Raw genomic sequence first — 51,570 nt, 5'->3', positions numbered from 1 at the left:
AAGCAGAGCGAAGCCGCTAAGACATACATTATAGGGCATGACCCTGGATAGGAGCAAAAGCGGCACCCCACTATGGGTAGGCTGGACGAAGGAATTTAGGACACTCCTACGGGAGAAAGATCCTGTTAGACATGAGAGGTTAGCAGCCATAGGGAAGAATGGGACACAGATTCGCCTTCATAAAAAGGATGACGTTATCTTTCGTGCACCCTTCTGACTGGAAACACATATGCATTGTACCTGAAATGACATGGTTTTCGCCCATTATTTAATGCTTATCATTGTTTGTAACTTATTAACCAATTGCACATAGGGCTTAAATACTGGTTCTTTTGTGCAAAATATATAAGAAAGTATAGAGAGATGAGGTATGAAAAAAAGTAACTATTTGTTGAGGCTGGTTATGCTGGCCATGTTTGTGGCGCTCGGAGTTGTGATATCACCGATTCTGAGAGTTGAGGGAATGTGCCCGATGGCGCATCTTATCAACATAACCTGTGCGGTCTTCATGGGACCGGCTTACGCGCTTCTTTGTGCACTTCTAATCGGCATCATCAGGATGGCGATTATGGGAATTCCGCCCCTTGCTCTGACCGGAGCTGTTTTCGGGGCAACACTTTCAGGAGTTTTTTACAAATTATCAAAAGGGAAAATCTTCGCAGCGGTCCTTGGGGAGATCATAGGAACGGGCCTTATCGGCTCTGTCGTATCCTACCCTGTTATGACTTATCTCTGGGGGAAAGAGGGCCTGACCTGGTTTTTCTACGTTCCGAGCTTTATCTGCGGAACCCTTATCGGGGGAAGCATCGCATTTTTGCTGCTTCTAAGACTTAAGGCTACGGGTATGCTTTCAAGGATTCAGAACAGTCTTAGGGATGTTGAGACAACTGAAGAAAACAGCGAAAATAATACAAAAAGAAAGGCGTCATAAATGTCTGAGCTAATTCACTGTATAACAAATCCAATATCTATGATGCAATGCGCAAATGCAATTTTAGCACTTGGCGCGAAGCCGATAATGGCTGAGCATCCGTTGGAAGTCAGGGAAATCACTGAGAGCGCTTCTGCTCTTGTAATTAATCTGGGTAATATATCGGACACCAGAATGGAGTCGATGGAGATATCTTTTGAGACTGCTCTGGAGAAAAATATACCGGTTGTGATAGATGCGGTGGGCGTAGCCTGCTCCAAGCTTCGCAGGGATTTTGTGATGAGGCTTCTAAAGATGAGGTCGCAGAAACCGGAATTGTCTTTGAGGGAAAAGGGAATCCTTTTAATAAAGGGGAACTATTCTGAAATCAAGGCGATTTTTGATGAGTCCTATAGAGGAGTTGGCGTCGATGCCGACGAAAGTCTGGGAGCTTCAGAGATAGCTGATATTGTAAGAATGCTGGCTTTGAATCTGGGAGTGATCGCTCTCGCCAGCGGAGAGAAGGACATCGTATCAGATGGAAGTCGTACATTTTTTATACGTAATGGGAATCCGATGATGGGGGTGATTACGGGAACCGGGTGCATGCTAGGGGCTATATGCGGCGTGTTTCTGGCAAGGAATGCGAGCATAGAAGCTGTCACCCGCGCTGCCGGATTTTTCGGGATTGCCGGAGAAATTGCATATGAGAGAGCGGAAACAGTTACGGAGAGGCTTACAAATGGCGAAGCATCTGAAAGCATGGTTGGAAGCGGAAGTTTTCTTGTTGAACTTTTAAATGCAATTTCAATGATCGATGAAGAAACTGTAAAAAGTTTGCTTAGATGCGCTGAAGAAAAATATTCATGTAACTGAATTTATTTTTCATAAAACATAGAAAGGATTAGTCCGGTCATAGGATTGGATAGTACAAGACAGATGGGAAGAATAGACAGAGAGCAGCTGAAGCTCTACCTGGTGACAGACAGCACCGGAATGGATGAGGAGACGTTTCTTCGAAAGACGGAGGCAGCCATACGGGGCGGCGCCACGATTGTCCAGATCAGGGAAAAGGAAAAGAGCACCCGTGAATACATGGAGCTTGCGGGTAAGGTTCATGAGATTACGGCAAGGTACAAGGTGCCGCTGATTGTGGACGACAGGATAGATGTGGCGATGGCGATAGGAGCCGAGGGTGTGCACCTTGGGCAGAGCGACATGCCGGTCAGCGTCGCAAGAAGAATTGTGGGAGGCAAGATGATAATCGGTGCCACGACTAAGACTGTGCAGCAGGCGAAGGAAGCTTATGAAAGCGGTGCCAATTACCTTGGAGTAGGAGCAATTTATCCTACCACAACCAAAGTGAAAACGGTTCTGACCTCGGTTGATACGCTTCGAAGTATCTGCGAAGCTGTGCCAATACCCGCAAATGCCATAGGCGGGCTCAATAAGGATAATATTCAGATTCTGAAAGGTGTTCCGATAGCAGGAATATGTGTTGTGTCTGCAATCATGAAGGCAGAAGATCCGGAAAAGGCAGCGGCAGAATTGGTCGCAGCTTTTGAGGAACTGAATCATTGAAGGAACAGCCTCGTCAAAAATGAATATGGAACAGTTTGGAGCTATTGAAAATATGAAAAAGAAGACGGTTATAACAATTGCCGGAAGTGACTCGTCCGGGGGAGCCGGAATCCAGGCGGACATCAAGACTATTGAATCGCACGGCGTTTTCGCAATGAGTGTGATAACCGCACTCACAGCGCAAAACACTATGGGCATCACCGGAGTTCTGCCGGTTCCGAAGGACTTCATCTACAAGCAACTGGAGGCGGTCCTTGAGGATATCAGGCCTGACGCGGTGAAGATAGGCATGCTTCCGAATAAAGAAGCAATGGAGGCGGTGGTGCTCGCTATTGATAAATACGACCTTAAAAATGTGGTTATTGATCCGGTGCTTAGCTCAACCTCCGGAACTGAGCTTTCAAGAAAAGATGCTACCGAATACATGACGAAAGAACTATTTTCACGAAGCATTCTGGTTACACCCAATATACCGGAGGCAGAGATACTGTGCGGGATAGAGATTTCTTCCGAGCAGGATATGGAAGTTGCCGCAAAGACGCTTGGAGATGCTTGCGGGTGTAACGTGTTATTAAAAGGCGGACACAGTACTTTTGAAGAGCACGGAGTGACAGCAGATCTGCTGTATATGGCAAATGTGGAAAATACTGATGCGGAAACTTATAAAGTCAAGGATGAAGATGATGGTAGAGCTACTGATGAAAATGTTTACATAGACGATGATGTCAGATGGATTTCCGGCACAAGAATAGACAACCCCAACACTCATGGAACAGGTTGCACTCTATCAAGTGCAATTGCCGCTAACCTGGCTAAAGGGCATGATCTTGAAACCGCAGTACGATCAGCCAAAGAGTATATGGAAAAGTGCATAGCCGCTGATCTCGACCTTGGTCACGGCCGCGGTCCACTCTGGCATTATTGTGGCAATTATTGAGCTGACTATTACGGCAATTATTGTGATGACTATTGCAGTGACTTCCTTGGCAACTGAGATGACGACTATTATGGCAACTGCCAAGAAAAAGAAGAAATATAAGAAATCTTGGTATAGAAAAAACATAGCTGTACCAAGATAAATAAAGAAACAGGGAAATCTTGGCATGGGAAAAACAGAGCTATGCCAAGAAAAAGAAGAAATTCGAAAAATATTGGCGCAAGGGAAACAGAATTATACCAAGATGGCAAAGAAATTCGAAAAATATTGGCGCAAGTAAGATAAAACAATACCAAGAAAATCAATAAATCTAGGAAATATTGGTAAAAGTAAGTCAGACCCATACCAAGATAGCAATGAAAAAAGAAAAATCTTGGCACTAGTAAGATGAACTAATACCAAGATAATCAATGAATTCCCAATATATTGGCGCAAATATGGAAAAGCAACAACAGCAAAGAAATAAATTACTAAGAAACTCAAATAAAAGGAGAAGACATAAGTGAGAAATTACACAACACAGATGGAAGCAGCAAGAAAAGGGATCATCACTCCCGAGATGGAGAAGGTTGCAAAGGACGAGTACAGAACGCCCGAAGAAATCAGAGAACTTGTGGCAAAGGGACATGTTGCGATCTGCGCCAACAAGAATCACAAGTGCCTTGATGCAAAGGGCGTGGGCTCGATGCTGAAGACCAAGATCAACGTGAATCTCGGAGTTTCAAGGGATTGTAAGGACTACGATATTGAGATGGAAAAAGTGATGGCGGCGGTCAACATGGGAGCGGATGCCATTATGGATTTGTCTTCACACGGGAATACCCAGCCCTTCAGGAAGAAGCTTGTGGAAGAGTGCCCTGTCATGCTGGGAACTGTGCCTGTTTACGATAGCGTCATCCATTACCAGAGGGATCTTTCTGAACTCACTGCGAATGACTTCATCGATGTAGTAAGACTTCATGCCGAAGATGGTGTTGATTTTGTGACACTCCACTGCGGAATTACAAGGAAGACTATCGACCAGATCAAGAAGCACAAGAGAAAAATGAACATAGTATCAAGAGGCGGCTCGCTTGTGTTTGCCTGGATGAGCATGACCGGAGAGGAGAATCCCTTTTATGAATACTACGACGAAATCCTTGATATCTGCAGAGAGTATGATGTGACAATATCCCTCGGTGATGCCTGTAGACCGGGATGCCTTGCGGATGCCAGTGACGTGTGCCAGATTGAGGAACTGGTGAGACTTGGAGAGCTTACAAAAAGAGCGTGGGAGAAGGACGTTCAGGTCATGGTCGAGGGTCCCGGACACATGCCTATGGATCAGATAGAGGCCAATATGAAAATGCAGCAGACTATCTGCATGGGAGCACCTTTCTACGTTCTTGGCCCCCTTGTTACGGACATCGCACCCGGTTACGATCACATAACTTCAGCTATAGGCGGAGCTATCGCTGGCGCGGCAGGTGCAGCTTTCCTCTGCTACGTAACTCCCGCCGAGCACCTTGCACTTCCTAATGTAGATGATGTTAAGCAGGGAATAATTGCTTCAAGAATTGCAGCACATGCAGCGGATATAGCTAAGAAAATACCGCATGCCATGGATATTGATAACAAGATGGCAGACGCACGAAAAGAGTTCGATTGGGATGGCCAGTGGGAGTGCGCAATTGACCCTGAAACTGCAAAATCCATACGAGAGGACAGGGCTCCCGAATTTGATGATACCTGTTCCATGTGCGGAAAATTCTGCGCAGTTAGAAGCATGAATAAGGCACTTGCAGGAGAACATATAGATATTCTGTAAGTAATCTACACAACAAAAAGCAATCATGATTCCGTGATACAGTTTGACATGAGAAAGAAACGGAAATATAATCAGTTTGATTTAAGCAATGGCTAACAAGAAATTTGGAAACGATTATAAAAATGCTGCAAAATAAGAATCAGAAAAACCGTATACGGAATCTGATAGTCGCATACTTTGCGTTTGCGATGCTTTTTGTTGTGCTTTTTTCAGCGGTGTTTGTATCCGTTGAGACTTTCCATAACTGTGACGGAGACAGCTGCCCTGTCTGTGCGCTGCTGCAGCAGTGTGAAAATAACCTGAATCAACTTGGAGATGGCAGCGCTAATCTTTACGCAGCTTTTTTGGCTGTAATCCTTTTTGTAGCTATTCTTGAATTAAAAGACAATGTCCTGGTGTATTCAACACCTGTAAGTTCCATGGTTCGAATGAATGATTAAATAGTCTGTCCCACTATAATTCTGTAATTTTTCAACATAATAAAAGTGAATAGAGAGGACATTACTATGAAAAAATTATCGATTGCGGCGGCTGCAGTGGCAGCGGTGCTTTGTTTTTGTGCGTGCGGAAAGAGTTCTGACGAGACTGTGATTACTTCCGCGACAGATAATGTTGCTGAATCTCCGGAGAGTGAAAATGTGGAGATAACTGACGAAGAGACTGCTACAAGCAGCGAAGTAGATGAAGACGATGGTGCTGCAAAAAATGACGGGATGAAAATCGTCTGCACTATTTTTCCGGAGTACGACTGGGTAAAAGAAGTTCTCGGAGAAAAGGCTGAGGATGCGGATATCATCATGCTCCTTGATAACGGCGTAGACCTTCACAGCTATCAGCCAACAGCTGAGGATATCATGAAAATATCGGAGTGCGACCTGTTCGTATATGTCGGTGGCGAGTCTGACGAGTGGGTGGATGATGCCCTTGCTGAGCGAACAAATGATGACATGGTGGTTATAAATCTGATGGACGCTCTCGGAGATACCGTCAAGGAAGAAGAGGTTGTAGAAGGCATGCAGGCTGAGGAAGAGGAAAGCGAGGATGCAGATGAGAACGCTGCCGATTCTTCAGAAACCGAGGAAGAGGTTGAATACGACGAACATGTCTGGCTTTCTCTGAAAAATGCGCAGGTCATCACTGAGAAGATCGCCGATGCTCTTGCAACCATCGATCCTGAGAATGCAGATACCTACAAGGCTAACGCAGATGACTATATGGGAAAACTTGCTTCTCTTGATTCTGCCTATGAAAGCGCGGTATCCGGAGCTTCCGTAAAGACGGTTCTGTTCGGAGACAGATTTCCCTTCAGATATATGACTGATGACTACGGCCTTGATTACTACGCAGCCTTTGTCGGATGCTCTGCTGAGACTGAGGCGAGCTTTGAGACTATAGCTTTCTTATCGGGAAAAGTGGATGAGCTCGGACTTAAGAGCGTGCTTACGATTGAGGGACAAAATCACAAGATTGCGGAAACAATAATAAGCAATACAAAAGATAAAAATCAGCAGATTTTGACAATGGATTCCATGCAGAGCACAACCTCTGAGGATGTTGAGAGCGGCGTGTCCTACCTCGGAATCATGGAGCAGAATCTTGAAGTATTAAAGGAATCGCTCGAGTAACGAAGCACATTCAGAAAGTGAGAATTATTATGAAGTTATTATCTGTCAGCAACCTGACTCTTGGTTATGACCACGCAGTAGTGGCAAGGAATTTGCATTTTGAGGTTAATGAGGGTGACTATCTTTGCATCGTCGGGGAAAACGGCTCCGGAAAAACGACTCTCATGAAAACACTCCTTGGCCTTTGCGACAAGGTCTCCGGTGATGTGATTTTTGGAAACGGAATAACAAAAAATGAAATAGGATATCTTCCGCAACAGACGATCGTTCAGAGGGACTTTCCTGCGTCAGTAAAGGAAATCGTAATCTCCGGATGCCAGACTAAGCCTGGGTTTCGACCTTTTTACACAAAGAAAGAAAAAGAGCTTGCGGATAAGAATATGGAAAAGCTGGGGATTACAGAGCTTGCTGACAGATGCTACAGAGAACTCTCCGGCGGACAACAGCAACGAGTCCTTCTGGCCAGAGCTCTCTGTGCCGCAGGGAAAATTCTTCTTCTGGATGAACCTGTGTCGGGACTTGATCCGCAGATTACAGGGGAGATGTACGAGCTTATAAGCAAGCTGAATGTTGACGGAATGACGATAATCATGATATCCCATGATATTCAGGCAGCGATAAGATATGCAAGCCATATTCTGTATATGTCGGATGATATCTTCTTTGGAACCGCCGAGGAATTCATGGCGAGCGAAAAAGGTAAACTTTTTATCGAGTATGAAAAACTTAACACAAGGAGGGCAGTGTGACATGGAAAAGCTTTTATTTTATATGCAATATCCCTTTGTAAGATATGCACTGATTGTCGGTGTTCTGATAGCTCTGTGTTCATCGCTTCTTGGAGTAACGCTCGTCCTGAAAAGATATTCCTATATCGGAGATGGGCTCTCACATGTGGCTTTTGGCGGGATTGCGGTGGCAAGCGTAGTGAATCTCACAAACAGAATGACACTGGTTCTTCCGATAACGATAATCAGCGCGATTTTTCTGCTAAGGACAAGCCGTAATGCGAAGGTGAAGGGGGATGCCGCAATCGCCATGATATCAGTCGGTGCACTGGCTTTCGGATATCTTATTATGAACGTGTTCGGGACGAGTTCCAACCTGACAGGTGATGTCTGCACGACGCTTTTCGGATCGACATCGATCCTGACGCTCACGATGACTGATGTATGGCTGTGCGTGGTTATGTCGGTGTTTGTTGTGGCTGCGTATGTGCTTCTATATAACAGAATTTTCGCAGTGACTTTTGATGAAAACTTCGCCAGGGCTGTCGGAACCAAAGTGGATTTTTACAACCTTCTTATCGCGGTGGTTACTGCAATTATCATTGTTCTTGCGATGAACCTTGTGGGTTCGCTTTTGATATCGGCACTTATTATTTTTCCGGCACTATCGGCGATGAGACTGTTTACCAGCTTTAAAAATGTGACTGTTTTTTCTGCAGTATTTTCCGTAGTGTGTGCGCTTGTGGGAATCATTGTTTCCATACTTGCCGGTACACCTGTAGGCTCAACCATTGTTGCTATCGACGCGGTTGGCTTTGCAATCTGCTGTGGCGGATCGCTAGCAGGGAGGAAGCTTGCATGAATAAAAATGTGATAAGGAACTTGCTGATAGTATGCTGTATGCTTGTGCTTGCGACAGCGTGTGGAAGCAAAAATGAAGAAGGGGAAATTACGGAAGACTTAACTTCAGACGTATACGATATATCAACAGAGACAGCTACCAAAGATGAAATCGACACATTAATAGATAGTTCTTCCGCAGACGAAACTGACACACCAACAGAAGCCACTGCTACAACTGCATCAGACGCATCAACACTAACCGCAGGCACAGATTCAACCGACACCTCCGAGGTTGATCTCACAGCGATGTCATCCACCATGATCTACGCGGAGGTATATCAGATGATGATGACTCCGGGCATGTATGTCGGAAGAAAGGTGAAGATGCAAGGCCTTTATGACATCTACCACGACGATACCACCGGGAAGGACTATCACTCTTGCATAATAACGGATGCGACCGCTTGCTGCGCCCAGGGAATTGAGTTCGAACTGGCAGATGGGAACTATCCGGAGACAGATGTTCCGGAAGTGACAGTGGAGGGTATTTTCAATACCTATGAGGAGAACGGTGCGATGTACTGCACACTCACAGATGCAAGGCTCCTAAATTAAACCAGGCTTCGCTGAGAGAAAAGGGCTTGTATTTTTTCTGATATGGATTAAAATAACAGTTAAATGCTAAGAACAGAAATAGTAGGTATCTTGAGACCTTCAGAGAGGAGCCGGTTGGTGAGAGGCTTCGGTTTTCGGATATTGAACCCGTCTGGGAGCAGCAGAAGGGAAAACTGATTTTATTCAAGAGAATCAGAAACTTCTGACGGAGGTCACCGTGATCATAGACATGCGAGTGCTTGCTTGCAATGAGGTGCAGGTTTTCAGGCCTGAATTTAGGTGGTAACGCGGATAAAAACATTATTCGTCCTAAGTGTACAAATAAAGTATGCTTAGGACTTTTCTTTTGCGAAGCATTTTCGAGTTCGTGTCTGCTTCACACGCAAAGGTCAACAGGCATACACAACCTCATTATTTGTTGTGAAAGGAGTTATGCATTATGAAACTTAGCAAATTAGTCGGAGTGAGATTCAAGGAAAAGCCCGCTTTCTGTGTGATTGACAGTCACACTTACAGCCTTCGCGGCGGTTATGTAAAGCGTGTATCAAACGGTATTTTTTCACTTTACACGCCCATGAAGAAAGTTACTCAGAACATCGAGAAGATCCTGAGAGAGGAAATGGACGGTGTGGATTGCCAGGAAGTCATGTTTCCTGTGGTTCTTCCGGGAGCACTTTGGGAGGAATCAGGACGCTATGAGAGCGTTGGCGAAGAGCTTTTGAGATTCAAGGATCGTAATGATACTCCTATGGTACTTGGTATGACCCATGAGGAGGCAGCTGTTCATCTTGCGAGAGAGTACGGAAGCACCTATGCAAATTATCCTTTCGCTTTTTATCAGATACAGACTAAGTATCGTGACGAGGCACGCCCCAGAGCAGGACTTATAAGAGTACGTGAGTTTACAATGAAGGATGCTTATTCTTTCCACACTTCTCAGGAAGACCTTGAGAAATACTATGACAGAATGGCAAACGCTTATGACAGAATTTTCGAGAGAGCTGGTATTCCTGATGTTATCTCGGTTAAGTCTGATTCGGGTATGATAGGAGGAAGCGTATCTCACGAGTATATGCTGCTTACGGACGCAGGAGAGGATTCCATTGCACTGTGTGATGACTGCGGTTACAGCGCAAATATGGAGGCAGCTGAAACAACCGTGGACAATTCCGGATGCACGCCTGCAGGTGAGCTTAAGAAGGTTTACACACCTGATTGCAAGACCATCGAAGATGTATGCGCTTTCCTAAAGAGCAAAGTTGAGGAGTCCTGTAAGGCTGTTGTTTATCAGATAAATGCGACCGATGAGTACGTTGTTGTTTTCATTCGCGGAGACTACGAGGTCAATGAGACGAAGCTTGTAAACTACCTCCATGAGGAGGTTCACCCGGCTGAGATCACTGAGGAATCGGGACTTGTTGCCGGCTTCTGCGGACCTTACGAGCAGCACGGCAATTGCAGGATTGTTTATGATAAGTCACTTGAAGGCATCGAGAACCTGTGTTGCGGCGGCAACGAGACAAACTATCACTACACAGGCCTTAACATCAAGAGAGACATCGGAGATGTGGAGTACGTTGATGTCAGCAAAATTCGTGACGGTGACATCTGTCCCTGCTGCGGTAAGAAAACCATAAGAATCAGCAGAGGTATTGAGGTCGGTAATATTTTCCAGCTCGGTACCAAATACTCAGACAGCATGAAGATGACCTATACGGATGAGGACGGTAGTTCCAAGACACCCATCATGGGATGCTACGGAATCGGTGTTGGTCGCCTTGCAGCAAGTATCATGGAAGCCCGCCACGATGACAAGGGGCCTATCTGGCCCATCACTGTTGCACCCTGGAAGGTGCATGTTTGCTGCATGAGAAGAGATGACGATGCCTGCAGAGAAGCAGCTGACAAGATCTATGAGGAACTCACAAACATGGGCGTAGAGGTTATCTATGATGACAGAGATGTCCGCGCCGGCGTCATGTTTGCCGATGCAGATCTCCTGGGCGTTCCGGTTCGCGTGATTGTTGGTCCCAAGGCTCTTGCTAACGGAGAGATTGAGCTCTGCACAAGAGATAAGAGCGTACAGCTCTCTGTGAAAAAAGAAGATATCATCGCTGAAACCAAGAAGCTCATGGATTCTCTTTATGAAGAGATTAATTCCAAGGTGAAGAGCAGAATATAATAAAATGCCCCTTTTACAGGATGAAAATAGTCCTGTAAAAGGGGTATTTTTATGCCCTGAATTATTTTTTTGACTAAAAATATAAAAATAGTCAGAAAAGCATTGACATCGATGTGTGAGAAGGGCTATTATGACTAAAAATACAAATTTGGTCAAAAAGAGGATAAGTATATGCCAAAAACCTACACAGAAAGTGAAAGAGAGCAGATCATTATCCGCTTAAAGAAAGCAGCCAATGAGATGCTGATGAAAAAAGGTGTCAAGAAGACTACCGTGGATGAGTTGGTAAAACTTGCCGGAATTCCAAAGGGAACATTCTACCTTTTTTATCCATGTAAAGAGGTGCTGTTTTTCGATGCGGCCCAGGATTTCCATGAGCAGGTGGATGACTATATTACAAAGGGATTTCTTTCCATAATCGCAAGCCATAATATTGATCCCGAGGAGGAGGGAGCCTTCTCTGAATGTATCGATGAGATCGCTGAGGTGATCCTCGGGGCGATGGAAATTACAACCACTTCCTGCCTCAAGGTACTGCTTGAGCCTGAGGCGATGAACCAGGTTCTTTCGAAGCTTCCGGAGGATCTGCTTCAAAACCACAGGGATCAGGACACCCGTATGGGAGCAGGTATTATAGCAAAAGTGGCTGCAAGGAAGGGGCTCGACGTCGAGGCAGTTGTTGGATCCTTTTCAATGATTTTATTCGGTTCTATGTACAAGCATGTCATTGGAGAGGAGAACCTCAGAGAGAGCATGCGCATGCTGGTAAAAGGACTGGTTATACAGATTTTGGAATAAAACTCAGGATTCTAATAACTGTACGATTTTTAGGACAGCATAAAAAAGAGGAGATCAGGCTATGACAGACAACAAGGTGATTGATGTTAGAAATGTTTATTTCAGCTACAGTAAAACTCCCTTTCTGAAGGACATTACTTTTTCTGTAGATAAGGGAGAAATTTTCGGATTCCTCGGACCCTCCGGTGCAGGTAAGAGCACCCTGCAGAAGGTGCTTACCGGAATATGCACAAACTATGAGGGGAGCGCCAGCATTCTAGGTACCGAGAGCAAAAATCACGGCAAGGATTTTTATGAGAAAATCGGTGTCGATTTTGAATTCCCGAGCCTTTTTGATAAGCTTTCCGCCAGGGAAAATCTCAAATACTTCGCGTCACTCTACAGCGGAAACAAAAGGGATATCGATGAACTTCTAAAGGAAGTCGGCTTGTATGAGCACGCAGATAAGAAGGTTTCAGCTTTTTCCAAGGGCATGAAATCCAGACTGAACTTCATCAAGTCGCTGATCCACGATCCGGACGTGCTGTTTCTGGATGAGCCCACCAGCGGCCTTGATCCCAATAACGCCAAGATTATGAAGGACCTTATCCGGAATGAGAAGGAGAAGGGGAAGACCATCATTCTCACTACGCACGACATGCAGGATGCGACCGAGCTTTGTGACAGAGTTGTGTTTATCGTGGACGGCCAGATGAAGGCGGTGGATACTCCGCATAATTTCATTATGAGTCGCGGTGCAGCCAGAGTGACCTACACCTATATGGAGAACGGACAGGAGCGAATGGTGAGCACGATTCTTTCGGACATCAGTGGCGACGAGACTTTAAAGCAGCTTATTGATGAAAACCGGATAACCTCGATTCACAGCGGGGAGCCCACACTCAATGATATTTTTATTGAGATAACCGGCACACATTTGGACTAACGGGTGACTACTATGAGACAAGCGAATGTAATAAAAGGTGACATCATCTTTCAGTGGAAGTACGGCTTTTATTTTCTGTACGTCCTCGTAATTCTGGTTTACATGATAATCTTCTCATTCTTTGAAGGAAATATCAGGAACATCATTGTGTCCTGCTGCGTATATTCGGATCCGGCTGCAATGGGGATGTTCTTTATGGGAGCGTTGATCCTGCTTGAAAAGAGCCAGCATATCACAAGCTCAATAGTAATTTCGCCGGTTACACCCACAGAGTATATCTTCGGAAAAGTGATTTCCTTTGCGATAATCTCTCTGGTTGTGGGGCTTGTGTTGATCCTTTTTGGATCTACCTATAACCTGTTTTTGTGTATGGCGGGGATACTCGCAGGATCGATTCTCTTTAGCCTGTGCGGAGTTATAGTTGGAACAAAGGTCAGTAACCTCAATCAATACATACTGGGTACCGTGCCCTTTGAAGTTATAGGTTTTGCGCCTGTTATCGTGTATAGAGCAGGGATTATGTGGGACAATCCGCTGATGCTGATTCACCCCGGATGCGCAGCTATGAGGCTGATTGAGGGAAATACCGATATGTTGCCATTTTCACTGATAAGCCTTGCTGCGTGGATTGGAGTTCTGTATCTTATCGCACAAAGATGCGTCATTAGAATGTATAAGAATGTTGGAGAATAAACTATGAGTGCTACATGTAAGATGTTTGGATTTATGGTAAAACAGATAACCCGCGATATGATGATGATCATGCTGGTCATCGCACCCTTTTTGGTGGGGAGTATCTTCAGATTCGGAGTACCGATTTTTGAGGAAAAGATTCTTGCAGGGTTTGGTTATGGCAGCTTTCTTGTGCCCTACTATGATTTTTTCAGTTGGCTCCTTGCAATTCTCACGGGTATGATGTTTGCCTTCATAGGAGGACTTGTGGTTCTTGGAGAAATCGACGACGGGATCGCAAAATATATACTGGTGACACCGCCCGGAGAAAACGGGTATCTTCTATCAAGAATCCTTCTTCCAGGAGTGATATCGGGAGCCATGACAGCGGTTATTCTTCCTGTATTTGCCCTTACAAAGTTGAGTATTCCCGTAATTTTTGTTATGGTTATTTCATCATCACTTTGCGGAATAATCACATCCTTTCTTGTTGTGGCCATATCTTCCAACAAGGTAGAGGGCATGGCAGTTGGCAAGTTGTCCGGCCTGTTTGGCATCACCTTTTTTGTTCCGTTTTTCATAAAGGGAGCAGTCAGATATGTGTTTATCCCATTTCCCATGTATCATGTGGGTGTGTGGTCGAAGGATGAGACGCCCGTAAGCCTTTTTATTGCAGCTGTTCTTTTTGCAATATGGGGCGCGGTGTTGCTTAAGCTTTTCAGAAGAAAATTTCAATAATGCCTTCCCCCTATGAAAGGGGGAAGGTGTCAGCGTAGCTGACGGATGAGGGGTAAAAGGAGATAATTATGTACAGCAGAGAACCGCTGAAAATTTACGTAGATTTTGATGATTGTCTATGCGAGACGGCACTATCTTTTGTCGAGATCGCATCCAGACTTTTTGGGAAAAATGTCCCCTACGAAGAGCTCCATTCCTTTAATCTTCAGGAGTCCTTTTCACTGAATGATGAAGAATACGCTGAGCTGATGAAGGAGGGACATCGCCCCGAGATTCTTCTTTCCTATGAAGAGACGCCCGGAGCATCAAGGGTTCTTAATGAACTAATTGATGAGGGACATGAAGTTTTTGTAATTACAGGCCGTCCTTTCGCAGCTTATGAGGCATCAAAACAGTGGCTTGAGGAGCATGATTTAAGTCGCCCGAAGCTATTTTTTCTTAATAAATACGGAAGAGACTTTTTCTATAAAGGCGGTGAGTTCAACCTGGAACTCGAGGACTATTACAAGATGCATTTTGATTATGCGGTGGAGGATTCACCCATGGCTTTCGGATTCTTCGATCATCTGCCGGATCTAAATGTCCTGGTGTTTGACAGACCCTGGAACAGCAAAGCAGAATTTCCCGGTGCAAACTATCATCGCTGCACCGACTGGGATATAATTCGTGACCGGATCAGAAAAGGAGGAATAAAATGATTCTTTACATTGATGCGTGTGTTCGTGAAAATTCCAGAACTAAGAGACTTGCGGATGCTCTTATGGAAAAACTCTCAGGAGAGGTCAAGTATGTAAAGCTGGAAGATATCAGTTTTGAGACCACAAGCGAAGAATATCTGACTAAGAGAGAAAATCTCATTGAGCAGTGCGCTTTCGATGATAAGATGTTTGATCTTGCAAGACAGTTTGCCAAGGCGGATACGATAGTTATCGCTGCGCCTTATTGGGATCTGTCTTTTCCTGCAAAATTGAAGCAGTATATTGAAGCCATAAATGTACTTGGAATCACCTTTTTATATACCCCGGAGGGCATGCCCAAGGGAATGTGTAAGGCTGACAAACTATACTATGTTACGACAGCCGGCGGCCCTGTGGTTCCCGATGAATACGGCTATGGCTATATAAAAGCGCTCGCTGAGAGTTACTACGGAATTAAGGACGTGAGCCTTATAAAGGCCAGCGGACTCGACGTTCTGGGAGCAGACGTCGATGCAATTATGAACGAAGCGATTGCTTCCATTTCAGTGTGAAAAGTTTGAACTATACTAATAAGAATGCCGTAAGGTTGAGAAAGAGGTTTTGATGTGGAGGTAATAAAGTGGGGGAAATTGAACTCGCAACAAAGAACGACAGAGAGCAGATACTGGCTTTATATGAGATGCAAAAGGGCAGGGAGTTTTGTGCGTGGGATGAGGATTATCCGTCGAATGAAACGATTGACTTTGATCTGTCCAGAGATGCTCTGTTTATTATAAAGGAAGATGATAAGGTAATTGCTGCAATTTCTCTTGAAGTAGACGAAGCTGTGGATAGCCTGGAATGTTGGAATAAAGAACTTTTTCCCGGGGGAGAGCTTGCACGTGTTGCGGTGGATCCGTCCATGCAGGGTAAGGGAATTGCAAGAAAACTTATGCAGCGCGGTATGGATGAACTCAAAGCGCGCGGCTACAAGAGCATCCATTTTCTTGTGAATAAGTACAATGTAAAAGCTATACGTTGCTACTCGGTTTTTGATTTTAATGTTGTCGGCGAATGCTTCATGTACGATCAGGACTTCCTGTGCTACGAGAAGGCGCTGTAATAGGAGGCTTAGAAGTTTCGGGATGTGTATGAAAAAAGGAGAACGGATGGCTTACAAGCAGAACAGTGAAAAAATCATAACTCTTGAAAATGCGACTAAAATATATGCCGGAAACACGGTGCTGGATGGCATTTCACTTTCGTTTGTCAGGGGGGAGTCTGTCGCTTTTATTGGACACAACGGCTGCGGGAAAAGCACGATGTTCTTTTGCTTGATGAGCCTCTTTCGGACAACAATTTTTTCACAAGAAACATGACCGCTTTTGATGTGATATTCGGCGGCCTGATTATCTTTGTGAGCGGACTTGCAGGTATGCTACTGATCTGCATTCATATGGTGGGCTATTTTCTGGTGGTTATGCTATTGAAAATCAAGTTATTGGGAATTAAGAAGTTCAGATTTTAATGATATAGGAGGAAAAAGTCATGCCATTTATTTCAACAAAAACAAATGTAACAGTATCAAAAGAAAAAGAAGTTCAGCTCAAAGAGCGTCTTGGAAAGGCAATCTCAATCATCCCCGGAAAGAGCGAGAGCTGGCTCATGCTGGCCATTGAAGGTGATATTCCAATGTACTTCAGGGGAGATGATTCTGCGCCTACCGCATTCATTGAGGTTAAGATTTACGGTAATGCATCTCCGGATACCTATGGGAAGATGACAAAGGAACTGACCGGAATATACGGCGACATTCTTGGGGTAGCGCCTGATCATATGTATATCCGCTATTTCGGATCTGATGATTGGGGATGGAACGGAAACAATTTCTGATAGATAGTGAGGATGCTTAAGGAGCGCATTGTGCATGCGCTCCTTTTATTTTATTATAGTATCTATGTGAAAAAAGACTTTTGCGGAGGAGATGAAATGGGCGATATTGCAGCTATGAAAAAATTTGAGGCGGTAGTTTTTGATATGGACGGAGTCATCTTCGACTCCGAGAGAGCAACAATGTATTGCTGGATAGAGCTGGCTGAGAAGTACGGGATTGAAGGGATTGAGAAGCCTTATCTTGAGTGCACCGGCACAAATGATGCAAAGACAAGAGAAATCATGATGAACGCCTATGGACCGGATTTTCCTTATGATGAGTACGCGAAGGAAGCTTCGAAGATGTACCATGAAAAATATGATGGCGGAAGACTCCCGATGAAAAGCGGAGTTTTTGAGATTTTGGATTTTTTGAAGAATAATGGGAAAAAGATTGCCCTTGCATCATCAACCAGAAGGCAGACCGTAGTTAACCAGCTAAGGGATGCGAAAATTCTGGACTATTTTGATGAGATAGTAACGGGAGATATGGTTTCAAAGAGTAAGCCTGAGCCTGACATTTTTCTGCTCGCCTGTGAGAAAATAGGCGTTGCACCGGAAAATGCCTATGCGATCGAGGACTCCTTCAACGGCATAAGAGCCGCTCACAGAGGCGGGCTTCGGCCGATAATGGTTCCGGATCTTCTGCCTGCGGACGATGAGATGAAACAGCTTTCGGAAGCAGTGCTCGATAGTTTGAACGACGTGATTATTTATTTTTCTCAGAATTAGCCTTCCCCCTGGGGGAAGGTGGCGCGAAGCGCCGGATGAGGGGAAGGAGGTTCCCATGAAAATCGGAATCCTATCCGATATACACAGCAATATAGTGGCCTTTAAGGAATGCATAAAGTATTTGGAGAAGGAAGGCTGCGATGAATATATTTTCCTTGGCGACTATGTGTCTGACACACCCTACACCAGGGAAACAATGGACTGTCTCTACGAGTTTATCGGCTCGCATACATGCCACCTTCTAAGGGGGAACAGAGAAGAGTACATGCTCGGGCAGCAGAAGGTACTAAAAGAAGGCAGGCGAGATCAGTTTTGGAGATACAATTCCGCAAGTGGGAATCTGCTTTTTACCTATGAACAATTGACTGATGAGGACCTGGATTTTTTCAGTAAATTACCAATTACTTTCGATTATGAAAAAAACGGCTATCCCACAATTAGGTGCTGTCACGGATCGCCGGTAAGTTCCAGGGAACTCATACAGCTTGGAAGTGATGAAGCAAGGTCCTGGCTCGATAAGATTCCGTGCGATTACATGATATGTGCGCACACCCATTTCCCCGGAGAATATGTTTACAAAGACAAGCATTATATGAACTCGGGATGCATCGGAATATCCATAAATGATGCAGGATTTGCTCAGTGCATGATCCTGGAGGACGAGCTATCTGATGGCAAAGTTGTATGGAAGCCGACATTTCTGAAGATACCTTATGACAATAAAAAAGTGGTTCACGACATGGTTTCATTTGGACTTCTTGAGAAAGGAAAATGGTTCATCAATTGCAACATCAAAATCCTTTTAACCGGAGAGGACCGCGCAGCGGAGATGGTAGCGCTGGCAGCAAAGCTCTCGGAGGAAGCCGGAGAACAGACCGTGTGGCCGGAGATTGACGAGAAGTATTTTGCACTTGCGGCAGAGGAATTTAATATTCCGGATTACCGGGAGGAGGCTTTATGAAAATAGTGACAGCCATAGATTCCTTTAAAGGGAGCATGTCCTCAATCGAGGCAGGAAATGCCTTTGCAAAAGGAGCGAGGAAAGTTGATCCAGACATAGAAGTTATAGTCAGACCTCTTGCGGATGGCGGCGAAGGAACTGTGGACGCCCTTATAGAAGGCATGAACGGACAGCGGATATCAGTGACTGTGTCAGGACCTTTAGGTAAACCAGTCATTTGCGATTACGGAATTATAAGTGAGAAAAAGCTGGCAGTAATTGAAATGAGCGGAGCAGCAGGCATTACGCTGCTTTCAGAGAGTGAGCTGAGTCCGCTTGATACTACGACCTACGGCGTCGGAGAAGTGATAAGAGATGCAATCGGCAAGGGATGCAGGAGATTCATAGTCGGAATCGGCGGAAGCGCCACAAACGACGGAGGAACAGGAATGCTTTCAGCCCTTGGCTACGAATTTCTTGATAAAAAAGGAGAGCCGATAGCCCTCGGAGCAAAGGGCCTTAAAGACCTTGCAGAAATTTCGGATGAGCATGTACTTCCGGAGCTTAAGGACTGCGAATTTCTGGTTGCCTGTGATGTGAAAAATCCGCTATGCGGACCAAACGGCTGCAGTGCAATATACGGACCTCAGAAGGGTGCAACCCCTGAGATGATAGGGGATATGGACAAGTGGCTTGAGAACTATGCAAGGTTGGCTATGGCAAAATACCCTGCAGATGCTAAGTGTCAGGGGACTAGTGCAGATGCTGAATATCCTGGGACCGGAGCAGCCGGCGGAATGGGCTTTGCCTTTCTTGTTTTTACAAATGCTACGCTGAAGCCCGGAATTGAGCTTGTTCTGGAGGAGACGAAGCTTGCGGAATATATAAAAGATGCAGACCTCGTCGTAACAGGTGAGGGCATGCTGGATGCGCAGACAGCGATGGGGAAGGCACCTGTCGGTGTAGCAGCACTTGCAAAAAAGTATGGCAAGACCGTAATCGCTTTCGCGGGCAGTGTTACAGAGGACGCCGGTGCCTGCAACAAAGCCGGAATTGATGCCTATTTTCCTATAGTCAGAGGTGTCACGACGCTTGAAGAAGCAATGCAGAAAGAGACTGCCATGAAGAATATGGAAGCTGCGGCTAAGCAGGTGATATCACTTTATGAGGTAAGTACGCGTTGCAAGGTGATTTGATGATTATTATGAGTGTATCTGTGTTTTGAAGGAAAATAAGGAAAACACAGATGATAATTTTGGCTGTATCTGTGTCTTGAAGGAAAATTAAGAAAACACAGACGATTATATGGGGTGATATCTGTGCTTAGATGAAAAATAGAAAAAACACAGATGACAACTTGGGAATCATCTGTGTTTTGAAGAAAACTGGGAAAAACACAGACGTTGCTCTAGAGGACTATCTGTGAAACAGAAAGAAATTTTAAAAACACAGAAGCTGTCCTATAAAGCATCTGTGAAATGGAAAGAAAAGTAAAAAACACAGATACTATCCCCAAAACGCATCTGTGAAATGAAAAGAAAAGCTAAAAGCACAGAAATCACCACTAAAGAAGAATAAGCACGCAAGGTGGGGAGGACATGAAAGCATCAGCATTTTGGCCGCTTATGCGGTTTGGAGTAAAGACAGTATTATTTAAGAAAAAGGATCCAATCCTGGGGACGGTTATAGTTACAGATAAGTGCAACTTAAAGTGCAAGCACTGCTCGGTAAACAACATAACGGCGGTGATGCATCCCTATGGACAGATAAAAGGTGAGATGAAGCAGCTCTTTGATATGGGCGTAAAAATTCTCTTTTTCTGCGGAGGCGAGACCTTTATCTGGAGAGATGGCGATAGGACTATAAAAGACCTTGTTCATGAAGCTAAAGCCATGGGTTTTCTCATAGTAAATGTGGTTACGAATGGGACATTTCCGATTGATCTTCCGGAGGCGGACCTGATACTGCTAAGTCTTGACGGAGACAGGGAGAGACATAACGCGGTCAGAGGCGACACCTACGATACCATCATGGAGAATATTAAAAATGCGACTTCGGACAACATCTGTTTTTACATGGCGGTCAATCAGATAAATAAGGATGCTATTCGAGACGTCTGCTATACAGCAAGAGACATGAAAAATGTCCGTGCAGTGTCCTTCAATTTCCATACGCCTTATCCCGATACGAGGGAGCTTGCGCTGTCTAAGGAAGAGAAGGCTCAGTGCTGTGAGGTTATATCGCAGATGATGGATGAGGGAGTTCCGGTCTTTAATTTAAAGAGCGCATTTCCGTACCTCATAAACAACAGCTTTCCCACACCCTGTGCGCAGTGCCTTGTAATCGAAAACGGCAAGATATCAGTGTGCGGACGATGCATCGATGTGCCCGGACTTTGCGATGAGTGCGGTTACTTCTTCGTTGCCGAGTACACACTTTTGTTTGGCGGCAACTTAAGAGTTATTTTTGAGATGTTTAGAACTTACTTGAAATACGTGTAATAGGATTTTATATGAGCTTTAAAACTGAACTTACAAGGATGTGGTTTACCAGAAGTCTTGAACCATTTACTTTTACCAATGAATACGACAACGAACTGGATTACGGAAAAGCCGAGCAATTGGGGCTCTACGTGCACATTCCGTTTTGCAGATCCATTTGCAACTTCTGTCCCTACTGCAAAGAGATTTATGATGAGAACAAAATGAGTGAGTACATAGATGCTCTCATCAAAGAGATACATCTTGTGGGCAGCAGGTATAAGGAAAAGAAGACAGTGACCAGCCTCTATTTCGGAGGTGGAACACCAGCGCTCGCAGCAGACAGAATTGGCGACATAGTAGGTGCTCTTAAGGAGCACTTCGTAATAACGGACGGAATTGGCTTAGAACTTCATCCGGATAATGTAGAACCTCAAACGCTAAGAAAACTGAAGGAAGCCGGTGTCACAAGAATCAGCATAGGAATACAATCCTTTCTGGAAAAATACGGCAGCGTACTTGGAAGAAAAAGCATTGATATAGATGCAATGAACAGGGCTTTGGACGAGGTGCCCTTTGATACTGTTTCCATGGACCTTATTTTTGCACTTCCCGGGCAGACAATAGAAGATTTGAAGTCAGATATAGATAAGGCCTTTGAGACCGGAGCCAATCATGTGGCAGTCTATCCCTTCATTGATTTTACCTTCACGAAAAGTCCGGTCAAGGCGATGCCTAAGCGGCAAAAGCGAGAACTCATGGATGAGATGACTGAGTATTTCGAGGAAAAGGGATTTTACAGGAGCTCTATCTGGACCTTTTCCACTAAGAAGGAAGAGAAGTATTCATCTATGACCAGGGAGAATTTCCTTGGCTTTGGATGCTCTGCAACAACTCTTCTAAAGGACAGCTTCAAGGTTAATACCTTTTCAACTAAAGAGTACTGCAAGCGCATAACAGAGGGAAAACTTCCGACTTCATTGACCATCCGTTTCAGGAAAAGACAGCGCATGGTCTATTACCTGTTCTGGACAGCATATAGCACAAGAGTGAATATAAGGGATTTTGAGGATTTCTTCGGAGTGCCTTTAAAGAAAATGTATGGCTTTGAAATTTTCATGGCGAAGCTATTCGGATATATTACTGAGGAAAATGGTATGCTGACGCTGACAAAAAAAGGCGCCTTCTATTTCCATTATTATGAAAACTACTACACGCTTTCCTACATCGATAAGATGTGGGGACTTATGCGAAAAGAGGCATTCCCTACGGGGATGAAGTTGTAAGCACTGATAAAATGCCGGGCAGGCTGTGCTTCCACAAAGAATAAATGAGGACAACAATATGGAACAACATAAGAGAAGAGTTCATTACTCCGGGAAGTATCCCAAGAAATTCGAAGAAAAATATAAGGAACAAAATCCGGAGAAGTATGCGGATACGGTTGCTCATGTAATTTCAAAGGGCTCGACTCCCGCGGGGATGCACATCTCCATCATGGTAAAAGAGATTCTTGATGTGCTGAAAATTCAGCCGGGTGAGCAAGGACTTGACTGCACTCTCGGGTATGGCGGTCACACCAGGAAGATGCTGGAGCAGCTTCAGGGAAAAGGTTGTGTGTATGGTCTGGATGTAGATCCTATTGAGTCGAAGAAGACTGTGGAGAGACTTCGCAAAGCCGGCTTTGATGAAAACCTGTTTAAATTCAAACTCACCAATTTTGCCAACATTGATGAAGTCTGCAAAGAAGCCGGGAAGTTTGACTTTGTACTGGCGGACCTCGGCGTTTCTTCCATGCAGATAGATGACCCCAAGAGGGGATTTTCCTACAAGATCGAAGGTCCGCTTGACCTGCGACTCGATCCGGAGCACGGACAATCCGCTGCAGAGAGACTTCACAGTATTACAAGAGATGAATTTGTGGGCATGCTCGCCACGAACTCCGACGAACCCTACGCGGAGGAGATTGCGGACAAGGTATTTAACCTTATGAAAAAAGGCGATCCCATGGATACGACTTCAGCCCTCAAAGCTGCGATAGAATCTGCTCTGTGGAAGGTACCAAAGGAAGAGAAAAACGATGCGATAAAAAAGAGCTGTGCCAGAGTATTTCAGGCGCTTCGAATAGATGTGAATTCGGAATTTGAGGTGCTTTATGCATTCCTGGAAAAGCTTCCGAATATCCTTAGTCCCGGTGGAAGAGTGGCGGTTCTGACTTTTCACTCAGGAGAGGACAGACTTGTGAAGCAGTCCTTCAAAGCTCTCTTCAAGGAAGGAGTCTACAGCGATATCTCCAGGGATGTCACAAGACCTTCACCCGAGGAACAAAGACTGAACCCACGCAGTAAATCCACAAAACTGAGGTGGGCTGTTAAGGCCTGAATTATTTCCCCCTGAACTCAATCGGGGTTACACCGAAACTCTTCTTGAACAGTCTCGTGAAATAAGAGTAATTGTCGTAGCCGACGTACTGTGCTATGTCGTGAATAGGATAGTCCGATTCGGTAAGCAGCTCCTTTGCAAGGGACAGGCGCTTTTCAATCACATAATTTTTGTAGCTCATGCCGGTCTCCTTCTTGAAGATTTTGGTTATGTAATCAGGATCGAAGAAGAACATGACTGAGAGCTGCTCGCGGCTTATTTCTTCACGAAAATGATCATCGACATACTTAAGAAGCGCCTTGATATTGGATTCGTTTTCGGAGGCATCGGTAGGAATCTCGGGAATTGTGGGACCGGCTTCGGAAAATGCTTCCCTGAGATCCCTGGTTTCCTGCAAGGATTCGGCTTCCTTCAGCGCTTTCTTTATGATCCTTGTGAGTTCTGCGTAGTCGATGGGCTTCAGGAAATAGTGGAAGCTCTTTAGCTCGATGGCTTTTTGCGCATAAGTAAAATCGGCATAATTTGTCAGGAAAATTGTGGGCACGGGATTTCCCTGCTCACGAAGAAAATTCAGCAGATCAAGACCTGAACCGTGTGGCATATCTATGTCACTAAGGAGCAGGTCTATATTATTATTCGCCATAATTTCTTTGGCGGTATTTATGTTGCCGGCGGTGAAAACCTCGGTTATTCCGAGGCTTTCCCAGGCTATTCCTTTTTGCAATGCCGCAATAACAAAGCGGTCATCGTCTACCAGCAGAACTTGCATTATTCATAATTCCTTTCAAAAACGGAAGCATCTTTATCCCAAAGAATATATTTTGTAGAGCTTAGAGCAATACTTTCCCAATCTTTCACTGTTTATGTTCATCCTTCGGAAGACCAACTTTCACGACACCTCCGCCTAATTCATCATTTTCCAAAGTGAACTCAAATCTATCCTCATAGAGAAGCTTAAGTCTTCTGATGCAGTTGGAGATTCCTATATGGGTGCCGTCATCTGTGGTCAGGTACTCACCTGCTCTGATTTTTTCTATAACTTCCGAAGGGAATCCCTGACCGTTATCTCTTATACAGATCTCAATGTAATCCTCATTGTTTCTGACATAGTCATGTCCCGTGATGGAGATCTTCAGAGAGTCGCCGGAGGGCTCCGCGTACTTGATGATATTTTCCACAAAAGTAATTAGAAGGAGCGGCGGAATCATCACGTCCATATCCTTTTCATCAATGTCGCAGCTATAATCGATGTCCTCCGAAAGGCGCATCATCTGGATATCAAGATAATCCTCAGCGTGCGCAATCTCACTGCTAAGCGGCACATAATCCTTGTCCGCCTGGAATAAATACCTGAAGTACTTAGATGTGAACTGCAGCATTTTCCTGGCTGCCGAGGTATCTCCGAGACTCAGCATACTGTCTATCGTCGTCAGGCAGTTTAAATAAAAGTGTGGTTTTATCTGTTGCTGCAGGAAAAGGATCCTGAATTTATTCTGATCAAGCTCAGCTTCGTATATGTTTATTCGAAGTCTTGTTATTTCGTGAACGAGGCTTTTAAACTGGTCATTTATCTGGTTGAGCTCCTGCATCTTGCTGTCTGTCAGATCGAGACTTGCGGACTCTGCGTCGGAGAGGGAATCCATTTTTGACAGATTACTTGAAAAAATCTTGATCGGAAGAATCACCCTCTTATAGGTTACAAGTATGTAGCCTCCCATAATTAAACTAAGAGCCAGAGCGGTCAGGACCACCAGGAACTGAAGAAGGAATATCTTACCGTAGTTGCCCAGCATGTCCGAATCGATAACCAGCGTGAAGGGAAGACCGGCGTCCTCGCCTCGAAAATAGAGCCTGTTGTAGTAATAACCGATAAGCCCTTCGGGGCTCTTTGCGCTCTGATAGTAAGTATTTCCCACAAGATCCTGGAAGGTGATATTGCCGTGTGATCCAAGATTGATTGTGAAGAGCGGAGACAATATATCATCAATGGAAACCAGCGAGATGAAGGTCCTATGTTTATAGGTGACCAGATAGTACAGATAAGTCTTTCCGTCTATAACACTTGGAATCCATGAAAAGCGGTCGCCGCTGGACGGTTTTTCGACATCATCAATTACCTTCTTTTTTATCTTCTTATAGGTCTCATAGTTTACTGTAAGTTCCGAGGCATTTATGAAAATATCGCCCTCATCCCAGTAGAAAAAGTACATATATTCCGAGCCTGTGGAATATTGCATATCACTTACTCGAAGGCGCAGATCATTACCCGCCTGCCTGAAGTCGCCCATGTGCTTCTCCGAAGAGAAGGCATCAAGAATGGGATCGTGCACGACTGTCCATTGGACGAAGTGCGCGATGGCATCAAGCCGGTGGCTTAGATCATTCTGATAAATTGTTATGGCATTTTCCAGTGCGAGATTGTTCTGTCTTCTTATTTCCCAAAAAGAGTAGCCGCTTATGAACACAAAAATAATGACTACAGGGATAGCTGTCCAAAGTGTTTTCCTTAAAATCTGCACCACCGGATAGCCCATATTTCTTCTTTTCGTTTTCATAGCTTAATTATAAGTAAAAGATTTAGATTGCACCACATTAAATCGTTTCCTGTTCGGAAAAGTGCTATCCATAAATCTGAAAAGTGCTATTTTTTGACTTTTGAAAAATATAACATTTAGCACGTAAGGAGAAACGACATGAAAGAAAAAACACTTAAGAATTTCAAAAAATACTATCAACTTTATCTGTTACTTGTGCCGTCGGCGATTTTGCTTTTTTGCTTTGCTTACCTTCCGATGGTCGGAATTGTAATCGCTTTTCAGAACTACTCGCCGGCACTCGGAATTTTACACAGCCCCTTCGTGGGAATGAAAAATTTTATACAGTACTTTAAGTCCTATCAGTTTGGGGTGACTATAAAGAACACGCTGTTGCTAAGTCTGTACAGCATAGCGGTGGGATTTCCCCTTCCGATTCTGCTGGCACTTATGTGTAACCAGATGAAGACAAAGATGTTCAAGAAGGTCTTCCAGGTAATCACCTACCTTCCGCACTTTATATCAACCATGGTTATGTGCGGATTGGTGCTGATCTTCTTATCACCCAGCAGCGGACTGTTCGCCAATCTGTGGAGGCTCTTCGGTCAGGAATTTCCGAATGTGATGTCAAGCGCGGCAAGCTTCAAGCACGTATATGTGTGGAGCGACATCTGGCAGCACCTTGGATGGGACAGCATCATATATCTGGCAGCTCTCGCAGGAATAGACCCCACTTATTACGAAGCTGCGACCGTGGATGGTGCGAGCACCCTTCAGAAAATCAGATACATCGATATTCCGATGATCATGCCGACAGCGATGGTGCTCCTTATCATGAGAGCTGGCAGTATCTTAGGCATAGGCTTTGAAAAGGTGTTCCTTCTTCAGAATGTTCAGAACATCATGAGCAGTGAGATCATCTCAACTTACGTATATAAGATGGGTATGCAGAGCATGCAGTATAGCCTCTCCACAGCGATCGGTCTGTTCAATACGGTAGTTAATGTGATAGTTCTCTTGCTCGTGAATTTCATGGCAAGGAAGTTGACAGACAGTAGTCTGTTTTGACAATGCCTTCTCCCAATGGGAGAAGGTGGCGCGAAGCGCCGGATGAGGGGAATGAAAAGGAGAAATAAATCTATGGAAAACATACTTAAATTCGAGACCTCCCGGATGGAAATAAAAAAGCGAAGCAAATTTTCCGGAGACAACATGGTAAACGTCATTTTTCATCTGATTGCGGTCCTCATGATAATCGCGGTAATGTATCCGCTCTGGTTTGTCATAATCGCATCCTTCAGTAATCCCGCGGATGTGGCAAACGGTAAGGTCTGGTTATGGCCAAAAGTTATAGATGTAAGGGGATACCAAAAGCTTTTCGAACAGAGCCAGATTTGGAAAAGTTATTGGAACACCATTATATATACCCTCACCGGTACTTTGGTTTCGTTGTTCGTTAATATAACGGCCGGTTACGCTATGTCAAGAAAAGACCTGCCCGGTAGAAAATGGATAAATACTTTCTACCTGATCCCTATGTTTGTAAGCGGCGGTCTGATTCCAACCTACCTTGTAGTGAAGCAGTTTGGACTTCTTGATTCATTCTTCGTAATGGTGATTCCATTTGCGGTATCCACTTACAACATAATAGTTGCGAGAACTTTCTTTCAAAACTCGTTGCCGGAATCCCTCTGGGAAGCGGCACAAATAGATGGCTGCAGCACCATGAGATATTTTGTTCAGTTTGCAGTGCCCCTTTCAAAAGCAGTGATTGCCGTAGTCGGACTTTGGACCGCGGTAGGACTTTGGAACTCATGGTTTAATGCACTGATTTATCTGCAAAATGAAGATCTCATACCGCTGCAGCTCCTCCTTCGAAGAATTCTCATTTCCAATGAGTCCTTGCTGGGAGCGGCGACGGGAACAATGGCTCAGGAGCTGAGGCAGCTCTCTGACATGATGAAATATGCTTCAATTGTGGTTTCTACATTGCCTATCATGGCCCTTTATCCTTTCTTGCAGAAATACTTCAACCAGGGCGTGATGATAGGAGCAGTGAAGGGATAAATAACTAATTACTTTAGCGACATTTGATCAGCAAAGTAATAAAATATTTTTAAGGAAAAAAGGAGAGAAATATGAAAAAGACGGCATTGATGACAGCAGGTATTCTTGCACTTAGTGCACTTGTATCGGCATGCGGACAAAGCAAGGCTGCAACTGACACTGCAGACATTGCACAGACTGAAACACCCAAGAGCGCAGAGGCCGGCTCTTATGAGGTTGCTACAGTAAGATGGGCAGACTGGGGAGAGGACTACCATACAGGTTTTCCGGATGAGGCTGCCAAAGAGGCAGGAATTTCCATAACCTGGGATACAATCCTCAATTCTGACTGGGCTGATAAGAAGGCTGTACTTCTTGCAGGCGGCGACCTTCCGGATGCGTTTATGGGATCCATCTGCTTTTCAGAGTCTGATGTCCTGACAAATACAGGATCCTTCATCGCACTTGACGACTATATCGATGAGTATATGCCTAACTTCAAGAGCATCATCGAGAGTGATCCTACCATGAAAGCTCTTGCAACTTCAGCAGACGGACATATCTACGGACTTCCTTCCAAGAAGCCCTGCAGACCTACTGTCGCAAACCAGATGTTTATAAATAAGAAGTGGCTTGATAACCTTGGACTCGAGGTTCCCACAACCTATGAGGAGTTTGAAAAGGTTCTTACAGCATTCAAGGAGCAGGATGCCAACGGCAACGGTGACCCTAACGATGAGATTCCTTTCGGTCAGGGTTATGCTGATTCGGTAATGTTCTTCTGCCTTCCCTTCGGTACAACAATCGGAGCAGACGGCACATACATGATGGCAATTCAGGATGGCGAGCCTGTATATCTTCCTGTGACAGAAGGCTACAAGGAAGGCATCGAGTGGATGCACAGCTGCTTTGAAAAAGGGCTCATTGACCCTGAGCTTTTCACTGAGGATTCTTCCATGCGTGACGCGAAGCTCATGAATGAGACCCCCATCGTAGGCGCAGCTCCCGGCTGGACAGCTGACTCTACCTTCGGCGCAAATTCCGATCAGTACGTTGCACTTCCCGCTCTTAAGGGACCTTCAGGTGAAAGCTACATCTCTGCTGATCCCGAGCACTGGAACTACAGCAGATACGAGTTTGTTGTAACATCATCCTGTGAAAATCCAGGAGCACTCCTTTCATGGGTGGATAAGTTCTACACAGAGGACGCTTCAATCCAGAACTTCTATGGCTCCTTCGGAGTTGGTGTTGAGAAGAATGACGCCGATGGAACATACACTGTTCTTGAGCCTCAGGACGGAAACTCTGCAGACACCTTCGCATGGATTCAGTCACTTCGCGACTTCGGTCCCAAGTATGTAGCAGACGGTTTCAACGATAAGGTTTCCTACGCGGCAGAAAACGGTGATGCAAGTAAGCTTGCACTTGATAAGGAACTCGGAAAATATGCTAAGGAAGCATTCCCTAACGTAAGCTACACAAATGACCAGCTCACCACACTTGCAACTCTTTTCACAGACCTTGATTCTTATGTTACATCCAACCAGGCAACCTGGGTAACAGAAGGCGGAATTGAAGAGCAGTGGGATAGTTACATCAAGACCCTTGAGACCATGGGCTATAACGACTTCATTCAGATTCAGAAGGACGCCTATAACACATATAACGCAAATAAATAATGCCTTCCCCTTGGGGGAAGGTGGCGCGAAGCGCCGGATGAGGGGAAACGAAAGAGGACATAATGAAAACATTTAATTTTAACCCACTTTGTCCGACCGAAAACATACTTCTTGGAGCAAGCTATCGCATTAGCATTTTGACGGATAGCTTGCTCCGTCTTGAGTATGAAAAAGACGGACATTTTACAGACAACGCAACGCAGGTTGTACTTAACAGAGACTTCCCGAAGGCAGAATTCGAAGTCCTTGAAGACAACGAAGAGAAGCTGATCTTCATAACGAAGAAACTGAAAGTCACATATGACAAAAAGGATTTCACACCTAGAGGTTTACAGATAGAGCTCCTTGGAACGATGAAATCCGGCTCTGATATCCCTGAAAAAAATGGTGATGACAGCAATCAGGAGAATAATTCTGAAGTAAATAACGTCATCTGGAACTACGGAGAAAACGGCAGAAATCTCTTCGGGACCGTGAGAACGTTGGATGAAACCAACGGAGTGGTTCTGTATGAAAAGGGCCTGTTTTCACGTGAAGGCTACGCCTGGTTCGATGATGGCGAAAGCTGCGAGCTGTCCGGCGAGGACATTTTCGATAGAGAGCATCCGGAGAAGGATGTCTACTTCTGGGGCTACGGCACGAGATTCAAGGAAGCTCTGAAGGACTTCTATCACCTTTGCGGAAAGGCGCCCATGATCCCCAGATATGCGCTTGGAAACTGGTGGAGCAAGTATGAGAAGTACACGGAGGAGAGCTACCTGGATCTCATGGATAAGTTCGATGAGGAGAATGTTCCGATCACAGTGGCCGTGATCGACATGGACTGGCATCTCACCGAGATTGATCCTAAGTACGGAACAGGCTGGACGGGTTATACCTGGAACAAGGAATACTTCCCGGATTACAGGAGATTCCTGTCAGAACTTCACAGAAGAGGAAAAGCTGTTACCTTGAACTTACATCCCGCAGACGGTATAAGAGCTTTCGAGTCGATGTACGAGAAGGTTGCAACCCGCATGGGCATTGATCCGGAATCAGAAAAACCGGTGGAGTTCGATCTTATGAACAAGGACTTCGTGGACGCCTATTTTGAGGATGTTATGCAGCCCTATGAAGAGGACGGCGTGGACTTCTGGTGGATTGACTGGCAGCAGGGTACAAAGGCTAAGTCTGGAAGTGTGGATCCTTTGTGGATTCTTAATCACTACCACTTCCTTGATCAGCTCCGCAGAGATAAAAGAGCTATGATCTTCTCTCGTTTTGCGGGAATCGGAAGCCACAGATATCCCATAGGATTCTCGGGAGATACCTGCGCAACCTGGGTTAGCCTTGATATTCAGCCGTTTTTCACATCAACTGCTTCAAACGTGGGCTATGGCTGGTGGAGTCATGATATAGGCGGACACATGCACGGTGAGGAGGACACGGAGAGGACCTGCAGATGGATTCAGTTCGGAGTCTTTTCACCAATAATGAGACTTCACAGCTCCTGCAATCCGTTCTTCTTCAAGGAGCCCTGGAACCTTCCTCAGCCCATGAGGAGCGTAGTCGGGGACTTCATGAGACTAAGGCACAGGATGATTCCGTATCTTTATACGGCGAACTACAACGCATATAAAAATGACGAACCGCTGATGCAGCCACTTTACTACGGAAGCCCCGAAAACGAAAAGGCGTATCGTTCCAGAAACGGTTACTACTTTGGAAGTGAACTGGCAGTTTATCCCATTACGAGCCCGCTTGATGACGAGCTTCAGATGGGTGAGGTACTTGCTTTTATCCCTGAGGGTAGATGGATAGATATTTTTAATGGCAATGTCTACGAGGGTGACAAGCTAAGAAAGCTCTACAGACCTATCGAGCAGATTCCTGTGCTTGTTAAAGCCGGCGGTATTGTTCCGATGGCGGATGAGATCACTTCGGACGTAAATAAGCTTCCCGAAAAGCTTAGAATTTACCTCGGCGTCGGCGCAGACGGAAGTTACACACTTTTTGAAGACGACGGACTCACTAACGGATACATGAAGGATGAGGGAGTTTTCACAAAGATAACTCAGACCTATGACCATGAAAAGAGAGAGCTCTGCGTCGAAATCAGCGGAGCTGAAGGGATGACAAGCTTCCTTCCCGAGCAGAGAGAATTTACGCTTGTGCTCTGCGGGGTAGAGGATGGCGTAATGCTTGAAGATTCTGGAGAAAATGGCGTAACACTTGAAGGCTCTGAAGGGAATAGCGCAACGCTTGAAAGCTCTGAAGAGAATAACGGAACTGATGCTCAGCAGACTTTGGACTATGATGAAGATAAAAAGCAGGCGATTGTTTCTCTCGGAAAAGTTATGGCTGCAGAGAGAACAAAGCTTGTTATAAAGAATGTTGTTCTAAGCTCCAACGCCAGAGAAAAAGAAGTGTTTAAGCTTCTTAAGAGATGCAAGTTCAGCTATGACATGAAACAGCGAATTTACGACAGTTTCTTGCAGGGTGGCCTCAGATTCGAGGAAGAGATAAGAAATATTGATATCTCTGAAAAGATGAAGGATGCACTTATAGAGATAATTGTTTAAGGTATTTATAGAGATAATTGTTTAAGGCACTTATAGGAGAAGATTTGTTGTTTGGGATTTTTTGTTGAACAACAAAAGAATAATAAAATGTCTGTTTTGTTGTCTGGGAATTTTAGGTAAACAATAAAAGTGCAAAAAGTTAGCTGATTTGTTGTGAGGATAATTTCAGAAGACAACAAATATAGCATAATTCACAGGATTTGTTGCAAGGATTAATTCTACGTACAATAAAATAAAAAGATTCCCAAGAATTTGTTGCAATACAATGCATCCCCAAACAACAAAAATAGTAGATCATGTAGAATTTATTGTATAGATATGTAATAGACATGTTTTAAGGCCGCTGCAAAACGCAGCGGCCTCAATATTATTATGCAGAAAGCTCTGTAGCTTCAACCTGCTCATCCTTTACGGAAAGCTTCTTGTAAGTGAAAACAGTAAGTGCCATAAATATTGCACAAACAACTACAGCTTCAACCATGCTGAGAGGTCTTCCGAGAACTGAAGGGATTGCAACAGCAACAGTATTGTTGATAATGTGAATAATAATTGCAGGAATTACTGAATTAAACTTATAAGCAACGAAAGCAAGTGCAAGGCCAATGGGAAGTGCATATAAGCTCTGCATGGGATTCATGTGCATGATAGCGAACATAAGCGCAGAGAGGATGACACATCCTACAATTGCAAAGGCCTTTTTAGAACTCTTGAGCATTACTCCTCTAAAGGCCAATTCCTCAGCGATAGGTGCAAACAGTGCGACTGTGAGTACTGCTACAATTTGATTTCCGCCTGTTACAAGCCCCATCAGCTGACTGAATAACTCAGAACTTCCGGGAATAAGAATTGTAGTAATTTTGGAAATGATTAAATCAAATGTATAGAAACCAAGTGAGATGCATACAAGAAATGCGATAGCATTTACATTTGAGATCTTTTTAAGACCTGATTCATAGGTTCCAAGCTTCTGATCTTTCTTAACGGATCCGAGATAGTACCAGAGACCGAATATTACGATGCATGCAATCTCACCAACGAACTGTAATACTGTTAAGATTCCGGAAATGTATTCCATGTATTCTTCATTAGTTGCAAAGGCTTCGCCGGTCTGTGCATAATGTAATGCAGATGCTCCAACAGTTCCGACAGCACCTATGATTGCCTGGATTCCTATAAAGAGCAGCATAATTCCGATTGCTGCCAATATTGCTTTTGCTTTACTTCCTTTTGTTGTTTTCATACTCTTTCTCCTTTTTTTACATAAAATTATTGTTTAATAAAATACATAAAAAAACTTCAATCGTACGGGCGATTCCGTATCGCGTTTTCTGTCGTTCCCTTGCCCGATGAAAACATGATAATTCGGAATCATTTCCGCAGATTGAAGTAAATCTTAACGTAACCTTATTTTTACATTATTTGTTTATTTATCAGATAATTCTATTCGCTTTGAGAAGGAATATCTGACTCATCCTTATGTGAAAAAGGCAATCTTCTGTAAAAGAAAATTGAAAGCCCAAGGAATATTACAACAAAGCATGCACTTATAGCAGGAGGAAGCTCCTTTTTTAGGATTTCATTCAGTATTACCGCGCCTGCATTGTTTATAATACCTATCATCATACCGGGGATTGCAGAACTGAATTTGTAGGAAACAAACATCATAACAAGGCTAAAGGGAATTCCATATATCGATTGCACAGGGTTGAGCATTATAATTGCAAGCAGTATGGAAGGTATGATTATGCATCCGGCTATTCCAAAAGTTTTCTTTAAATTCTGCATCATAATGCCCGGGAAGGCAAACGCAGTTCCCATAGAGGATAATAAAATCATTGAAATCAGATTTATGGGGGTTGGGTCAGAAACACCTGCCATTATACGGTGGAAATATTCACCGCTTTCGGGAGAAAGCATCATTACCAGATCAGCAACATGTCTGTCAAAAAGACCGATTGTAAGCGCTGAAAAAACAATAAAACCTATGGCATTGATATTGCAGATTTTATCAAGGCAAGGCACATAAGTTCCGGCAAGTTGATCTTTTTTTACATATCCCAGATAGTACCAAATTCCAAAAAGAATTGTACCTATCAGATTGGAAACAAATACCATTATTGGCTGATATGACATCACAAAAGCAGTCAGGGCTTCATTATCCATACTCTCACGTGGGACAGAAACGGAGATAATTATACTGGCAATTATTGATACCACCAATTGAATCAACAGGTAAAGGAGCGCTATACCTACTGCTCCAAATACTGTTTTTACCTTGTTTTCCTTTTTTGTTTCCATAATTCTTTTACCTCTCTAAATCCTTTTTCAAGGGTAAAGTTACTACAAAGCTTTTGTAGCCATCATCCGTGTTTTCAATGTATTCAAGACTTCCGCCATGAAGCTCGGCAATTCTTTTTGCTACTGATAATCCGAGTCCGCTGCCACCGCTTTTCCCCTTCTTGTAGGGTTCAAAGATATGGTCTTTTAAGTCATTCTGCAGGAATGGACCATTATCGGAAAAGCTGATAACAACATCGTTTTCTTCCTTTACCGATATCTTAAGGGTAGTATTCTCAGGGTTGTGTCTGATGGCGTTATTTATCAGATTTGTAAAGATACGTTTCATCTGTTCTGTGTCATAGCTGCAGATAACCTTGTCCGGAATATCGGGCTCAAGAATGATTTTTCTGTCCTCAAATCTGTAGAACATATCTGCAAGAATCCCGCGAAGGAGCCCTGAGATATTGCCTTCTTCGGGAAAAATCTTATAGTCGGTACTTCCGTATTTTGCGTACTCAAGCATGTCCTCCAATTGGACATTTGCTGCCTTTATCTGCTGCTCGATGATAGTCAGATAATGGTTTCGCTCATCCTCTGGAATATCCTTTTCCTTGAGGAGCCTGGCATAGCCCATTACCATAGTCATGGGAGTCTTCAGATCGTGAGCGATACCTGCATATAACTGCCTGTTTTGTTCCTCGTTTTGCTCTCTGATGTTCTGAGCCTCTTTTAATTTCAAAACCATGTGATTGAAGGCTTCTTCCATCTCCGCGAATTCAAAACTGTCCTTTACTTCCATCTGAACATCGAGATTCCCTGAACTTACCAGATTCATGTTGTCCGCAATTTTTCTGGCGGGATCCGAAATGTTTTTCTCCAGAATATTGGAGAGAAACCAGAAGAGAAGATAGGTCACAATCATACTGGCTAGAGTGATCTGAGTACTCAGATCATTAGGAACTCCCTGGTTATCGTATATATTGTTTATGACCCCTGTCAGGAAATCCTTGATTTTATCCAGAAATAATATAAGTAAAAAAACGTAAGCCAGAATAAGTATCAGAAATGTTTGCAGCTTTCTTTTGTATTTCAGTCTCATTTTTCTTCCATCCGATATCCAAGTCCTCTGATAGTGTGAATATAATCATTTTCCCCGTCAGAGATCTTAGCTCTAAGTTTACTTATGGCGACCATGATGCTGTTATCATCCGGGAACTTATCACTGTCCCATGCTGCCTCATATATCTGATCCTTGGTGAGAACCTGCCCGATATTACTCATGAAAAATTCGGTCATCCTGTATTCAAGAGCTGTAAGCTCCACGGATTCATCATTTTTATAAAGGCGTTTCAGACCGGGATTCAGTCTCAGAGATCCGCAAATAAGCTCTTTTCCTTCCTCCTGACGATCGTAGCCGTAGCATCTTCTGAGCGTAGACAGCACTCTTGCAGCAACCTCCATGGGATCGAAGGGCTTTACGATATAATCATCCGCTCCAAGATTAAGGCCCTTTATTCTGTCAAGAACATCGCCCTTGGCAGTGAGAAACAGAACCGGCACGTTGCTTTCTTTTCTGATCTTCTCAACCAGTTCATAGCCGTCCATAACGGGCATCATTATATCTGTGATAACAAGGTCAAACTGTTCTGATTTAAATAAATCAAAAGCTTTGCTGCCATCATATTCTTCCTTTACAGTCATTCCGTGCATTTCAAGGCAGACCTTGAGAAGACCTGCGATCTGCGGCTCGTCATCAACGACCAGCACTTTGTACTTTTTATCCGCCATAATAACTCCCTCTAACCCACTTTTTGTTTTTAAAATATCATATTAAACCACTTCTATTTCTGCAAATTGAAGTGAATCTTAACGTAACCTTAACACTCCCTGATATCTTTATACAATCTTAATACGAGAGAGCAATGTTTAATATAGTCTTATTTGATTCGGAGTTAATATCTAGATAAGTAATAAGACCTCACAGAAATTTTATGTAAAAAACAGAGGTCAACAGGAGTTTATATATGACATTAATAAAAAGTGTAAAGGAGAGACTTACTTCCTTTCAGATTATTATTATAGGATTTGCCGGCGTTATTTTGCTGGGTGCCTTTATGCTTATGCTGCCGATCGCTTCAAGAATTGGAGTGCTTACACCTTTTGATAAGGCTCTTTTTACATCCGTATCAGCAGTTTGTGTAACGGGACTTGTTGTAGTTGATACAGCCACCTATTGGTCGTTTTTTGGGCAGCTTGTGATATTGATTCTTATTCAGATCGGAGGGCTGGGGGTTATTACAGTTGCATCTTTGATGGTGATGCTTGCAGGAAGAAAAATCAGTCTTATGCAGAGACAAACTATGCAGAATGCAATCTCTGCTCCGCAGGTAGGTGGAATTGTAAAGCTTACCAGATTTATTTTTAAGATATCTTTCCTGATTGAAATGGCAGGAACAGTTCTTCTGCTTCCGGTATTTGTGCCTGCGTATGGCATAAAAGGAATATGGATGTCGCTGTTTCATGCAGTTTCTGCCTTTTGTAATGCCGGCTTCGATCTGATGGGAAATAAAACGGGCGAATTTAGTTCTTTGACATCTTTTTCCGCTAACGGATATCTTAGTTTAGTTATTTCAATGCTGATAGTAATAGGTGGTATCGGCTTTGTTACTTGGAAGGATGTTATATCCAAAAAAAATGCTTTTAGTGAATACAGAATGCAGACAAAGGTGGTTATAGTGACTACCGCGATCCTTATAATCATTCCATCTATCATTTTCTTCTTTACGGAATTTTCAAGTGCTCCTATGGATGAGCGCATATATATGTCTGTTTTTCAGGCAATAACGCCCAGAACAGCCGGATTTAACACAGCTGATCTTACTAAAATAACAGATGTGGGGCAGGGGATAACAATGATTCTCATGTTGATCGGAGGAGCCCCGGGATCAACTGCCGGAGGCATGAAAACAACTACGGTGGCTATTCTTTATGCCAATGCCATTGCTGTATTTGGAAGTAAACCAAATGCAAACATTTTTGGTAGAAGAATTGAGGACTGCATTGTAAAAAGTGCATCTACTATTCTTTTTATGTATGTGACCTTTTCAATCGGTGCTGCAACAATTATTAGCATGACAGAAAATCTTCCTATGGAAACCTGCATGTTTGAGGCTTTTTCAGCTATCGGAACAGTAGGCCTCACACTTGGGGTTACACCGTCACTCTCGTTTTTTTCGCACATTTTGCTGATGTCACTTATGTTTTTTGGGAGAGTCGGGGGTCTGACCATTGTATTTGCCGCTTTTTCACACAAGGATAAGAGTATTCTCAGATATCCTACTGAGAACATAATGGCGGGATAAGGAGTAAGAAATGAAATCTATACTAATAATCGGGGTAGGCAATTTCGGAATGCTTATTGCCAAACAGGTTCATGAGCTTGGACATCAGGTCATGGCAATTGATAAGGATGAAGAGCGAATTAACGAGGTTCTTCCTTACGTTACAAATGCTCTTATAGGAGATAGTACAAATGAGAACTTTCTACGGTCTATAGGAATAAATAATTTTGATGTGTGTATCGAAACTATAGGAAATGATTTTCAGAGTTCACTTGAGACAACTTCACTCTTAAAGGAGCTTGGAGGGAAAAAAGTTGTTTCAAGAGCAAACAGGGAGGTTCAGGCAAAGTTCCTGCTAAGGAACGGAGCGGATGAAGTGGTTAATCCGGAAAAGGAGATAGCTAAGTGGACTGCCATAAGGTACACATCAAATCATATTCTGGATTATGTCAAACTGGACGATAATCACGCTATCTTTGAAGTGAAACTTCCAAGAGACTGGATAGGGAAAAGTATAAAAGAAATAAACATCAGACAAAAATTCGGAATAAATATTATGGCTATCAAAGAGAATGGTGACATGAATCTGACTATTTCGCCTGATGATGTAATTAAGGAGGGACAGACTTTACTGGTACTGGGAGAACATAAAGCGATACAAAGATGTTTTCACATCTGAGCGGAGGGTTATAATTATGATAGATGTTATAGCTTTTTTGGCAATGATTCCATTTTTCCTCGGGGCCTTTTATATTACAAATAAGGTTTTTTCCTATATTTGGGGTATTGAAGGGTCTAAGGGTGAACGAAAAAAGAAAGGGATAGTTCATGACTTACGAAACAAGAACCGAAGGCACAATCCCTACTGAGCATGTACTTGTCTGCCTATCACCTTCACCAACAAACAGAAAAATCATTGATGAGGCATCAAAACTGGCAAAAGCATTTCATGCAAATTTTACGGCACTTTATGTCTCCAAAACACAGGAGGATAATCTGCCTGATGAGGATTCCGTCCGACTTCAAAATAATATAAGGCATGCTGAGGATATAGGTGCGACGATAACCACAGTAATTGCAGAGAGTATACCCTTTGCAATTGCTGAGTTTGCCAGGGTTTCGGGAGTTACTAAAATTGTTATAGGACGAAGCAATACCAAGAGATACCATTTTTGGGAGAGACAGACTGTCACGGAGCAGCTTATTTCAATTGCTCCGGGTATCGATATATATATTATTCCCGATTCAAAGACTAACAGTAAAATTGAGCAAAGCAGCAGGTTTGCAGAACATATTGCTCCTACGGGAAAAGATTTTCTGATCACAACTGCTCTTTTGGTAGGAATGACCCTGGTGGGAATATGCTTCCGCAGGCTTGGGTTCACCGAATCCAATATTATAACGGTATACATCTTTGGGGCTCTGCTCAGTGCCATCCTTACGAGGAGCCATTTTTGCAGTCTGATCAGTTCATTCTGTAGTGTCCTTTTGTTTAATTTCTTTTTCACTGAACCAAGGCTCACTTTCCATGTATTTGAACCCGGATATTTTGTCACTTTCGTAATTATGCTGGTAGCTGCTTTGTTGACCGGATCGCTTGCTTACAGATTAAAGGATGTGGCCAGAGAATCTGCACAGTCTGCTTTTCATACCAAAGTGCTATTTGATACTAACCAACTTCTTCAAAAAAGGAGAACTGCTGATGATATTTTAAATGTTATGGCAAATCAGGTGATTCTGCTTCTTGATAAGGACGTAATCATATATCCTGTGGAAAACGACGAACTTGGGGAGGGGTACATTTATCTTAGCGATGGTGACGGTAATGGGACACCTTTCCGGAATCATGATGAAGACGAGGTTATAAAATGGGTTCTTGCAAATAAGAAAAGAGCCGGGGCTACGACCAAGGTTTTCAATAGCGCAAAATGCCTGTATCTTGCTATCAGAATAAATGGAACTGTTTATGGAATAATGGGAATACGTGTCGGGAAAAAGGTCCTGAGTTCGTTTGAATACAGTATTCTTCTATCTATACTTGGCGAATGCTCACTTGCTTTGGAAAACCTCAACAACGAGAAAGCTAAGGAAGAAGCAGCACTAATGGCTCAGAATGAAAAGCTGCGGGCAAATATATTAAGGACAATATCGCATGATCTACGGACTCCGCTGACATCAATATCCGGAAATGCAAGTAATCTCTGTAGCCATTATAAGTACCTTGATGATGAGACCAGAGAACAGATTTTTTCTGACATCTATGATGACTCCGAGTGGCTTATACAGCTGGTTGAGAATCTTTTATCCGTAACAAGGATAGAAAATGGCGAGATGCAGCTGAATAAATCACTGGAAGTTCTTGATGATATTGTTGATGAGGCTATTAAACACATTGACAGGAACAGGGTAGATCATGAGATAAAGATAAGTCGCGCTGAGGATCTTGTCGTTGCGGAAATGGATGCAAAACTAATTACGCAGGTTATAATTAATCTCGTAAACAATGCAATAAAGTATACCCAGAAAGGCTCCGAGATAGATATTTCATATGGAGTCAAGGACGATCTTGTTTATGTGAATGTTATAGATAATGGTCCCGGTATGGATGATAATATGAAGGAGCATGCCTATGACATGTTTTATACCGGGCATAACACTGTTGCGGATGGTAAGAGAAGTATGGGGCTTGGACTTGCCTTGTGCAGATCAATAGTGGAGGCTCATGGAGGAACTATTGAAATCAGGGATAACTATCCTTCGGGGTGTATTATAACTTTTTATCTGAAAAAGAAAGATGTGTGTATAAATGAATAAATTTCAGATTCTGGTTGTGGAGGATGATCCTCCGATCAGAAACCTAATAGCTACAACTTTAAAAACCCATGAGTATAAATACTTGTTGGCGAAGGACGCAGAAGAAGCAATTCTTCAAGCCTCAACACATAATCCTGACGTTGTTTTTCTTGACTTGGGACTTCCGGATTTTGATGGGGTTGAGGTGATAAAACGAATTCGTGAATGGTCAAATATGCCAATTATAGTGATCAGCGCAAGGAGTGAGGACGAAGATAAAATAGAAGCTCTTGATGCTGGCGCAGATGATTATCTCACAAAGCCTTTTTCTGTGGAGGAGCTTCTGGCAAGACTTCGTGTAATGCAAAGAAGAATAGCCATGCTACAGCCGGATAATGATGCTTCCGAGAGCTCTGTCTATGAAAACGGAAAACTGAAAATTGATCTGGCGGCAGGCTGCGCTTATAAAAACGGAGAAGAACTGAAGCTTACTCCTATTGAGTATAAACTTCTCTGTCTTCTTGCAAAGAACACCGGAAAAGTTCTTACGCACAAATATATAACACAAAAAATATGGGGTAGTGCCTGGGACAGTAATGTAGCATCGCTTCGTGTGTTTATGGCCACTCTCCGAAAAAAGCTTGAGGATAAAAATGATTCTTCTGCTTATATTCAGACACATGTCGGAATAGGCTATCGAATGCTTAAGGTGGATGGGAAGGAAGTAATTTAAAAGCTTTAGTGAGCAATGTTGTTGCAAAAAGGAAAAAATGTATTTCACCTAATGAAAAGTGCAACTCACCGCAGTTGCACTTTTTTTCTGTCAAAAATGCGTTAATATCGTTTTCAGAAAGAACACAGAAATAAATTTGAAAGAAAAAATATAAGCTTTGACGAAAGGGGTACGGTATGCAAAATGCAATTGAAGTAAAAGGACTGCAGAAAAAGTACGGAGCTATGACAGCTGTAAATAATATTTCTTTTTCGGTAAAACAGGGTGAGCTGTTCGCCTTCCTCGGAGAGAACGGCGCCGGAAAATCCACAACGATAAACATGCTAAGTACAATTCTTCCGAGAACTTCAGGACAGGCGATCCTCATGGGACATGAACTTGGAAAAGAGAATGATCTTATCAGAAAAGAAATCGGAATCGTTTTTCAGAATTCGGTTCTCGATGATAAGCTCACGGTAAAGCAGAATCTTATGACTAGGGGAGCCTACTACGGCTACACCAAGAGCGAGATAATGGAGAGGCTCAAGGATTTCTGGGAAGAATTCAATCTGGAAGAAATCTGGAACAGAAAATATGAAAGACTCTCAGGCGGACAGAGAAGACGAGTTGATATAGTAAGATCTCTCATCCACAAGCCTAACATCTTGTTCCTGGATGAGCCCACCACCGGACTTGATCCGATGTCACGCAAGATGGTTTGGGACTACATCAACCACTTAAGAAAGCATGAGAATCTAACAATTTTCCTCACAACTCATTACATGGAGGAGACGGCGGAAGCTGACAACGTGGTGATCATGGATAAGGGAAACATCATAGCCGAGGGGACACCTGCTGAACTTAAGAGCAGGTACACGGGCAAAAAGCTCATCTGGTACGCTGAGGAATCTGAGGAGAACAAGAGAATCCTGGAGAATCCTAATGTGCAGAAATATCGCTACGAAGCGGATCATTACAACATAGCGATGGATGAGGGAATATCCGAATTTGTTTGGAGAAACAAAGATTATATCAAGGATTTTGAAGTGATCAAGGGAACAATGGACGACGTATTTTTAACACTTACAGGAAAGGAAATGGTGGAGTGCAATGGCTAAATTCAGAGGACTTTTAGGACTTACAAAGAGAAATATGATGGTATTTTTTAATGATAAAGGAGCGATATTTTTCTCGATGCTGACACCTATTATCATACTTGCGCTTTACCTGCTTTTCCTTAAAAACACTTTTGTTTCATCACTTGAAGGAGCTGCGGCAGGGCTTTCGAATTTCATAAGCGCAGCGGATATGGATCAGTTTGTAAACGGACTTCTGCTCACGGGAATAATAAGCACCGCGCTTCTTACAATCCCTTATAACGCACTGGAGATCATCGTTAAGGACAGAGAGGATAAGGTTGACCTCGATATGATTTCAACTCCCGTTAAAAGATGGGAGATCATCCTTTCTTATTTTCTTGCAGCAGTGACGGCCGCTTTTTTACAGACAATGATAGTTCTGGCGTGCGGAATAGGAATCCTTGCGGTAAACGGCTCCATGTATCTTGTGGCATCCGACATCGTTAAACTCGTGGGAGTTATTTTCCTCGGAACGGTTTCTTCAACGGCAATTTTCATGCTGTTTATGATGTTCTTCAGAAACATGGGAACCTGCAGCGCCTTCATGGGAATTCTGTCTGCGGTATCGGGTTTTGTGATCGGTGCGTACATTCCGCTTTCGGAGTTTAACAAAACTATCCAGAATGTATGTAACCTCGTACCTGCTACAGGCATCTCAATTCTTATCAGAAATTATCTGACCGGAGGAGTGCTCCGTCACATGGATGAGAGCATAGGTGGAGTAGATAACGGTGCATTCATGGATGCCATGCGCGAAGTCTTTTCCTTCAATCAATGCGCACTCGGAAAAACCTTTTCATTGAATCAGTCGTGCATATATATAATAATAGTAACAGTTATATTCATTGCAGCCATAAGGCTCATATATCCCAAGGTTTACAACAAGAGATAAAGGGGAAAAGTTTTGAGGGTTACTTTTAATAAGATTCCGCAAGGGGAAACTGAATACGCGGTGATCAATGCTCACGAGCGCACATCTTCCATAGATACCGTGATAGGACTTCTTGAGAACGGAGAGCAGATGATTCTGGGGTACAAGGACGGCGAAAGTGTACCCTGTGCCATTTCGAAGATTTACTATTTTGAAACGGTTGATGACAAGTGCTTTGCCTACACAAAGGACGACTGTCTTGAGATAAAGAGCAGACTATATGAGGTGGAGGGACAGTTGGATTACAGATTTTTCAGGTGCTCCAAATCCATGATCTGCAATATCAGGAAGATCAAAAGTGTGAAGGCTGAATCCAATGCGAGGATGCGCGCAACACTGCTAAACGGTGAGCCCGTCATTATCACCAGAAGCTACGTCAAAGAGATGAAGAACAGATTGGGGTTATGATATGAAAAAGGTGAAAACTATAATTGAACAGACTATGATGGTAAGCTTCATGGTACTGTGCTATGTCGGTATCTACGGCCTTCTGGTAATGAGACCGCTTGATTATCATTTTGACTGGTATATTCCTGGATCCATTGTGGTTGCCAGCTTTATGTGCAGTCTCGTAACCGTGATGTTTTATTATGGCGACAACGACAGCGACAAGAATGAAAATGCGGATTTGAAATTTAAACTGAAAACGGTGGCGCATTTTATTCTGCTCTACGCGGTTATCATGTCGTTCGGGCGTATCTGCTACTGGTATCACGGAATCTTCGGCTTTATCGTTACCTCAATAATTTATGTGATTATCTACATCGGATCCTGGTTTGGAACCTACCTGATTTTCAGACATGATGAAAAGATTATATCTGAGGCGCTTGATAAAATAAGGGATGAGGACTAAGAGATTTTTTAGGGCTCACAGCATGAGAGTGCTGTGGGCACTTTTTTATTTTATACGAGGAAAAAACTATGGCAGAAAAACAAAAGTAATGGACAATCCCGGATGAAAATTCAGCCTATTGGATCCATAGCTAAACTGAATCTAATACATTAAAAAATGTCGGATTGTCAATAATAAAAACTGTTCAGTAATTATTTCCCAAATAATAGAATCATAATCATGAAATTGTTTAAGCGAGGCAAAATGCATAAGCATAGCAATAATGCCGAAAGATAGGAGCATGATTATGATCAATTACAAAGACAAACCCTTTAACTTAAGCGATGAGAAAATCAAATGGGTTGAGGATACATATGAAAAAATGACGCTTGATGAAAAAATCGGACAGCTTTTCTGTCCGGTTATTTTCAGCAAGGATGAGAACGAATTAAAGGAGACCCTCGATAAATATAAGATAGGTGGACTACTTTACAGAGAAGGACCGGGCGAGGAAATATGGAAGGCTCAGAGCTTTTTACAAAAGGAGAGCAATATACCACTCCTCATTGCTGCAAACCTCGAGTATGGCGGAAATGGTTCGGCAGTTGAAGGAACCTACTATGGCAGAGAGATGCTTGTTGGTGCTACAGGAAATGCCAGACGCGGTTATGAGCTGGGGAAGGTTAGCTGCTCAGAAGGCGCAGCTGTAGGAGATAACTGGTCCTTTGCACCTGTAGTTGATCTCGACAGAAACTACCATAATCCAATTATAAATGTTAGGGCATTTTCAGATGATGTGCAGACAGTCATCGATATGGGAAGAGGTTATCTTAAGGCAGCAGCCGAAGAGGGCGTTGCTACAGCAGTAAAGCACTTCCCGGGTGACGGAATAGACGAGAGAGACCAGCACCTTCTTACAAGTGTCAATTCACTCTCTGTTGAAGAGTGGGACGAAAGCTACGGAAAAATCTACGAGGCAATGATCGATGCCGGAACACTTAGCGTGATGGCGGGACATATCGCAATGCCTGCCTATGAGGAACTCTTTGATGGAAAAGCACCTGAAAAGATTATTCCTGCTACGCTGTCTAAAAATCTTCTCGGTAAACTTCTCAGGGAAAAGCTCGGGTTTAACGGTCTTATTGTGTCTGATGCCACGCCTATGGTGGGCTTTTGCAGTGCAATGGACAGAGAACATGCTGTTCCACTTTGCATAGAAAACGGCTGCGACATGTTCCTGTTTAACAGAAACATCGATGAAGATTACGAATACATGCACAAGGGCTATGAAAAGGGCATCCTGTCCGAAGAGAGATTAGAGGAGGCCGTTAAGCGAATTCTTGCGACCAAGGCAGCTCTTAATCTTCCTGAAAAGAAGGCAAACGGTACTCTGGTTCCTGCTAAGGAAGGGCTTAACATTCTCTCATCAGAGGAGCATGTGACCTGGGCAAAGGAGTGTGCTGATGAAGGAATTACCCTTGTAAAGGATACACAGAAGCTCCTTCCCATAAAGCCTGAAAATCATAAAAGACTTCTTCTTGAAATGATGGGAGGTTTTGAGTCTGACGAGCGCGTAACAAAATTTGTAATGGATAGACTTAAGGCTGAAGGTTTTGATGTGACGCTGTATGAAAAAGAAGGCTTTGAAGTAATGACCGATTCCGTTTCAAAGCTAAAATCCAGATACGATCTAATCATCTATGTTGGAAATGTGGAAACTGCATCCAACAAAACCACAGCAAGAATGAACTGGCACACAATGTTCGGACTTGGAAATAACATGCCCTGGATGGTACATGAGCTCCCGGTTATGTTTATAAGCTTCGGTAATCCGTATCATCTTCTCGATGCACCGATGATAAAGACCTTTATCAACTGTTACTGTAATTCTGAATTCGTTATGGATGCAGCAATTGACAAGATTTTAGGCAGAAGTGAATTTAAGGGAAAATCACCTGTTGATCCTTTCTGCGGAAAAATGGATTTGAGATTTTAAAGCGGGAGGATGACATATTATGAAAGCTTTTATATTTGATCTTGACGGGGTTCTTGTTTTTACTGATAAATATCACTATCAGGGATGGAAAATGATAGCGAATAAGCTGGGAATAGGCTTTGATGAAAAGAAGAATTCAAGACTTCGCGGTGTCAGCAGAATGGAATCTCTGGATATTATTCTGGAAGACAGTGTCAGAAAGTTTTCCGAAGAAGAAAAGGAAGATCTTGCTGCTGAGAAAAATGAATATTACAGGGAACTTCTGGGAACAATGACACCGGAAGACGTATCACCTGAAGTAAGGAATACACTTGCGGAACTTAGAAACAGAGGGCACAAGCTTGCGATAGGTTCTTCAAGTAAAAATACAAAGTACATCCTGGAAAGGGTGGGACTTACAGATTACTTTGACGCTATATCTGACGGAACAAATATTACAAAATCCAAGCCTGATCCGGAGGTGTTCTCAAAGGCAGCAGAATTTTTAAGTGAAAATCCCGATAACTGCGTAGTTGTTGAGGATGCTGTTGCCGGAGTTATCGCAGGTAAAAGAGCCGGCATGAGAGTTGCGGGAATAGGCGACGCAGCAGCATACGAAAAGACAGACTACAAAATAAGCGGATTTTGCGAACTTCTTAATATTTCTGTAAAGTGATGGCCCTTTTAAATGCCGGATTATCAAAAATAAAAACTGTTCAGTAATTATTCCCCAAATAATAGAATCTATAAAAAGAGAGCAAGATACCGCTTCTAATCGCTGCAAATATCAAGTCTTCCTCTTGAGGGGATAATTACTAAGGAGAATAACGTGAAAAAAATACTTTGCAATCCCATAAACATAGATTACCATTACCAATTCATAAAGGACGGAATGTCTGGCGAGCAGCACATTTCCAGAGAAGCAGCTGATCCCACATTTTTATTTTATAAGGGAAAATACTATATTTTTGCATCCATGAATATGTCAGTGTGGGTATCTGATGATCTCATCAATTGGAAGAGCGTGCGACTTCCCGATAATCTTCCTCTTCTTGACTATGCTCCGGATGTAAGAGTCATCGGAGACTATGTATATTTTAGTGCATCAAAAAGGGGAGAAATCTGCAACTTCTATCGCACCAGAGATATTGAGAACGGACCATATGAGGAGATAGAGGGAACCTTTGACTTCTGGGATCCCAACCTTTTTCAGGATGATGACGGAAGAGTTTATTTCTATTGGGGATGCTCTAATATGACACCAATCTGGGGAGTAGAACTTGAACCTGAGACTATGAAGCCTCTTTCAGAGAGAATAGAGCTTGTTCATGGACGCCCAAAGGAACTTGGCTATGAGAGATGCGGTGAGAACCATTCAAAGAGACTTATTGAAGGCGAGGAGCTGGACAGAGTATTTGAGGGATTTAAAAAGAATATGGGAGAAGAGGCATTTAGTAAGGCCTCTGATACAGACAAGGCTTTCTTTAGGAGTATGCTCAGCAACAATCCTTTCATTGAAGGTGCATACATGAATAAGCATGATGGAAAATATTATCTTCAGTATGCAGCGACAGGTGCTGAATATAATGTTTACAACGATGGGGTATATGTATCCGATTCACCCCTTGGACCTTTTGAGCTTGCAAAGAACAATCCCTATTCCTATCAGCCCGGAGGATTTATGCCTGGGGCAGGACATGGCTCAACTATGGAGGATAAAAACGGTAATTTCTGGCATACATCAACCATGAGAATAAGCCTTAATGATCCCATGGAGCGAAGAGTCGGTATATGGCCTGCAGGCTTTGATAATGATGGTGAGCTGTTCTGTAATACTGGCTACGGAGACTGGCCAAGGAGCATAAATGACGGGAAACCGGATCCATGGGCTGAGCCTGAATGGTTCCTTCTTAGCAGGAATGCAAAGATGAGTGCATCATCTGTAAGTAAAGAGGATACGGTTTCACCTGTAGGTGATAACAATCCTGAGAGAGCCTGTGAAGAGGATACCAGAACCTGGTGGAGAGCAGCAGACAACAAGCCCGGCGAATGGCTTCTCATGGATATGCGCGAAGTTAAGGACGTCAGATTTATTCAGATCAATTTCGCGGATGACAGTATTGACGCACTTCCGCCCGGAGAGATACCTGAAAACGGATTCGGTGCAAGACTCATTGATGAGAGAAAATATGTGACAAGATATGTGCTGGAAGGATCATCTGATGGCGAAAACTATGAGATTCTGAGCGATAAATCCAAGGCTGATACCAATCTTCCTCATGATACTTTGCTTATAGAAAATGGAAAAAGGTTACGTTTTATAAAGCTCACAATTCTGGAGCTTCCAATGAATCAAAAGGCAGCAGTATCAGGTATTCGCGTATTTGGAAAAGGTAACGGAAGGGCTCCCGGAGAGGTTACATTTACTGCTACTATTGAGAGCGAATTGGATATGAGTATAACAATGTCTTCCGAGGGCGCGGATGGTTATAACATTAAGTGGGGACATGCAGAGAATAAGCTCTATCACAGTTGCATGTACTACCCGGAGAAAGGCTCATCTAAGGGTACGAGATCTATCGGTGCACTTATAAAAGGTCAGGAGGTATACCTTCAGGTCGATGCCTTTAATGAAAACGGAATTACTCACGGGGAAGTACAGAGGCTGAGATAAGTTCAATATTATTGGATATTATCGAGGCTATTTAAATGATGATATAAAGCGAGGTTAAAAATGAGATTTAGTCCTGAAAAAGAGAAAGAGATAATTAAAATATGGGGTGAAAATATTCCGGGAAATACCGGAGAGTCCAAGCATGACAGAATGAACTGGGATGATTCGCTTTCTCCCGAGGATATGTTTGTTAAATATCCCGGAATATGGGATAAAACCACAGATAAAATTGGCGATATGCGTGGCAACGATACCATGGTATATCGTGAAGAAATAAAGGATGGTTATGCAAATGAGACTTATGTGGATGAGCCTTTCATTGTTCCATATCTTGTACCTGGAAGTAAGAAATGCGTGATTTCCTGTCCGGGAGGTGCATATCTTACCAAGAGTATTGATAGTGAGGGAGCAGATATAGCCGAGTTTTTAAATGCAGCAGGAATAAGCTGTTTTATTCTCTGGTACAGATCATATCCATACAAGGCTCCTTACATGTTTCTTGATCTTCAGCGTGCAATCAGATATGTAAGATTCCATGCAGATGAATATGGGATTGATCCTGACAAGATAGCTACAGTAGGTTTTTCAGCAGGAGGAAATCTTGTAGGTGTTCAGGCAGTTATCACTCAAAACGGGGCAGTAGGAATTAGCGATTATGTGGAAGATGAGATCGATAAGGTGGACGGAAAGCCCAATGCAGCAGGATTGATATATCCGGCTGTTACTGTTGCAAATGACAAAATCCAGGTGGTTATGGCTGATGCTGAAACCTATAATGATGCCGGGAGGAGAGCTGATTTTGCTGCCAGATACGAATTAAAGGATCATGTAAATGATGAGGTATGCCCAATATTTATGTGTAACGCAGCTGATGATGATGTGATTGATGCATACCATATGGTGGATTTTGCAAGGGCGCTCAGGAATAAGAAAATTTCTCACGAGCTGCATGTTTTCCCCTATGGAGGACATGGCTTTGGTGGCTGTAAGCCGAATGATACAATATATTATCCCGGCTTTGTACCTCCGGATCTTACAGCCGTTTCACAGTGGAAAGATCTGTTTGTGACCTGGCTGAATAAAGTGCTGTGATGAAATGACATAAAAATAGAAGAGGTATTTATGAAAATAACAAGAGCAAAACTTAATGGAATAATTAACCCAATCGGATATGATTTTAAAAATCTTATAGCATCCTGGAATGTGGAAGAGACAGATGCGAAGACATTAAAAAATGGCGTGCTGGAGGTGGCTGCAGACAGGGACTTTACTGAGATTCTCTGCAGAAAAGAGGCTGCTAACCTTGATCAGACAGGTGAAGTTATCAATGGAGATAAGGTAAATATTGACTTAAAGCCCCGCACCGGATATTTCTGGCGAGTGACGATTACAGGCGACAACGGAGATACCACAGTCTCAGATGTGCAATACTTTGAGACTGGAAAGATGGACGAAGCCTGGACAGGAAAATGGATTGCAGCAGAGGATGGTGCTAAATATCATCCGATTTTCAGAAAAGACATTGAGCTTAGGGAAAAGCCTGTGAAGGCCAGACTTTATGTGAGCTGTCTTGGCGTATTTGAGGCATATCTTGATGGTGAGAAAATCGGAGATGAGGTTCTGACTCCTTACATCAATGATTATGAAACAGGAATGCAGATTATTGCATTTGATGTGACAGATAAAATAGGTGAAAAAAGTCAGCTTGATATCCAGGTCGCTAAGGGCTGGTATATGAGTAACTTCGGTCTTGAGGGCGGTCATAATTTCGGTGACAGAATGGAGGCCATTGCTGAGCTCCATGTGGACTTTGCTGATGGAAGCCATGAAGTAATCGGAACGGACAATACCTGGAAGGTACTGAAAAATGATGTTATCGAATCCGGAATTTATTACGGAGAAGATCTGGATAGAACAGCAGGAACACCTGAAATCGGTAATGCTGTCGAAGTAAAGGCAGAGAGAGCACTTCTTGACAGATACAGTATTCCGGTAATTGTAAAAGAGATACTTCCCGCAAAAGAAATAATCCATACTCCTGCAGGTGAAACTGTAGTTGATTTTGGACAGAATCATGCAGGCGTAATGGAGTTTGATGCTGATTTTCCTGCAGGTACAAAGATAATAATTTCCTGCGGAGAGATACTTCAGAAAGGCAATTTCTTCAACAAGAATTACCGCGAAGCAAGATCTCAGTTCACTTATATATCTGATGGAAGGAAAGAGACAGTACATCCCAGGTTCACTTTTTTCGGATACCGCTATCTGAAGATTGAAGGTTGGCCGGAGGAGTGCGCACTTACAACTGACAAGATAAGATCCTGCGTTCTCTACTCCGATATGGAACGCACAGGTTATATTGAGACCAGTAACGAAAAAATCAACAGGCTCTATGAAAACTGCATATGGGGTCAAAAATCCAACTTCCTTGATATGCCCACAGACTGTCCGCAGAGAAATGAGAGACTTGGCTGGACAGGTGATGCGCAGGTATTTTCTCAGACAGCCAGCTACAACATGGATACCCGTGCCTTCTACAGGAAGTTCCTTCGCGATCTTGCACTTGATG

Annotated in this window: 50 protein-coding genes and 1 other annotated feature (1 of these 51 cut by a window edge); of the genes, 44 read left to right on the top strand and 6 right to left on the bottom strand. The window is 43.4% G+C overall.

Going from position 1 to position 51,570, the window contains the following annotated elements:
- Positions 1–370 precede the first annotated feature (370 nt).
- The 27 genes from thiW (at position 371) to rsmH (ending at position 23,504) form a co-directional block, all read left to right on the top strand.
- The gene (gene thiW / locus G596_RS0112470) at positions 371–931 is read left to right on the top strand and encodes an energy coupling factor transporter S component ThiW (protein ID WP_022762179.1); all 561 of its coding nucleotides are present in this window, start codon (positions 371–373) and stop codon (positions 929–931) included.
- Complete coding sequence (thiM, locus tag G596_RS22065) at positions 932–1,786, top strand: hydroxyethylthiazole kinase (protein ID WP_022762178.1); 855 nt, start codon at positions 932–934, stop codon at positions 1,784–1,786.
- A gap of 63 nt (positions 1,787–1,849) precedes the next feature.
- Positions 1,850–2,491 carry a thiamine phosphate synthase gene (gene thiE, locus G596_RS0112460; RefSeq protein WP_022762177.1) on the top strand — a complete coding sequence of 214 codons (642 nt, stop codon included), beginning with the start codon at positions 1,850–1,852 and terminating at the stop codon, positions 2,489–2,491.
- A 25-nt stretch (positions 2,492–2,516) separates the two neighbouring features.
- Positions 2,517–3,428 carry a bifunctional hydroxymethylpyrimidine kinase/phosphomethylpyrimidine kinase gene (thiD, locus tag G596_RS0112455; RefSeq protein ID WP_242829190.1) on the top strand — a complete coding sequence of 304 codons (912 nt, stop codon included), beginning with the start codon at positions 2,517–2,519 and terminating at the stop codon, positions 3,426–3,428.
- A gap of 502 nt (positions 3,429–3,930) precedes the next feature.
- Complete coding sequence (thiC, locus tag G596_RS0112445; RefSeq protein ID WP_022762174.1) at positions 3,931–5,235, top strand: phosphomethylpyrimidine synthase ThiC; 1,305 nt, start codon at positions 3,931–3,933, stop codon at positions 5,233–5,235.
- A gap of 122 nt (positions 5,236–5,357) precedes the next feature.
- Entirely contained in the window at positions 5,358–5,675 is a 318-nt protein-coding gene (locus tag G596_RS23885; RefSeq protein WP_022762173.1) for a hypothetical protein, read from the top strand.
- Positions 5,676–5,741: 66 nt separating this feature from the next.
- Positions 5,742–6,860 carry a metal ABC transporter substrate-binding protein gene (locus G596_RS0112435; RefSeq protein ID WP_022762172.1) on the top strand — a complete coding sequence of 373 codons (1,119 nt, stop codon included), beginning with the start codon at positions 5,742–5,744 and terminating at the stop codon, positions 6,858–6,860.
- A gap of 29 nt (positions 6,861–6,889) precedes the next feature.
- Positions 6,890–7,609, top strand: a complete 720-nt coding sequence (locus G596_RS0112430; protein WP_022762171.1) for a metal ABC transporter ATP-binding protein — start codon at positions 6,890–6,892, stop codon at positions 7,607–7,609.
- Position 7,610: 1 nt separating this feature from the next.
- Positions 7,611–8,450, top strand: coding sequence for a metal ABC transporter permease (locus tag G596_RS0112425; RefSeq protein WP_022762170.1), 840 nt, complete (start codon positions 7,611–7,613; stop codon positions 8,448–8,450).
- On the top strand, positions 8,447–9,046 hold the full coding sequence (locus G596_RS22055) for a hypothetical protein (protein ID WP_022762169.1): 600 nt from the start codon (positions 8,447–8,449) through the stop codon (positions 9,044–9,046). The genes G596_RS0112425 and G596_RS22055 overlap by 4 nt, the downstream gene beginning before the upstream one ends.
- 59 nt (positions 9,047–9,105) lie before the next feature.
- Positions 9,106–9,361, top strand: a binding site (T-box leader).
- 124 nt (positions 9,362–9,485) lie between these two features.
- A complete protein-coding gene (locus tag G596_RS0112415; protein ID WP_022762168.1) occupies positions 9,486–11,228 on the top strand; it encodes a proline--tRNA ligase in 1,743 nt (580 codons plus the stop codon).
- A 171-nt stretch (positions 11,229–11,399) separates the two neighbouring features.
- On the top strand, positions 11,400–12,026 hold the full coding sequence (locus G596_RS23880) for a TetR/AcrR family transcriptional regulator (protein WP_022762167.1): 627 nt from the start codon (positions 11,400–11,402) through the stop codon (positions 12,024–12,026).
- A gap of 76 nt (positions 12,027–12,102) precedes the next feature.
- Positions 12,103–12,951, top strand: a complete 849-nt coding sequence (locus G596_RS0112405; RefSeq protein ID WP_026671313.1) for an ABC transporter ATP-binding protein — start codon at positions 12,103–12,105, stop codon at positions 12,949–12,951.
- A gap of 12 nt (positions 12,952–12,963) precedes the next feature.
- Complete coding sequence (locus tag G596_RS0112400) at positions 12,964–13,644, top strand: fluoroquinolone export ABC transporter permease subunit (RefSeq protein ID WP_022762165.1); 681 nt, start codon at positions 12,964–12,966, stop codon at positions 13,642–13,644.
- 3 nt (positions 13,645–13,647) lie between these two features.
- Positions 13,648–14,361, top strand: a complete 714-nt coding sequence (locus tag G596_RS0112395) for a hypothetical protein (RefSeq protein ID WP_022762164.1) — start codon at positions 13,648–13,650, stop codon at positions 14,359–14,361.
- 68 nt (positions 14,362–14,429) lie between these two features.
- A complete protein-coding gene (locus tag G596_RS0112390) occupies positions 14,430–15,059 on the top strand; it encodes a 5' nucleotidase, NT5C type (protein WP_022762163.1) in 630 nt (209 codons plus the stop codon).
- A complete protein-coding gene (locus G596_RS0112385) occupies positions 15,056–15,610 on the top strand; it encodes an NAD(P)H-dependent oxidoreductase (RefSeq protein ID WP_022762162.1) in 555 nt (184 codons plus the stop codon). Before G596_RS0112390 ends, G596_RS0112385 begins: the two co-directional genes overlap by 4 nt.
- Positions 15,611–15,678: 68 nt before the next feature.
- Positions 15,679–16,161, top strand: coding sequence for a GNAT family N-acetyltransferase (locus tag G596_RS0112380; RefSeq protein WP_022762161.1), 483 nt, complete (start codon positions 15,679–15,681; stop codon positions 16,159–16,161).
- Positions 16,100–16,417: an ATP-binding cassette domain-containing protein gene (locus tag G596_RS26095; protein ID WP_081646740.1), complete on the top strand. Its 318-nt coding sequence runs from the start codon at positions 16,100–16,102 to the stop codon at positions 16,415–16,417. Before G596_RS0112380 ends, G596_RS26095 begins: the two co-directional genes overlap by 62 nt.
- A complete protein-coding gene (locus G596_RS24920; RefSeq protein ID WP_155829264.1) occupies positions 16,369–16,566 on the top strand; it encodes a hypothetical protein in 198 nt (65 codons plus the stop codon). Before G596_RS26095 ends, G596_RS24920 begins: the two co-directional genes overlap by 49 nt.
- A gap of 20 nt (positions 16,567–16,586) precedes the next feature.
- The gene (locus G596_RS0112365) at positions 16,587–16,931 is read left to right on the top strand and encodes a phenylpyruvate tautomerase MIF-related protein (protein WP_022762158.1); all 345 of its coding nucleotides are present in this window, start codon (positions 16,587–16,589) and stop codon (positions 16,929–16,931) included.
- 96 nt (positions 16,932–17,027) lie between these two features.
- Entirely contained in the window at positions 17,028–17,702 is a 675-nt protein-coding gene (locus G596_RS0112360) for an HAD family hydrolase (RefSeq protein WP_242829189.1), read from the top strand.
- Between the two features lie 55 nt (positions 17,703–17,757).
- Positions 17,758–18,663: a metallophosphoesterase family protein gene (locus G596_RS22045; protein WP_022762156.1), complete on the top strand. Its 906-nt coding sequence runs from the start codon at positions 17,758–17,760 to the stop codon at positions 18,661–18,663.
- Complete coding sequence (locus G596_RS0112350) at positions 18,660–19,838, top strand: glycerate kinase family protein (RefSeq protein ID WP_022762155.1); 1,179 nt, start codon at positions 18,660–18,662, stop codon at positions 19,836–19,838. Before G596_RS22045 ends, G596_RS0112350 begins: the two co-directional genes overlap by 4 nt.
- A 402-nt stretch (positions 19,839–20,240) precedes the next feature.
- Positions 20,241–21,143, top strand: a complete 903-nt coding sequence (locus G596_RS0112345) for a radical SAM protein (RefSeq protein ID WP_022762154.1) — start codon at positions 20,241–20,243, stop codon at positions 21,141–21,143.
- Between the two features lie 11 nt (positions 21,144–21,154).
- Complete coding sequence (locus G596_RS0112340) at positions 21,155–22,408, top strand: coproporphyrinogen-III oxidase family protein (RefSeq protein ID WP_022762153.1); 1,254 nt, start codon at positions 21,155–21,157, stop codon at positions 22,406–22,408.
- 58 nt (positions 22,409–22,466) lie between these two features.
- Entirely contained in the window at positions 22,467–23,504 is a 1,038-nt protein-coding gene (gene rsmH, locus G596_RS0112335) for a 16S rRNA (cytosine(1402)-N(4))-methyltransferase RsmH (protein WP_022762152.1), read from the top strand.
- Position 23,505: 1 nt separating this feature from the next.
- Here the strand turns inward: rsmH and G596_RS0112330 are convergent, their stop codons facing one another.
- Both G596_RS0112330 and G596_RS0112325 read right to left on the bottom strand, forming a co-directional pair.
- Entirely contained in the window at positions 23,506–24,273 is a 768-nt protein-coding gene (locus tag G596_RS0112330) for a response regulator transcription factor (protein ID WP_022762151.1), read from the bottom strand.
- A gap of 85 nt (positions 24,274–24,358) precedes the next feature.
- On the bottom strand, positions 24,359–26,059 hold the full coding sequence (locus tag G596_RS0112325) for a sensor histidine kinase (protein WP_081646739.1): 1,701 nt from the start codon (positions 26,057–26,059) through the stop codon (positions 24,359–24,361).
- Positions 26,060–26,197: 138 nt separating this feature from the next.
- Here G596_RS0112325 and G596_RS0112320 point away from each other — a divergent pair, with 138 nt between their 5' ends.
- The 4 genes from G596_RS0112320 (at position 26,198) to G596_RS0112305 (ending at position 32,324) form a co-directional block, all read left to right on the top strand.
- Positions 26,198–27,106 carry an ABC transporter permease gene (locus tag G596_RS0112320; protein ID WP_022762149.1) on the top strand — a complete coding sequence of 303 codons (909 nt, stop codon included), beginning with the start codon at positions 26,198–26,200 and terminating at the stop codon, positions 27,104–27,106.
- Positions 27,107–27,178: 72 nt separating this feature from the next.
- Positions 27,179–28,105 carry a carbohydrate ABC transporter permease gene (locus G596_RS0112315; protein WP_022762148.1) on the top strand — a complete coding sequence of 309 codons (927 nt, stop codon included), beginning with the start codon at positions 27,179–27,181 and terminating at the stop codon, positions 28,103–28,105.
- Between the two features lie 71 nt (positions 28,106–28,176).
- On the top strand, positions 28,177–29,763 hold the full coding sequence (locus tag G596_RS0112310; RefSeq protein ID WP_022762147.1) for an extracellular solute-binding protein: 1,587 nt from the start codon (positions 28,177–28,179) through the stop codon (positions 29,761–29,763).
- 62 nt (positions 29,764–29,825) lie between these two features.
- On the top strand, positions 29,826–32,324 hold the full coding sequence (locus G596_RS0112305; RefSeq protein ID WP_022762146.1) for a glycoside hydrolase family 31 protein: 2,499 nt from the start codon (positions 29,826–29,828) through the stop codon (positions 32,322–32,324).
- 370 nt (positions 32,325–32,694) lie between these two features.
- Here G596_RS0112305 and G596_RS0112300 read toward each other — a convergent pair whose 3' ends face one another.
- The 4 genes from G596_RS0112300 to G596_RS0112285 form a co-directional block, all read right to left on the bottom strand.
- Entirely contained in the window at positions 32,695–33,564 is an 870-nt protein-coding gene (locus G596_RS0112300) for a CPBP family intramembrane glutamic endopeptidase (protein WP_022762145.1), read from the bottom strand.
- Between the two features lie 200 nt (positions 33,565–33,764).
- Positions 33,765–34,622, bottom strand: coding sequence for a hypothetical protein (locus tag G596_RS0112295; protein WP_022762144.1), 858 nt, complete (start codon positions 34,620–34,622; stop codon positions 33,765–33,767).
- A 7-nt stretch (positions 34,623–34,629) separates the two neighbouring features.
- Positions 34,630–35,703: a HAMP domain-containing sensor histidine kinase gene (locus G596_RS0112290; RefSeq protein WP_022762143.1), complete on the bottom strand. Its 1,074-nt coding sequence runs from the start codon at positions 35,701–35,703 to the stop codon at positions 34,630–34,632.
- The gene (locus tag G596_RS0112285) at positions 35,700–36,392 is read right to left on the bottom strand and encodes a response regulator transcription factor (protein WP_022762142.1); all 693 of its coding nucleotides are present in this window, start codon (positions 36,390–36,392) and stop codon (positions 35,700–35,702) included. The genes G596_RS0112290 and G596_RS0112285 overlap by 4 nt, the downstream gene beginning before the upstream one ends.
- A 236-nt stretch (positions 36,393–36,628) precedes the next feature.
- Between G596_RS0112285 and G596_RS0112280 the strand changes: the two genes are divergently transcribed.
- The 13 genes from G596_RS0112280 to G596_RS0112215 all read left to right on the top strand — a co-directional run.
- The gene (locus tag G596_RS0112280) at positions 36,629–37,966 is read left to right on the top strand and encodes a TrkH family potassium uptake protein (RefSeq protein ID WP_022762141.1); all 1,338 of its coding nucleotides are present in this window, start codon (positions 36,629–36,631) and stop codon (positions 37,964–37,966) included.
- A 10-nt stretch (positions 37,967–37,976) separates the two neighbouring features.
- Positions 37,977–38,624 carry a potassium channel family protein gene (locus G596_RS0112275; protein WP_022762140.1) on the top strand — a complete coding sequence of 216 codons (648 nt, stop codon included), beginning with the start codon at positions 37,977–37,979 and terminating at the stop codon, positions 38,622–38,624.
- Between the two features lie 149 nt (positions 38,625–38,773).
- Positions 38,774–40,759 (top strand): DUF4118 domain-containing protein, encoded by a 1,986-nt coding sequence (locus G596_RS22040; protein ID WP_022762139.1) that lies wholly within the window; start codon positions 38,774–38,776, stop codon positions 40,757–40,759.
- Complete coding sequence (locus G596_RS0112265) at positions 40,752–41,471, top strand: response regulator transcription factor (protein WP_022762138.1); 720 nt, start codon at positions 40,752–40,754, stop codon at positions 41,469–41,471. Before G596_RS22040 ends, G596_RS0112265 begins: the two co-directional genes overlap by 8 nt.
- Positions 41,472–41,647: 176 nt before the next feature.
- Entirely contained in the window at positions 41,648–42,568 is a 921-nt protein-coding gene (locus G596_RS0112260; protein ID WP_022762137.1) for an ABC transporter ATP-binding protein, read from the top strand.
- Positions 42,561–43,481 carry an ABC transporter permease gene (locus G596_RS0112255; RefSeq protein WP_022762136.1) on the top strand — a complete coding sequence of 307 codons (921 nt, stop codon included), beginning with the start codon at positions 42,561–42,563 and terminating at the stop codon, positions 43,479–43,481. Before G596_RS0112260 ends, G596_RS0112255 begins: the two co-directional genes overlap by 8 nt.
- Positions 43,482–43,493: 12 nt before the next feature.
- Positions 43,494–43,928, top strand: a complete 435-nt coding sequence (locus G596_RS0112250; protein ID WP_022762135.1) for a LytTR family DNA-binding domain-containing protein — start codon at positions 43,494–43,496, stop codon at positions 43,926–43,928.
- Position 43,929: 1 nt separating this feature from the next.
- Positions 43,930–44,373, top strand: coding sequence for a DUF3021 family protein (locus G596_RS0112245; RefSeq protein WP_022762134.1), 444 nt, complete (start codon positions 43,930–43,932; stop codon positions 44,371–44,373).
- A 286-nt stretch (positions 44,374–44,659) separates the two neighbouring features.
- Positions 44,660–46,348, top strand: coding sequence for a glycoside hydrolase family 3 protein (locus G596_RS0112235; protein WP_022762133.1), 1,689 nt, complete (start codon positions 44,660–44,662; stop codon positions 46,346–46,348).
- A 19-nt stretch (positions 46,349–46,367) separates the two neighbouring features.
- A complete protein-coding gene (pgmB, locus tag G596_RS0112230) occupies positions 46,368–47,003 on the top strand; it encodes a beta-phosphoglucomutase (protein WP_022762132.1) in 636 nt (211 codons plus the stop codon).
- Between the two features lie 153 nt (positions 47,004–47,156).
- Positions 47,157–49,001 carry a family 43 glycosylhydrolase gene (locus tag G596_RS0112225; protein WP_022762131.1) on the top strand — a complete coding sequence of 615 codons (1,845 nt, stop codon included), beginning with the start codon at positions 47,157–47,159 and terminating at the stop codon, positions 48,999–49,001.
- 60 nt (positions 49,002–49,061) lie between these two features.
- Positions 49,062–50,093 carry an alpha/beta hydrolase gene (locus G596_RS0112220; RefSeq protein WP_022762130.1) on the top strand — a complete coding sequence of 344 codons (1,032 nt, stop codon included), beginning with the start codon at positions 49,062–49,064 and terminating at the stop codon, positions 50,091–50,093.
- A 30-nt stretch (positions 50,094–50,123) separates the two neighbouring features.
- Positions 50,124–51,570, top strand: partial view of an alpha-L-rhamnosidase gene (locus G596_RS0112215; RefSeq protein ID WP_022762129.1) — the 5' portion only. It continues 1,367 nt past the right edge of the window; the window shows 1,447 of its 2,814 coding nt (coding positions 1–1,447); its start codon is at positions 50,124–50,126; the stop codon falls past the right edge of the window.

The sequence above is a fragment of the Butyrivibrio sp. AD3002 genome, assembly GCF_000420905.1.
Classification (GTDB): domain Bacteria; phylum Bacillota; class Clostridia; order Lachnospirales; family Lachnospiraceae; genus Butyrivibrio.
Note: the sequence above shows the minus strand (reverse complement) of the source record. Positions and strands in the feature narration are given on the sequence as shown.

Bases quoted from the DNA above. Each gene is read 5' to 3' on its own strand.
- G596_RS22045 (WP_022762156.1), top strand. From the start codon at position 17,758: ATGAAAATCGGAATCCTATCCGATATACACAGCAATATAGTGGCCTTT.
- G596_RS0112365 (WP_022762158.1), top strand. From the start codon at position 16,587: ATGCCATTTATTTCAACAAAAACAAATGTAACAGTATCAAAAGAAAAA.
- G596_RS0112350 (WP_022762155.1), top strand. From the start codon at position 18,660: ATGAAAATAGTGACAGCCATAGATTCCTTTAAAGGGAGCATGTCCTCA.
- G596_RS0112305 (WP_022762146.1), top strand. From the start codon at position 29,826: ATGAAAACATTTAATTTTAACCCACTTTGTCCGACCGAAAACATACTT.
- G596_RS0112275 (WP_022762140.1), top strand. From the start codon at position 37,977: ATGAAATCTATACTAATAATCGGGGTAGGCAATTTCGGAATGCTTATT.
- G596_RS0112255 (WP_022762136.1), top strand. From the start codon at position 42,561: ATGGCTAAATTCAGAGGACTTTTAGGACTTACAAAGAGAAATATGATG.
- G596_RS0112360 (WP_242829189.1), top strand. From the start codon at position 17,028: ATGGGCGATATTGCAGCTATGAAAAAATTTGAGGCGGTAGTTTTTGAT.
- G596_RS0112435 (WP_022762172.1), top strand. From the start codon at position 5,742: ATGAAAAAATTATCGATTGCGGCGGCTGCAGTGGCAGCGGTGCTTTGT.
- G596_RS0112430 (WP_022762171.1), top strand. From the start codon at position 6,890: ATGAAGTTATTATCTGTCAGCAACCTGACTCTTGGTTATGACCACGCA.
- thiM (WP_022762178.1), top strand. From the start codon at position 932: ATGTCTGAGCTAATTCACTGTATAACAAATCCAATATCTATGATGCAA.
- G596_RS0112265 (WP_022762138.1), top strand. From the start codon at position 40,752: ATGAATAAATTTCAGATTCTGGTTGTGGAGGATGATCCTCCGATCAGA.
- G596_RS0112235 (WP_022762133.1), top strand. From the start codon at position 44,660: ATGATCAATTACAAAGACAAACCCTTTAACTTAAGCGATGAGAAAATC.
- G596_RS0112320 (WP_022762149.1), top strand. From the start codon at position 26,198: ATGAAAGAAAAAACACTTAAGAATTTCAAAAAATACTATCAACTTTAT.
- G596_RS22040 (WP_022762139.1), top strand. From the start codon at position 38,774: ATGACTTACGAAACAAGAACCGAAGGCACAATCCCTACTGAGCATGTA.
- G596_RS0112325 (WP_081646739.1), bottom strand. From the start codon at position 26,059: ATGAAAACGAAAAGAAGAAATATGGGCTATCCGGTGGTGCAGATTTTA.
- G596_RS26095 (WP_081646740.1), top strand. From the start codon at position 16,100: ATGTTGTCGGCGAATGCTTCATGTACGATCAGGACTTCCTGTGCTACG.
- G596_RS0112315 (WP_022762148.1), top strand. From the start codon at position 27,179: ATGGAAAACATACTTAAATTCGAGACCTCCCGGATGGAAATAAAAAAG.
- G596_RS0112295 (WP_022762144.1), bottom strand. From the start codon at position 34,622: ATGGAAACAAAAAAGGAAAACAAGGTAAAAACAGTATTTGGAGCAGTA.
- G596_RS0112390 (WP_022762163.1), top strand. From the start codon at position 14,430: ATGTACAGCAGAGAACCGCTGAAAATTTACGTAGATTTTGATGATTGT.
- G596_RS0112220 (WP_022762130.1), top strand. From the start codon at position 49,062: ATGAGATTTAGTCCTGAAAAAGAGAAAGAGATAATTAAAATATGGGGT.
- G596_RS23880 (WP_022762167.1), top strand. From the start codon at position 11,400: ATGCCAAAAACCTACACAGAAAGTGAAAGAGAGCAGATCATTATCCGC.
- G596_RS0112290 (WP_022762143.1), bottom strand. From the start codon at position 35,703: ATGAGACTGAAATACAAAAGAAAGCTGCAAACATTTCTGATACTTATT.
- G596_RS0112425 (WP_022762170.1), top strand. From the start codon at position 7,611: ATGGAAAAGCTTTTATTTTATATGCAATATCCCTTTGTAAGATATGCA.
- G596_RS22055 (WP_022762169.1), top strand. From the start codon at position 8,447: ATGAATAAAAATGTGATAAGGAACTTGCTGATAGTATGCTGTATGCTT.
- G596_RS0112300 (WP_022762145.1), bottom strand. From the start codon at position 33,564: ATGAAAACAACAAAAGGAAGTAAAGCAAAAGCAATATTGGCAGCAATC.
- G596_RS0112285 (WP_022762142.1), bottom strand. From the start codon at position 36,392: ATGGCGGATAAAAAGTACAAAGTGCTGGTCGTTGATGACGAGCCGCAG.
- G596_RS0112385 (WP_022762162.1), top strand. From the start codon at position 15,056: ATGATTCTTTACATTGATGCGTGTGTTCGTGAAAATTCCAGAACTAAG.
- G596_RS0112395 (WP_022762164.1), top strand. From the start codon at position 13,648: ATGAGTGCTACATGTAAGATGTTTGGATTTATGGTAAAACAGATAACC.
- G596_RS0112260 (WP_022762137.1), top strand. From the start codon at position 41,648: ATGCAAAATGCAATTGAAGTAAAAGGACTGCAGAAAAAGTACGGAGCT.
- G596_RS0112400 (WP_022762165.1), top strand. From the start codon at position 12,964: ATGAGACAAGCGAATGTAATAAAAGGTGACATCATCTTTCAGTGGAAG.
- G596_RS0112415 (WP_022762168.1), top strand. From the start codon at position 9,486: ATGAAACTTAGCAAATTAGTCGGAGTGAGATTCAAGGAAAAGCCCGCT.
- G596_RS0112330 (WP_022762151.1), bottom strand. From the start codon at position 24,273: ATGCAAGTTCTGCTGGTAGACGATGACCGCTTTGTTATTGCGGCATTG.
- G596_RS0112310 (WP_022762147.1), top strand. From the start codon at position 28,177: ATGAAAAAGACGGCATTGATGACAGCAGGTATTCTTGCACTTAGTGCA.
- G596_RS23885 (WP_022762173.1), top strand. From the start codon at position 5,358: ATGCTGCAAAATAAGAATCAGAAAAACCGTATACGGAATCTGATAGTC.
- G596_RS0112245 (WP_022762134.1), top strand. From the start codon at position 43,930: ATGAAAAAGGTGAAAACTATAATTGAACAGACTATGATGGTAAGCTTC.
- thiE (WP_022762177.1), top strand. From the start codon at position 1,850: ATGGGAAGAATAGACAGAGAGCAGCTGAAGCTCTACCTGGTGACAGAC.
- G596_RS0112340 (WP_022762153.1), top strand. From the start codon at position 21,155: ATGAGCTTTAAAACTGAACTTACAAGGATGTGGTTTACCAGAAGTCTT.
- thiD (WP_242829190.1), top strand. From the start codon at position 2,517: ATGGAACAGTTTGGAGCTATTGAAAATATGAAAAAGAAGACGGTTATA.
- G596_RS0112345 (WP_022762154.1), top strand. From the start codon at position 20,241: ATGAAAGCATCAGCATTTTGGCCGCTTATGCGGTTTGGAGTAAAGACA.
- rsmH (WP_022762152.1), top strand. From the start codon at position 22,467: ATGGAACAACATAAGAGAAGAGTTCATTACTCCGGGAAGTATCCCAAG.
- thiW (WP_022762179.1), top strand. From the start codon at position 371: ATGAAAAAAAGTAACTATTTGTTGAGGCTGGTTATGCTGGCCATGTTT.
- pgmB (WP_022762132.1), top strand. From the start codon at position 46,368: ATGAAAGCTTTTATATTTGATCTTGACGGGGTTCTTGTTTTTACTGAT.
- G596_RS0112280 (WP_022762141.1), top strand. From the start codon at position 36,629: ATGACATTAATAAAAAGTGTAAAGGAGAGACTTACTTCCTTTCAGATT.